General features: G+C 71.3%; 47 protein-coding genes. 20 read left to right on the top strand and 27 right to left on the bottom strand.

Going from position 1 to position 53,069, the window contains the following annotated elements; all coding sequences use genetic code 11:
- Positions 1 to 33: 33 nt before the first annotated feature.
- A complete protein-coding gene (locus AB0K36_RS26825; RefSeq protein ID WP_435877941.1) occupies positions 34 to 816 on the bottom strand; it encodes a class E sortase in 783 nt (260 codons plus the stop codon).
- A gap of 178 nt (positions 817 to 994) precedes the next feature.
- Here AB0K36_RS26825 and AB0K36_RS26820 point away from each other — a divergent pair, with 178 nt between their 5' ends.
- Both AB0K36_RS26820 and AB0K36_RS26815 read left to right on the top strand, forming a co-directional pair.
- Entirely contained in the window at positions 995 to 1,387 is a 393-nt protein-coding gene (locus tag AB0K36_RS26820) for a helix-turn-helix transcriptional regulator (RefSeq protein WP_364599238.1), read from the top strand.
- A gap of 56 nt (positions 1,388 to 1,443) precedes the next feature.
- Positions 1,444 to 1,893 (top strand): VOC family protein, encoded by a 450-nt coding sequence (locus tag AB0K36_RS26815; protein ID WP_364599228.1) that lies wholly within the window; start codon positions 1,444 to 1,446, stop codon positions 1,891 to 1,893.
- Between the two features lie 107 nt (positions 1,894 to 2,000).
- Here AB0K36_RS26815 and AB0K36_RS26810 read toward each other — a convergent pair whose 3' ends face one another.
- From AB0K36_RS26810 to AB0K36_RS26775, 8 genes are all read right to left on the bottom strand, one after another.
- Positions 2,001 to 3,137 carry an FUSC family protein gene (locus tag AB0K36_RS26810; protein WP_364599225.1) on the bottom strand — a complete coding sequence of 379 codons (1,137 nt, stop codon included), beginning with the start codon at positions 3,135 to 3,137 and terminating at the stop codon, positions 2,001 to 2,003.
- Positions 3,138 to 3,295: 158 nt separating this feature from the next.
- Complete coding sequence (locus AB0K36_RS26805; RefSeq protein ID WP_435877940.1) at positions 3,296 to 4,351, bottom strand: serine hydrolase domain-containing protein; 1,056 nt, start codon at positions 4,349 to 4,351, stop codon at positions 3,296 to 3,298.
- Entirely contained in the window at positions 4,348 to 5,268 is a 921-nt protein-coding gene (locus AB0K36_RS26800) for a DUF6895 family protein (RefSeq protein WP_364599222.1), read from the bottom strand. The genes AB0K36_RS26805 and AB0K36_RS26800 overlap by 4 nt, the downstream gene beginning before the upstream one ends.
- Positions 5,265 to 6,251 (bottom strand): DUF6895 family protein, encoded by a 987-nt coding sequence (locus AB0K36_RS26795; protein ID WP_435877939.1) that lies wholly within the window; start codon positions 6,249 to 6,251, stop codon positions 5,265 to 5,267. Before AB0K36_RS26795 ends, AB0K36_RS26800 begins: the two co-directional genes overlap by 4 nt.
- A complete protein-coding gene (locus tag AB0K36_RS26790) occupies positions 6,248 to 6,946 on the bottom strand; it encodes a hypothetical protein (RefSeq protein WP_364599220.1) in 699 nt (232 codons plus the stop codon). The genes AB0K36_RS26795 and AB0K36_RS26790 overlap by 4 nt, the downstream gene beginning before the upstream one ends.
- Positions 6,947 to 6,958: 12 nt before the next feature.
- A complete protein-coding gene (locus AB0K36_RS26785) occupies positions 6,959 to 7,144 on the bottom strand; it encodes a hypothetical protein (protein WP_364599217.1) in 186 nt (61 codons plus the stop codon).
- 235 nt (positions 7,145 to 7,379) lie between these two features.
- Positions 7,380 to 8,261 (bottom strand): diacylglycerol/lipid kinase family protein, encoded by an 882-nt coding sequence (locus tag AB0K36_RS26780; RefSeq protein ID WP_364599214.1) that lies wholly within the window; start codon positions 8,259 to 8,261, stop codon positions 7,380 to 7,382.
- 29 nt (positions 8,262 to 8,290) lie between these two features.
- Complete coding sequence (locus AB0K36_RS26775; RefSeq protein ID WP_364599211.1) at positions 8,291 to 9,889, bottom strand: FAD-binding oxidoreductase; 1,599 nt, start codon at positions 9,887 to 9,889, stop codon at positions 8,291 to 8,293.
- Between the two features lie 85 nt (positions 9,890 to 9,974).
- Between AB0K36_RS26775 and AB0K36_RS26770 the strand changes: the two genes are divergently transcribed.
- Together AB0K36_RS26770 and AB0K36_RS26765 are read left to right on the top strand one after the other, a co-directional pair.
- Positions 9,975 to 10,574, top strand: coding sequence for a TetR/AcrR family transcriptional regulator (locus AB0K36_RS26770; protein ID WP_364599208.1), 600 nt, complete (start codon positions 9,975 to 9,977; stop codon positions 10,572 to 10,574).
- The gene (locus tag AB0K36_RS26765) at positions 10,571 to 12,196 is read left to right on the top strand and encodes a glycerol-3-phosphate dehydrogenase/oxidase (protein WP_364599205.1); all 1,626 of its coding nucleotides are present in this window, start codon (positions 10,571 to 10,573) and stop codon (positions 12,194 to 12,196) included. Before AB0K36_RS26770 ends, AB0K36_RS26765 begins: the two co-directional genes overlap by 4 nt.
- Before the next feature lie 151 nt (positions 12,197 to 12,347).
- Here AB0K36_RS26765 and AB0K36_RS26760 read toward each other — a convergent pair whose 3' ends face one another.
- A complete protein-coding gene (locus tag AB0K36_RS26760) occupies positions 12,348 to 12,761 on the bottom strand; it encodes an SRPBCC family protein (protein WP_189472241.1) in 414 nt (137 codons plus the stop codon).
- Positions 12,762 to 13,160: 399 nt separating this feature from the next.
- Between AB0K36_RS26760 and tgmA the strand changes: the two genes are divergently transcribed.
- Positions 13,161 to 13,352 (top strand): putative ATP-grasp-modified RiPP, encoded by a 192-nt coding sequence (gene tgmA / locus AB0K36_RS26755; RefSeq protein WP_159682530.1) that lies wholly within the window; start codon positions 13,161 to 13,163, stop codon positions 13,350 to 13,352.
- A 12-nt stretch (positions 13,353 to 13,364) separates the two neighbouring features.
- Complete coding sequence (gene tgmB / locus AB0K36_RS26750; RefSeq protein WP_189472245.1) at positions 13,365 to 14,294, top strand: ATP-grasp ribosomal peptide maturase; 930 nt, start codon at positions 13,365 to 13,367, stop codon at positions 14,292 to 14,294.
- Between the two features lie 90 nt (positions 14,295 to 14,384).
- Here tgmB and AB0K36_RS26745 read toward each other — a convergent pair whose 3' ends face one another.
- A complete protein-coding gene (locus AB0K36_RS26745; protein WP_364599200.1) occupies positions 14,385 to 14,783 on the bottom strand; it encodes a DnaJ family domain-containing protein in 399 nt (132 codons plus the stop codon).
- Positions 14,784 to 15,499: 716 nt separating this feature from the next.
- Here AB0K36_RS26745 and AB0K36_RS26740 point away from each other — a divergent pair.
- Positions 15,500 to 16,294: a CAP domain-containing protein gene (locus AB0K36_RS26740; RefSeq protein WP_364599197.1), complete on the top strand. Its 795-nt coding sequence runs from the start codon at positions 15,500 to 15,502 to the stop codon at positions 16,292 to 16,294.
- A gap of 127 nt (positions 16,295 to 16,421) precedes the next feature.
- On the opposite strand, the gene AB0K36_RS26735 is transcribed toward AB0K36_RS26740, so the two are convergent.
- A complete protein-coding gene (locus tag AB0K36_RS26735; RefSeq protein ID WP_364599194.1) occupies positions 16,422 to 17,252 on the bottom strand; it encodes a DUF427 domain-containing protein in 831 nt (276 codons plus the stop codon).
- A gap of 516 nt (positions 17,253 to 17,768) precedes the next feature.
- Between AB0K36_RS26735 and AB0K36_RS26730 the strand changes: the two genes are divergently transcribed.
- Positions 17,769 to 18,758, top strand: a complete 990-nt coding sequence (locus AB0K36_RS26730; RefSeq protein ID WP_364599230.1) for an aldo/keto reductase — start codon at positions 17,769 to 17,771, stop codon at positions 18,756 to 18,758.
- Positions 18,759 to 18,942: 184 nt separating this feature from the next.
- Positions 18,943 to 20,373: an amino acid permease gene (locus AB0K36_RS26725; protein ID WP_364599191.1), complete on the top strand. Its 1,431-nt coding sequence runs from the start codon at positions 18,943 to 18,945 to the stop codon at positions 20,371 to 20,373.
- Between the two features lie 92 nt (positions 20,374 to 20,465).
- Here AB0K36_RS26725 and AB0K36_RS26720 read toward each other — a convergent pair whose 3' ends face one another.
- Complete coding sequence (locus AB0K36_RS26720) at positions 20,466 to 20,945, bottom strand: SRPBCC family protein (protein WP_364599188.1); 480 nt, start codon at positions 20,943 to 20,945, stop codon at positions 20,466 to 20,468.
- 684 nt (positions 20,946 to 21,629) lie between these two features.
- Between AB0K36_RS26720 and AB0K36_RS26715 the strand changes: the two genes are divergently transcribed.
- Complete coding sequence (locus AB0K36_RS26715) at positions 21,630 to 22,595, top strand: NAD(P)H-dependent flavin oxidoreductase (RefSeq protein ID WP_364599185.1); 966 nt, start codon at positions 21,630 to 21,632, stop codon at positions 22,593 to 22,595.
- A gap of 41 nt (positions 22,596 to 22,636) precedes the next feature.
- On the opposite strand, the gene AB0K36_RS26710 is transcribed toward AB0K36_RS26715, so the two are convergent.
- Positions 22,637 to 23,197, bottom strand: coding sequence for a hypothetical protein (locus tag AB0K36_RS26710; protein ID WP_364599182.1), 561 nt, complete (start codon positions 23,195 to 23,197; stop codon positions 22,637 to 22,639).
- 711 nt (positions 23,198 to 23,908) lie between these two features.
- Between AB0K36_RS26710 and AB0K36_RS26705 the strand changes: the two genes are divergently transcribed.
- Positions 23,909 to 25,594 (top strand): ribonuclease J, encoded by a 1,686-nt coding sequence (locus AB0K36_RS26705; RefSeq protein ID WP_189472259.1) that lies wholly within the window; start codon positions 23,909 to 23,911, stop codon positions 25,592 to 25,594.
- 117 nt (positions 25,595 to 25,711) lie between these two features.
- Positions 25,712 to 26,440 (top strand): spermidine synthase family protein, encoded by a 729-nt coding sequence (locus tag AB0K36_RS26700; protein WP_364599179.1) that lies wholly within the window; start codon positions 25,712 to 25,714, stop codon positions 26,438 to 26,440.
- A gap of 79 nt (positions 26,441 to 26,519) precedes the next feature.
- Here the strand turns inward: AB0K36_RS26700 and AB0K36_RS26695 are convergent, their stop codons facing one another.
- The gene (locus AB0K36_RS26695) at positions 26,520 to 28,019 is read right to left on the bottom strand and encodes an FAD-dependent monooxygenase (protein ID WP_435877938.1); all 1,500 of its coding nucleotides are present in this window, start codon (positions 28,017 to 28,019) and stop codon (positions 26,520 to 26,522) included.
- Positions 28,020 to 28,100: 81 nt separating this feature from the next.
- Here AB0K36_RS26695 and AB0K36_RS26690 point away from each other — a divergent pair, with 81 nt between their 5' ends.
- Complete coding sequence (locus AB0K36_RS26690; protein ID WP_364599173.1) at positions 28,101 to 28,733, top strand: TetR/AcrR family transcriptional regulator; 633 nt, start codon at positions 28,101 to 28,103, stop codon at positions 28,731 to 28,733.
- A gap of 101 nt (positions 28,734 to 28,834) precedes the next feature.
- On the opposite strand, the gene AB0K36_RS26685 is transcribed toward AB0K36_RS26690, so the two are convergent.
- From AB0K36_RS26685 to AB0K36_RS26675, 3 genes are all read right to left on the bottom strand, one after another.
- Positions 28,835 to 29,275 carry a hypothetical protein gene (locus AB0K36_RS26685; protein WP_364599170.1) on the bottom strand — a complete coding sequence of 147 codons (441 nt, stop codon included), beginning with the start codon at positions 29,273 to 29,275 and terminating at the stop codon, positions 28,835 to 28,837.
- A gap of 291 nt (positions 29,276 to 29,566) precedes the next feature.
- Positions 29,567 to 30,391, bottom strand: a complete 825-nt coding sequence (locus tag AB0K36_RS26680; RefSeq protein ID WP_364599167.1) for a class I SAM-dependent methyltransferase — start codon at positions 30,389 to 30,391, stop codon at positions 29,567 to 29,569.
- Between the two features lie 53 nt (positions 30,392 to 30,444).
- The gene (locus tag AB0K36_RS26675) at positions 30,445 to 32,571 is read right to left on the bottom strand and encodes an FUSC family protein (protein WP_364599165.1); all 2,127 of its coding nucleotides are present in this window, start codon (positions 32,569 to 32,571) and stop codon (positions 30,445 to 30,447) included.
- 373 nt (positions 32,572 to 32,944) lie between these two features.
- On the opposite strand from AB0K36_RS26675, the gene AB0K36_RS26670 reads away from it, so the two are divergent.
- Positions 32,945 to 34,600 carry an alpha/beta hydrolase gene (locus tag AB0K36_RS26670; protein ID WP_364599163.1) on the top strand — a complete coding sequence of 552 codons (1,656 nt, stop codon included), beginning with the start codon at positions 32,945 to 32,947 and terminating at the stop codon, positions 34,598 to 34,600.
- A gap of 59 nt (positions 34,601 to 34,659) precedes the next feature.
- Here AB0K36_RS26670 and AB0K36_RS26665 read toward each other — a convergent pair whose 3' ends face one another.
- A complete protein-coding gene (locus AB0K36_RS26665; protein WP_364599160.1) occupies positions 34,660 to 35,391 on the bottom strand; it encodes a DUF4386 domain-containing protein in 732 nt (243 codons plus the stop codon).
- Between the two features lie 132 nt (positions 35,392 to 35,523).
- On the opposite strand from AB0K36_RS26665, the gene AB0K36_RS26660 reads away from it, so the two are divergent.
- The 4 genes from AB0K36_RS26660 to AB0K36_RS26645 all read left to right on the top strand — a co-directional run bounded on the left by AB0K36_RS26660 (position 35,524) and on the right by AB0K36_RS26645 (position 39,492).
- On the top strand, positions 35,524 to 36,234 hold the full coding sequence (locus AB0K36_RS26660; protein WP_364599157.1) for a TetR/AcrR family transcriptional regulator: 711 nt from the start codon (positions 35,524 to 35,526) through the stop codon (positions 36,232 to 36,234).
- Between the two features lie 347 nt (positions 36,235 to 36,581).
- On the top strand, positions 36,582 to 37,832 hold the full coding sequence (locus AB0K36_RS26655) for a choice-of-anchor Q domain-containing protein (protein ID WP_364599154.1): 1,251 nt from the start codon (positions 36,582 to 36,584) through the stop codon (positions 37,830 to 37,832).
- Between the two features lie 2 nt (positions 37,833 to 37,834).
- Positions 37,835 to 38,119 carry a hypothetical protein gene (locus tag AB0K36_RS26650; RefSeq protein ID WP_364599151.1) on the top strand — a complete coding sequence of 95 codons (285 nt, stop codon included), beginning with the start codon at positions 37,835 to 37,837 and terminating at the stop codon, positions 38,117 to 38,119.
- A complete protein-coding gene (locus tag AB0K36_RS26645) occupies positions 38,116 to 39,492 on the top strand; it encodes a phenylacetate--CoA ligase family protein (protein ID WP_364599148.1) in 1,377 nt (458 codons plus the stop codon). The genes AB0K36_RS26650 and AB0K36_RS26645 overlap by 4 nt, the downstream gene beginning before the upstream one ends.
- Here the strand turns inward: AB0K36_RS26645 and AB0K36_RS26640 are convergent.
- The 4 genes from AB0K36_RS26640 to AB0K36_RS26625 form a co-directional block, all read right to left on the bottom strand.
- A complete protein-coding gene (locus AB0K36_RS26640) occupies positions 39,476 to 40,132 on the bottom strand; it encodes a TetR/AcrR family transcriptional regulator (RefSeq protein ID WP_364599145.1) in 657 nt (218 codons plus the stop codon). The two genes, AB0K36_RS26645 and AB0K36_RS26640, sit on opposite strands and share 17 nt — an antisense overlap.
- A 96-nt stretch (positions 40,133 to 40,228) precedes the next feature.
- Complete coding sequence (locus AB0K36_RS26635; protein ID WP_364599142.1) at positions 40,229 to 41,371, bottom strand: mechanosensitive ion channel family protein; 1,143 nt, start codon at positions 41,369 to 41,371, stop codon at positions 40,229 to 40,231.
- A 388-nt stretch (positions 41,372 to 41,759) separates the two neighbouring features.
- Entirely contained in the window at positions 41,760 to 43,274 is a 1,515-nt protein-coding gene (gene glpK / locus AB0K36_RS26630; protein ID WP_364599139.1) for a glycerol kinase GlpK, read from the bottom strand.
- Between the two features lie 41 nt (positions 43,275 to 43,315).
- Complete coding sequence (locus tag AB0K36_RS26625) at positions 43,316 to 44,083, bottom strand: IclR family transcriptional regulator (RefSeq protein WP_364599136.1); 768 nt, start codon at positions 44,081 to 44,083, stop codon at positions 43,316 to 43,318.
- Between the two features lie 142 nt (positions 44,084 to 44,225).
- Between AB0K36_RS26625 and AB0K36_RS26620 the strand changes: the two genes are divergently transcribed.
- Entirely contained in the window at positions 44,226 to 44,654 is a 429-nt protein-coding gene (locus AB0K36_RS26620) for an ATP-binding protein (RefSeq protein WP_364599133.1), read from the top strand.
- Between the two features lie 7 nt (positions 44,655 to 44,661).
- On the opposite strand, the gene AB0K36_RS26615 is transcribed toward AB0K36_RS26620, so the two are convergent.
- From AB0K36_RS26615 to AB0K36_RS26600, 4 genes are all read right to left on the bottom strand, one after another.
- Positions 44,662 to 45,894: a type III PLP-dependent enzyme gene (locus tag AB0K36_RS26615; protein ID WP_364599130.1), complete on the bottom strand. Its 1,233-nt coding sequence runs from the start codon at positions 45,892 to 45,894 to the stop codon at positions 44,662 to 44,664.
- Positions 45,891 to 47,639: an IucA/IucC family protein gene (locus AB0K36_RS26610; protein ID WP_364599127.1), complete on the bottom strand. Its 1,749-nt coding sequence runs from the start codon at positions 47,637 to 47,639 to the stop codon at positions 45,891 to 45,893. Before AB0K36_RS26610 ends, AB0K36_RS26615 begins: the two co-directional genes overlap by 4 nt.
- Before the next feature lie 205 nt (positions 47,640 to 47,844).
- The gene (locus AB0K36_RS26605; protein WP_364599124.1) at positions 47,845 to 49,626 is read right to left on the bottom strand and encodes an IucA/IucC family protein; all 1,782 of its coding nucleotides are present in this window, start codon (positions 49,624 to 49,626) and stop codon (positions 47,845 to 47,847) included.
- Positions 49,623 to 50,813 (bottom strand): ATP-grasp domain-containing protein, encoded by a 1,191-nt coding sequence (locus AB0K36_RS26600; RefSeq protein ID WP_364599121.1) that lies wholly within the window; start codon positions 50,811 to 50,813, stop codon positions 49,623 to 49,625. Before AB0K36_RS26600 ends, AB0K36_RS26605 begins: the two co-directional genes overlap by 4 nt.
- A gap of 245 nt (positions 50,814 to 51,058) precedes the next feature.
- Here AB0K36_RS26600 and AB0K36_RS26595 point away from each other — a divergent pair, with 245 nt between their 5' ends.
- Positions 51,059 to 51,910 (top strand): (2Fe-2S)-binding protein, encoded by an 852-nt coding sequence (locus AB0K36_RS26595; RefSeq protein WP_364599118.1) that lies wholly within the window; start codon positions 51,059 to 51,061, stop codon positions 51,908 to 51,910.
- Positions 51,911 to 53,069 lie beyond the last annotated feature (1,159 nt).

Genomic DNA, 53,069 nt, shown 5'->3' with positions numbered 1-53,069 from the left:
GCAGCGGGGACCGGCCGGGCGGCGGCCTGGTGTCTACCGGTCGGACACCTCGCGCAGCACGCCTATCCGGTCGATGCGGTGCTCCGGGTTGCCCCTGTCGTCGCGCCAGAAGTTGCCCGCCGCGTCGTCCTCGGGAGTCGCGCAGGTGGAGAGGGTGATCATCGCCTTGGTCGGCTTCTCGCCCGGGTGGCCCGGTACCGCGGCCCGCTGCTCGGCGAGCGAACGCTCCGAGCGGAACGACGTCTGGCGGCTCTCGGTGATCACGTACTCGTACACCGAACCGCCCGCGGTCACGAACACGGAATCGCCCTTGTCGAGGGCCGGGAGGTCGCGCATGGGTCCGCCGGCGGAGAGGCGATGTGCGGTGACCAGGTAGTTGCCGATCTCGCCCGGTCCGACACCGCCCCGGTCGCCGTACGGACTCGCTGCCACACCCCGGTTCTGGATCCGGGTGCCCGGCCAGTCGTCGGTCGTGCCCTCGTACGGGACGACACGCAGGTCCTCCAGTCCGATGGCCGGGACGGACAGCACCGCGGTATCGGTGCGGGGGTCGAACGCCGGGGCGGGCGGCTCCGTGGAGACGGGCGCGCCGGAGGACGCGGCGGGGGAGGCCGGTGTCTCGGGGCCCGGCGCGACGGCCGCGGCCGACGCCGGTGCCCCGGCGCTGACGGCTGCCTTGCCGGACGTGCCGGAACTTTCGGCCGCTCCGGCGCCGGCACAGCCGGTGAGCAGAGCGGCCACGCCTACGAGCGTGGCGGGAGCTGTTCGGGAGAGCATCATGGGCAGCCGGAATCCGTAGCCGGGAAAGGCAGGCACGGCGGAGTCGCTGTGACCTGTATGCGCTGAAAACACCACGATCCGACCAGATGTTCCCCTCGTCCGTCAATGCCCGCCCCCCCGTGGCTCCGCGGCTCTCGCTGTCAGTGCCCCGTGCCAGCATGGGACCGTGACGAACCCGGCCCATCTACGGCAGCTGCGCCTCGCGAAGGACGCGATGGACCGCGACTGGGCGGAGCCGCTCGACCTCGACGCGATCGCCGCCCACGCCGGATACTCGCGCTACCACTTCGTCCGGGCCTTCAAAGCCGTGTACGGGCAGACACCTGGCCAGTACCTGTCCTGCCGCCGGGTCGAACGGGCGGAGGAGATGCTGCGCACCGCGAATCTCTCCGTCACCGAGATCTGCACGCTCGTCGGCTTCAACAGCCTCGGCACCTTCTCCACCCGGTTCAAGAAGCAGACCGGACTCTCACCGAGCGAGTACCGCGCCGAGCACGTGGGCCGCGGCGCCGCCCTCATACCCGGGTGCTACGCGATGCTCTGGGCGGGTGGCTTCTCGCCGTCCCGCGTTCCTGACGGGCCCAGCAATTCTGAAGAAGCAGGCTGAGGCCCCCGCTGCCTACGGTGGCAGGGCCGCAGAAACCTATCGTCCAGGAGCACGAAATGATCAAGGGCCTCGCCATCTCCACCGTCTGGGTGCTCGACCAGGACCGGGCGAAGGAGTTCTACACGGAAAAGCTCGGTCTCGAGGTCCGTACGGACATGACCATGGGTGAGGGAGGCATGCGCTGGCTGACGGTGGGGGCCAAGGACCAGCCCGATGTGGAGCTGACCCTGATGGTGCCGACCGCGTCCTCCATGGATCCCGAGTCCGCCGCGGCCATGACGACCCTCGTCTCCAAAGGCGTCCTCGGCGCGGGTGTCCTGGCCACCGACGACATCCACGGCGACTACGAGAAGCTCAAGGCACGCGGCGTCGAATTCCTTCAGGAGCCGCAGGAGCGTCCCTACGGCACCGAGGCGATCTTCCGCGACGACTCGGGCAACTGGTTCTCGTTCACCCAGCGCCGCCAGGGCGGCGACCTCGATCCCGACAAGGACTGGGCCTGCTGACACCTCCCGGGCACAGGCCGGGCCGGGCTCGGTGCGGCCGGCTGTCAGGACGGCCGGCTGTCAGGCGTCCGGCTGTCAGGACGGTCGGGCAGGGGGCCCGCCGGGCCTCACGACTGCCTGGCCGGAGCGGGCCCGGACTCCAGGGCGTACAACAACTGCTGTGTCTGCGCCGCCAGCCCGCCCACCGCGGTCGCCGTCTCGTGGTCGTGCTCCAGCAGGTGGCGCTTGAGCAGGCGATGGGCCTCCCAGGCCCGGCTCATCGCCTCCTTGCGCTCATCGCCGTCGGGCGCCGCCGAGGCGTCGAGGGCGTCCCGGTCCGCCTCGCAGACGTCCGCCATGGCGCGGAACAGCTCGGGCAGGCAGCGGAGTGCGGGCGCGGGCGGTGAAGCGAGGCTGCGCCACTCACCGGTCGTGTCCACCAGAGTCGCCGTGACCGACTCGAGCCGGTCGGCGAGCCCGGTCCAGTACGTGTCCCAATGGCCCGGCGGCGGGTCCGGGTGCCGCCGTAGCCGGTGACCCGGATTGAAGCGGTAGCTCTCCCGCGTCCACCCGCGGGCGCTGCGCAGGTCCTGGACCGGGCCGCCGAGCCGCCGGGCGCCCTCGTGCCACTGCTCGGCGCTCGTACGGTCGTAGCCGCTCTCCACGTCATCGGCCATGGCACGCAGCAGCTCTGTGCTGTCGCGGCCCAGTCTGTCCAGGCTGTCGCGCACATCGCGGAGGTGGACAGGTGGCAGGACCAGGGCGTTCACGCCGATGCCGATCACCGCTCCGACGAGTGCCTCGAAGAGGCGGTGGGCGATGGCCGTCCCGGAGAAGGAGCTGTACGCGAGCACGAAGATGGCGGTCGTCGGCGCGTAGACGCCCTGGTCGCCGAAGCGCGAGTAGTTCGCCAGCAGCACCGCCGGTGGAAGGGCGAGAGCCATCGCCGCCATCGTGTTCCCGGTCAGCGCGGCCGCCCCGGTGGCCAGCAGCGTGCCCAGCGCGATCACGACGAGCTGCTGTGTTCCGGCCCGCAGCGAGCGGTAGACGGTGCTCTGTACGAGCACCACCGCGGTCCACGGCGCCATCAGCGCCATCGGCGCCTTCCACCACCAGCCGACGAGCGCCCACGCGAGAACGGCGGCGCCGGCCGCCTTCAGCGACTGGATCGCGAGGTCCCGTTCGGGCCCGGCCTCCGTCAGGGCCCTGCGTACGGAGGTCCATACCGCGGACAGCTCCCACGCCGCCCAGCGCCGCAAGGCCACCGGCCACCTCCACTTCGCGCACCGCCGCCGACCGGCCCGGCCGGACGCGACAACCATCACGGCATCACAGGGACCAGGCACGTGTAACCAGCGGACGCCGGCCGAATCCTCCCCGGCGCCACCGGCCCGCCCGCCGTCGCAGGGCGGGCGGGGCGCGGTCAGCCGGCGTCGTTCAGCAGCCCGTACGCGGTGGCCACGAACCTGTCCCGCCGGTGGAACCGCCGTGTGGACAGCGCGGCCAGCGCACTGCCCGTGTCCGGGCAGAAGCCGATGAACGCCTGCTGGCCGCTGGTCGCCCCCGAGTGGAAGTACATCGGCCCGCGGTCCGTCGGATGCCGGAACCAGGCCGGTGTGTGCTCGTGCCGGTGCCCGAGCCCGCGCCGCAGCACCGGGCGGCGCACCCACCGGAGCGCGTCCGCCAGGGGAACTCCCTCCGGGGCCAGGTGCGCTTCGAGGAAGGTGAGCAGGTCGTGCGGCCGGGCCCGTACCGCGCCCGCGGCCTGGAAGCCGCCGATGAGGAGCGGCGGCGTGGGAGTGGTCCCGTCCGCCAGGTGCCCGGTGGCGTCGACGCCCGGACCGGAGGGGGACAGGCCGGTGCCCGCCAGGCCCAGCGGGTCCAGTACCTCCCGCGTGAGCAGCTCGTCCCACGGTGTGGCGGTTGCCGCCGCGAGCGCGTGACCCAGCACGGCGACACCGAAGTTGGAGTAGCGCCACCGGGTACCGGGCCGGTGCCTGGGGCGGCTGTCCAGAAACGCCCGGACGACCCGCTCGGCCGGGTATCCCGCATACGGATTGGTGGACCAACGCGGCAGCGCCTGGCGGCGGAAACCGGGCGGCAGGGGCGGCAGGCCCGACGTGTGGGTGACGAGATGCATGAGCGTGACGCCCCCGGTTCCGGCCGGTCCGGCACCGGCGATACGCGCGGCGGCCGCGTCGTCACCGGACACCCGGCCGGCGAGGAGGAGCCGGGCGAGCAGCAGCCCGGTGAACGTCTTGGAGGCCGAACCGATCTCGTACCGCAGCAGCTCGCGGGGGACCGGCGGAGGCGGTCCCGTGCCGCCGCAGCGCACGGTGCGGCGGCCGTCGCGGGAGAAGGCGAACACCACGTCCGGGGCGTCCACCGCTCGTACGGCCTCCTCCAGCCGCGCGTCCATGTCCCCGGCGGGCGCGGGTCCGGACGCCGGCGGCGCGCCTGCGGTGTCCTGCGCCGTCATGCCGGAGTACCCGCCAGCCGGGTCAGGGCACGGGAGGCGGCGAGCACGGACGCGAACGCGGCCACCAGCGTCGGGTGGTACACGACGTCGAACACGTCCTCCGCGTCGCCGCCCGGCATGCCGCCCACGGCGGGCATCGCCCCGTCGGGCTGCTGGGCCGCGGCGAAGCCCTCCCAGGCGTCCTCGTCGAGGGTGGGGCGCGGCAGGCAGGCGTCGACGACGAGGAGCTCCCCGAGCAGGTCCCACCGCTCGAGGTCGAGCCAGTCGTCCACCCACACCGGCAGCCAGGTGTCGAGGTAGCCGGCGACGTCCTCGGGCAGGCCGTGCGGATTCTCGCCCCAGTCGGTGAGGTGGAAGACGGTGTGCGTGATGTCGTAGCCGATGTGGGCGTCGACCGTCCACGGTTCCGGTCTGCGGCCGAGCCACGTCCGGCGCAGCGCCTCGTCCTCCGCCGTGGTGGCCGGCAGCCCGAAGCGGCGCTCCAGGGCCGACAGGCCCAGCCGCCGTACGGGCAGCACTTCGCGTGCGGCCCAGCTGTCGAGGCTGTGGTTGATCCGGGCCACCCGCTCCATCTCCGGCTCGGAATAGCCCAGCTCCCTGAACGGCACGTACACCTCGAAGGGGATGGGCGAGCTCGGTTCGATGCGCTGCCCGCGGGCCAGCATCCGGCCGCCGTCCAGGGCGTCGCGCCACGCGTGGTCGACGAGCCGGCGGGCCAGTTCCGACCCGCGGGAGCCGGAGACTCCCTCCCGGAACAACACCTTGCAGATCAGGGCGAGTTCCCCGATCGGTTTGAACCGCTCGAGGAAGCCCACTTCGGGGTCCACGTCGGGTTCGAGCCGGAAGCCGTCCCGGTGCGCGTACAGCCACTCGACGGCCTTCTCGCCGACGGCGTGGATGAGGCGGGTACTCGTCATGCCGACGCTCCTTGCGGGGTGCCGCCCAGGCGGCTCATGGTCAGGGCGGCGGCGAACGCCGCCATCAGCGTGGAGTGGTAGCAGGTGGCGAAGTCCAGCGGTGCGGCGTGGCCGGGGCCGGTCTCAGGCAGGGCGCCCGAGGCGTCCTGGGCGCCGGCCAGCGCGGCCCATGCCGCCTCGGTCGTCCCGCAGGGCGGGGCCTCGGGGAGGCAGGCCGCGACCGCGAGCAGTTCACAGCTCAGGTCCCACTGCTCGTCCTCGATACAGGTGTCGAGCCAGGGCGGCAGCCACGTGGTCAGGTAGTCGGCGATCCGGGGCGGCACGCCGCTGACGTCGTACCCCCAGTCGGTGAGATGGAAGACGACGTGGGTGAGCGTGTAGCCTGCGGCGGTCTCGAACGACCACGGTTCCGGAAGGCCACCGAGCCAGGTGCGTTCCAGCGCGGACGGCATCGGCAGATGGGGCGCAAGACCGCTGCGCAGCTCGGAGTTGAGGATGCCGAGCCGCCGGTTCGGTTCCTGTTCCGTCAGCCGCCAGCCCCGGGTGCGGGTGACGGCGGCGGCGATCTCCTCGAAACCGGCGTGCCTGAGCCCGCCGGAGGCGAACGCCGCGTAGACCTCGAGCGGGTAGGTCGCCCAGGGTTCGAGCCGCTGCAACTCCAGGAAGAGCGCTCCTTCCCTTGTCTGTTGCCAGGCGAAGTGCAGCAGGTCCGCGGCTCTCGCGTGAAGCGCGGCTCCGTCCGGGGTGTGCCGCAGGACGCACACGCACACCTGGGCCAGTTCGCCCAGGGGCTTCCACGAGCGGTTCACGTCGCCGTCCGGAGCGAGCGCGTCGGGCCCCAGCCGGAAGGACTCCCGGTGCTCGGAGACCCAGGTCAGCGCCGCCTCGGCGACCGGGCCGGCGGCGACAGCGGTCGCCTCCGCCCCCTGCGTGCTCCGCGGGCCCGTACGGCGGGTCGTCCCCGCCCGCACGCCCGCCGTCACACCCGTGTCCCGGCTCGCAGCAACTGCGCGGCGCGCACGTGCAGGGTCACCCGGGGGTCCGTGCCGCCCATGAACGAGACGAACTCCAGCCCGGCGTCCAGACCCAGAGTGGTGGGCACCCCGTCGAGTACGGCGAGCCAGCGCCCGGCCCCCGCCGCCTGGAGCCAGTCGCGGCGCCGGACGGCGCGCACGAAACCGCGGGCCACGTCGACCGGCCGGTGCCGGGCGGCACGCGCCACCCCGCAGTCGGTGCCGGGTACGCACAGGGCACCGAGCACGGCGAGTTGATGCGTGAGCAGTTGCCACGGCGCGCGGTCCAGCCAGACGGTGTCCGGCTCCTGGACCTGCGCGGAGCTCGCGACGGCCGAAGTGCCCTGTTCCAGCAGGGCTCTTGTCATCGCCCAGTGACTCCACACCGAGGTGGGAGCGGCGTCCGGGGCGGGCGGAAAGGTGACCACCGCCTTCTCCAGGGCCGCCAGGTCCTCGGCGTTGGGAGTCCGGCCGCTCATGACGCCGGGCAGCAGCACGTCCGCTCCGAGGACGCGGATCGCCGCGAGGCCGAGTCCCTCGTCCCCGGGTGCTCCGGCCGGGCGGCAGACCGCTTCGGAGTGGTCCCCGCCGCTGAGAGCGGAGACCACCTGCGAAGCGAGTTCCTGCACGGCGCCCGTCAGGCGGGACGCGTCAGGGTTCTCCATCGCGCTTACCCGTCAGCGCTTCTTCGGCCGCGGTGTGGGAGGCGCGAGGAGCAGCTCGTGGCTGCCGCCTGACAGTGCGAGCGCAGCGCATTCGCGAGTGTCACGGTAGAAGCCTTCCGCTTCCACCGGGTTGAGAGCTGCTTCGACATCGGTCTGCAGGACCTTGGGGTCCTTGACCTCAGGCTTGGTGAAAGACATGCCACCATCCCCTTAGCGGGAGGAATGAGCAGTTGCCCTTCCAGTGGAACGCAGGCTGTGACGCCTCGCAAATGGCGCAGAGCATGACATTTTTGTCCATGGTTCAAGTGCCGGGCGGCGGTTGAACGGGAAACCGCCCGGCACCAACGGACGGCGCCACAAGGCTGGTTGACGGCGGCGTAAGCGGGTACCCGCCCCCCGGCCCGGCGCCGCCCGCCCCAACGGTGCCCCGGTCTCAGCAGATCACGTTCAGCGCGCCCGGCTGGACCCTGACCGTCACGGGAAGGGCCGCGTCGACCTCGCCGTCCGCGCCGTAGGGCACACTCCGGTCGGCCTCGATACGGATCTCCCGGCCTCTGAGGATCTCCACCTGCGGGCGTTCGAGGTGCGCTCCCGTCTTCAACTCGTTCATCATCGCGAAGAACAGCCGTTTGGGGGCGTGAGCGATGACGACGACGTCCAGCAGGCCGTCGTCGAGCCGTGCGCCCGGGGCGATGTTGCGACCGAAGCCGTAGAACCCCGAGTTGGCCGCGACGACCGTGTACCCACGCCGTTCGTACTCGGTCCCGTCGACCGTTATGCGGTACGCGGCGGGCCGCCAGCCGAGCACGGCCCGCAGACCGCCCGCGTAGTAGGACGCGGCGCCCCGCAGCAGGCGCGACGTGTTGGCGTGCCGGTTGGCCACGGCGTCCACGCCCGCGTACACGCTGCCCAGCACCGACGTTCCGGCGTGGACGGCGGAGGTGACCTCGATGGTGTCGACCGGCCGCGGTGAGCCGTTCAGCAGCAGGTCCGCCAGTTCCTCCGTCCGTGAGGGCAGGCCCAGCGCCCGGGCGAAGTCGTTGCCGCGCCCGGCGGGGACGACACCGAAGACGGCGTCGGAGCCGCTGAGCGCCCCGCCGACGCGGCCGGCCATGCCGTCCCCGCCGACGGCCAGCACGACGTGCCCCTGCCCGGCGGCCTGCCGTGCCACGTCCTGGGCGTGCTCCAGGCTGCGGCTGTACTGCGTGTCGAACGCTGCCCCGCCCTCCCTCAGGAGGCGGGCCAGCGGGAGCAGGGCCGCCGTACCGCTCGACCCGCCCGCGGCGGGATTGACGACGGCGGTGAACTGTCGCATGAATGCGCCTCCGGAAGGCAGGGGGCCGGTCAGCGGACGGGGAGGAGTACGCCGGGGTTGAGTGTCCCGGCCGGGTCGAGCTCGGCCTTGAGGGCCTGAAGGATACGGACCCCGAGCGGGCCGATCTCCCGCGCGTACCAGTCGCGGTGGTCGGTGCCGACGCCGTGGTGGTGGCTGATGGTGCCCCCGGCCGCGATGATCGCGTCGTTGGCGGCCCGCTTCGCGGGCGCCCAGTGGGCCACCGGGTCGTCCCCCTGCGCGCTGACCACGGTGAAGTACAGCGACGCGCCGTTCTCGTACACATGGGATATGTGGCACATCACCAGGGGAGGCGTTCCGGCCTCGGTCAGTGTGCCGGTGAGTGCCTGGCGCACCGCTTCGTAGAGCCCCGGCAGGGCGGACCAGAAGCACGCCGTCTCCAGCGTCTCCGCGAAGGCGCCCGCGTCGAGCAGCGAATCGCGCAGGTAGGGCGCGTTGTAGCGGCCGTGCGCCCAGCGCTCGCCGGGTTCCTCGCCGACGTACTCGCCACCGCAGGCGAGCAGCACCTCCCGGGCCCGGGCGCGCCGGTCGGCGGTGTCCTGCGCGGTGCCCTCGTAGCCGGCGATCGCCATACAGCCGGCGGGCGTCCCGCCCTCCTCCGTGCTGCCGATCCGGTCGGGCTGAGCCAGACCGACGAAGGTCTCCGTCTCGTCCGACAGGCGCAGCACGGTGGGGCGGGGGCCGTCCTGGGCCAGCCTGCGCAGGGCCGTGGCGCCGGCTTCGAACGACGCGAAGCGCCAGCCCTCGTAGACCCGTGTCTCCGGCAGCGGCCGGACGCGTACGGTCACGGAGGTGATCACCCCGAGCGCGCCCTCGGAGCCGAGGACGAGCTGCCGCAGGTCGGGGCCGGCTGCGGAGCGCGGGGCCCGGCCGACCTCCAGGGTCCCTTCCGGGGTGGCGAGGGTGAGGCCGAGCACCATCTCGTCGAAGCGGCCGTAGCCGGCCGAAGCCTGGCCGCTGGAGCGGGCCGCGGCGAAACCGCCCACGGAGGCCCACTCGTAGGACTGCGGGAAATGGCCGAGCGTCCAGCCCAGCTCGCCGAGCAGCTCCTCGCACCGCGGTGCGCGCATGCCCGGCTGGAGGACCGCCGTGCGGGAGATCTCGTCGACGGAGAGCAGCGCGTCGAGCCGGCGCAGGTCCAGCGCGACGAAGCAGGGCTTGCCCTCGGGGGCCAGCCCGCCGACGACGGAGGTGCCGCCGCCGAAGGGGACGACGGCCACCGCATGTTCGGCGCACGCGCGCAGGACGGCCGTCACCTCGTCGTGACTGCCCGGCAGCACGACGGCCGCGGGGATGTCGTCGACGTCGCCGGCCCGGATGCGCAGCAGGTCGGGCGTGGACTTGCCGCGGGTGTGCCGGACACGGCTCTCCGCGTCGGTGCACACATACGCCGCCCCGCCCACGCACTCGGTGAGCGCCGCGTGCGCGGCGGCGGTGAGCCCGGACGGCGGCACGCCGATCTCCTCGAGCGAGGCCGGGCCGCTCTCGCGGGGTGTCACGCCGAGCAGATCGCGCAGCAGGCCGGTCACCGTGTCCGGCAGCGAGGCCGCCTTGGCCGGGTCGCCCCAGCCGCTCCACAACATGTCCACTGGGGCTGTTTCCTCACCATCGGTTCTGCGGGGTGTTCGCGGGGCGCACTGCCGCGCGGCCTGCACTGGCATTACACTGTGACAGATGACGCCCATTCGTCACAACCATTCGGACGGAGACGCCGTCCTCGACGCGGCACGCGACTGCGTCCTGGCCGTCGGCGTACGCCGGACCACCCTCACCGACATCGCCCGGCGCGCCGGGGTCTCCCGCATGACCCTGTACCGCCGCTGGCCCGATGTGCGCACCCTCGTCGGCGACCTCATGACCAGGGAGTGGATCGCCCTCGCCGTCGGCGCCATGCCGGCCCCGGAATCCGGCGCACCCGCACGACGGAGACTGGTCGAGGGGCTGGTCGCCGGCGTCACCGCCTTCCGCGCCCACCCGCTCTTCCACAAGATCATCGACGTGGACCCCGAGCTGCTGCTCCCGTACGTCCTCGACCGCCGCGGCGCCAGTCAGGACGCGCTGCTGGGACTCATCGCGGGCGGCCTGGCCGAGGGGCACGCCGACGGCTCCGTGCGCCGGTCCCACCCCGACCGGCAGGCCCGGTCCCTGCTCCTCGTCGTGCAGTCCTTCACGCTCTCCCTGCGCACCATGACCGAAGAGGACGAGCCCGAACTCGCCGACACGGCCTTCCTCGACGAACTGCGGACCATCCTGGAGAGGACCCTCACACCATGAGCCGCCCGAGCCGTTCGAGCCGCCCCGACCGTGCCGCCGGGGCGGCAGCCGGGTCCCCGCTCCAAGGGCCGCGGGCGGCGTCCCTGGACGCCGGACGCCGCAGCCGCGAACTGTCCCGACTCGCCGAAGGCGCCACCGTCGACGTCCTCGTCGTCGGCCTCGGAGCCACCGGCGCCGGAGCCGCACTCGACGCCGCCTCCCGCGGACTCACCGTCGCCGCGATCGACGCCCACGATCTCGCCTTCGGCACCTCCCGCTGGAGCTCCAAACTCATCCACGGCGGCCTGCGCTACCTCGCCACCGGCCACCTCGACGTGGCCCACGAGAGCGCCGTCGAACGCGGCATCCTCATGGAACGCACCGCCCCCCACCTCGTGCGCCCCCAGCCCTTCGTCCTGCCGCTCACCCCACTCGTCTCCCGCGGCCAGGCCGCCGTGACCTGGGCGGGGCTACGCGCCGGCGACCTCCTGCGGGCCTCCGCCCGCACCTCGCGCACCACCCTCCCCGCGCCCCGCACGCTCTCCGCCGTCGAGACCCGGCACATGGCACCCGTACTCCGCCCGACCGGGCTGCGCGGCGGCCTGCTCTCCTGGGACGGCCAACTCACCGACGACGCCCGCCTGGTGACCGCCGTCGCCAGAACCGCCGCCGCCCACGGCGCCCACATCCTCACCCGGACCCGCGCACTCGCGGTGAGCGGAACCGGCGCCCGCGTCCGCGACGAACTCACCGGCGAGGAACTGGAGATCCGGGCCCGTACCGTCATCAACGCCGCGGGCGTATGGGCGGGCGGCCTGGTCGACGACGTCCGGCTGCGCCCCTCCCGCGGCACCCATCTCGTGCTGCGCTCCGAGGACCTGGGCGGCCTCACCGCCGGCATGCACATCCCGATCCCCGGGGAGTCCAACCGCTTCGTCCTCGTCCTGCCGCAGGGCGACGGCAGGGTGTACGTCGGACTCACCGACGAACCGGTCGACGGGCCGGTGCCCGACGTTCCGGAGGTGCCGGAGACGGACATCGGCTTCCTCCTCGACGTCCTCGGCTCGGCCCTCGACGCACCTCTGCGCCGCGACGACGTGGTCGGCGCCTTCGCCGGCCTTCGGCCGCTCCTGGACACCGGCCCGGCGGCAGGCTCCGCCGGACCCGGCCGGACGGCCGACATCTCCCGCCGGCACGCGATCCTCACCTCGGCCGGCGGCGTCGTCACCGTCGTCGGGGGCAAGCTCACCACCTACCGGCGCATGGCCCAGGACGCCGTGGACGCCGCACTCGTCGCGGGCGGCGTGAGCGCCGGCCCCAGCCGCACGGCCGCCCTGCCGCTCGTGGGGGCCGCCCCGCCCGGCGTGCTCGCCAGGCTCGACGCGCCCCGGCGCCTGGTCCGCCGCTACGGAGTGGAGGCACCGGCCGTCCACGCCCTCGGCCTCGACGACCCGGCCCTGGCCGCGCCCGTCGTCCCCGGCCACCCCGTCACCAGGGCCGAACTGGTCTGGGCGGTACGGCACGAGGGCGCCCTCGACGAATCGGACGTGCTGGACCGGCGTACCCGCATCGGCCTCGTCGACGACGACCGCCGGGCGGCGCGGGACGCGGCCCGCGACGCGCTGGAACGCTGCTCGTCCTGACCTGTGCCGGCCGACGCCGGTTCCCCGCCGGGTCAGGGCCCCGGGGGAGGGCAACGGGACGGTCGTCCTCCTCAGGGGTCGGCCGGCGGCGCGTCCGGTCCGAGCGGCTTCTGGTGCTCGGCCGGCGGCGCCTTCGAGGTGAGCAGGTGGTTCAGCCGGCGGCGCCTTCGACCCTGATCCGCACCTGCTCCTCCAGCCGCCTCAGACTCTGGTCGAGGGCGTCGTTCACGGCCTTCTCCCCGGGGTCGTGCGACTCGTCGAAGAACGACAGGTGGACGGTGACCTCGCTGGCGCCGGAGCCGATTCCGGCGACCTGGAGCCATCCGGCGTAGGCGCCCCCGTTCCGCGTTCCCCACTCGACCCGCATCTGGTCCTTCTCGGCCTTCAGCAGCGCGGGGGTGTCCTCGTCCGTGCGGTCCTCGTGCACGGTGACCGCGGGCAGTTCCTCGGCCCTGACGTGCAGGGCCTCGGGCAGCCAGCTGTCGAGCTGGTCCACTCGGGCCGCCTGGTCGTAGACATGCTCGGGGAGGGCGGGCATCGTGTGGGAACGCTCGTATTCGCTCATCAGTGCACCATTCCTTGCTGATCCATCGAAAACGGAATCCTCGACGAACGCTTGCCCCGACGGCACGACTTGAAGCTCCGACGCCGATCGGCCCACCCGTTCGCCGGGATGTCCTGAATCGAGGAGGTTTGGAGTGTCGTCTGGGTCACGTTGGGGCCATGCTGTGAAACCTGTGGGGCTGATGGTGCGTCTGTCTTGACGGCGCCGGGAGGCAGCGGAAGGCAGCGAAGGGGCGGCGGGGGTGCCGCCGCGGAGCTGTCGGCCGATGGCCTCAGGTGGGGGAGCCGCAGAGGAACAGCATTCACATGGTCACGGTGCGTAATGAAACCATTACTTCTCAAACACGTACTGTCACATGAGGAGCCCGGGCAGGCGCGCACGGGCAGGGGAGGATCAGACATGAAACCGTTCGCGTGGAACTACGCACGCCCCGCCGAGCCGGCCACGGGTATCGAGCCCTATGCGTACGACGCCGCCTTGCAGTTGAACGTGCTGCCCGACGGGAGGCCCGCCATCATGGACCGGGGTCTGCTCGCCGCTGCGGGGACGACGACCTCCAAGGCCGGCTCCGCGACCCACTTCGACGACTGACCGGCGTGCGACGTGACAGTGCTGGTGCTCACGTGCGAGGCGGATGTCACCGCTGACATGGTCGTGGCGGAACTGCACGAACAGGGCGTCCCGCTCGTCCGGTTCGACCCCGCCGACCTCCCTGGCACAGGCGCTCTCTCCGCGGAGTACGTGCGGGGGGAGTTCCGCGGCTACCTGTCGATCGGCGGCCGTGTGGCGAGCATGCAGGGCCTGCGGTCCGTCTGGATCCGCAGGCCCGGTGAACCGGCGGCCCACGCCGCCGAACCCTCCGAATGGCTGAGCGTCGAGACCGCCCACGCCCTGTACGGAATGCTCGACTGTACGGGCGCGCGGTGGATGAACCATCCCAGCGCCGCGGCCAAGGCCCGGCGTAAACCGTGGCAGTTGCGCGTCGCGCACCAGAGCGGCTTCCCGGTGCCGGCCACGCTGCTCACCACCCATCCGTCGATGGCCCGTCAATTCGCGGAGCAGTACCGGAACGTGGTCGTGAAGTCGGTGTCCGGGAAGTCGCCGGGGGATCCGCCGATGGCGCTGCCGACCACGCTCGTGCCGCCGGACGCCGACTTCTCCGGTGTGGCCGCGGCGCCGACGTTGCTGCAGCGCTATGTCGCCAAGCGTGCCGATGTCCGGTTGACCAGTGTGGGGGACCAGCACTTCGCCGCCCGCAAGGCGGCGGAGCCGGGTCAGGTCGACGGCCGTTACGGGGACACGGGCCACGAGTGGGAGCCGGTGGAGGTGCCGGCCCAGATCGCCAGGGCCGTCGAGGCGTACAAGAAGCAGGCCGAACTCGCCTACGGGGCCTTCGACTTCGCGGAGGACTCGACGGGCACGTGGTGGTTCCTCGAGTGCAACCAGGGCGGGCAGTTCGGTTTCGTGGAGCTGGAGACGGGGCTGCCGATCGCGCGTGCGGTTGCGTCGTGGCTGGGCGCCGAGCCCATGTGACCGGGCGGCGGGCGCTGCGGCCGAGGGTGACGAGTCGGGCTCCAGGGCCGGTTCCGCGGTTGCCGGGAGCTGGGGCCGCGGCTGCGCAGTTCAGGTGCGGCCGCGCCGCCACTCGTCGACGACGGCTTCCACGTCGTACGGCTTCAGCCCGAGGGGCGGCCCGGGCGGTGGCCGGCGGATCGCTGCCGCGATCTTCTGGTTGATGTTCTCGACGATGCGCCGGACCGTGGATTCCGACGGTGCCCGCGCGGCCTTCTCCAGTGCCTCTTCCGCCTCCTTGCGCAGTGCGAGCGTCGGCGGAAGGAAGCCGAGCCCCTCGCGGTGCATCTTCCCCTTGATCCACCACATCTCGTCGTAGGCGTCCCCGGCGGCGGGAAGGGGCCGGCCGAAGCCAGGCAGATCACGGAACTCGCCGCGCTCCGCGGCTTCGCGGATCTGTTTGTCGACCCAGGACTCGAAGCTGACGCCCGGCGGTTTGCGCTCGGTCATGCGTTCCAGCGTACGTCGCCTCCTGGCGGTCGGCAGACACCCGGATGCGCCCGTCCCGTACCCGGCCACCAGCCCACCCACCAGCGAATCGCCGCGCTCGACACCCAGCCGGTATGACTACGCCGCGTGGTCCTGGACGGTGCCGATCCGCGCGTCGCTCGGCCATGACCGCCCTCATGGGCGGGACAGGGACCTGGTCGCCAGGGGCCCGAGGCGATGCTCGGAAGCCATGGCGGTGATGGCGGCAGCACGACCGGCGCGGCGGGGGCATGCCCCTGCCGCGCCGGGTCGAGGTGAAGCGGAATCAATGGTTCCGTGACATGTGCCACAGCGGATTCGGGACACAAGGAGGGTCGATAGTAGATGTCACCCTTGGTGACATAGGGTTATTTGTCCCTTTCGGTAGGGACATACCCCGCACATCGTTCGACGGTCTTCCCGCCTCCTCGCGGATGTGCCCGCCGACCCGGCGGCGAACGTCTTTTGGCGGTGCGTCAAAAGGTCCGCAAGGTTCCGCGTGCGGGCCAGCACGGCCTCGCGCTCATGGCAAGGACGGCCCGGATCTACGACCCCAGGTAGTAGCCGGCGCTCGTTGCCCTCCGCGCGCGGCCGTCCTCACAATGGCTGCCCCGCAAACGGCGCCGCCGCAGGTCGCACACAGACGGGCCGGGCCAACAGATCTCGGTGGCGCTCCGCGATGACAATTGAGGTCACACATGAGCAAGCACCGCAGAACGACGCACTACCGGAAGATAACCATCGCCGCCGTCGCCGTGGCGGCCGTGGGCGTGCCCTCTGTCGCCATGGCCTGTATGGACGGGCAGGGGAGCCAGGACAGCCGGTCCCACGACAGGTGGCAGAGTGCGCATTCCGGCCAGCGGTGGGACGGGGACGACTCCGACCGTCGCTGGGACAGGGACAGGGACAGGGCCGACCGGCGGTGGGACGGGCGCAAGGGGGACCGTAAGCCGACCACGCCCGGGTCGCAGACCCCCACCACGACGCCTACCACCCCGAAGCCGGCGGCGCCCAAGCCCACCGCGACGAAGCCGACGGCGCCCAAGCCGACAGCGCCCGAGCCGGTGACCCCCAAGCCGACCGCACCGTCGACCGCTCCGGCCACGGACGCGCCGGCCTCCGGCAACGTGTCCCGCGTCGTGGCGCTCGTCAACAGCGAGCGCAGCAAGGCCGGATGCTCCCCGGTGACGTTGAACGCGAAGCTCACCAAGGCCGCGCAGGCTCACAGCGAGGACATGGCGGCCCACCGGAACATGTCCCACACGGGCTCCGACGGATCCGACGCGGGCGCCCGGATCACGCGCGCCGGATACACCTGGAGCACGTACGGCGAGAACGTCGCCTACGGTTATGCGACTCCCGAGAGCGTCATGGCGGCCTGGATGGCCAGTCCCGGCCACAAGCGCAACATCCTCGACTGCGGGTTCAAGGAGATCGGCGTCGGCCTCGCGCAGCCCGACAACTACTGGACCCAGAACTTCGGCACGGCCTGACAGACGCACTGCCAAAGGTCGGCGCATCGGCGCGAGGCCCCTGCCGTGCTCGAACGGCGGGGGCCTCGCCGTTCGAGCACGGCAGGCGGTCGTCACGCCGTACGGCCCGGTGTCAGCGACCCCTGCGTCAGGACGCACCGCGCGACGGCGTGCTGAAGAACGAGACGGGGCGCTTCAGGCGCTCGCCGTCCACGACGATGTCGACGGACTCGTTGTAGAAGGCCACCCGGTCCTTGATGATCTCCACAGAAGGCAGCGGATCGGGGTAGCTCCAGGCGATGTCGGGCCGTACGTCGCCGCTGCCCGCCCACGACCAGTAGTCCGTCGCCACACCCTTGTACGGGCAGCGGGTCCGCGAACCGGTCGGAGTGAAGAGTTCGAGGCGGACGTCCTCGCGAGGGAAGTAGTAGCGGACCGGCAGGTGCGTCTCGAACAGCAGGACAGGCGTCCGCGTGTCCGCCACGACTGTGCCCTCGATCTCCACCTGGACGTGCCGGCTGCTGGGCAGGGCGTCCACCCGCTTATGAGGATCGCGAGGGTGCACGAAGATCTCCTCGTCCTCTTCGTACCAGTGGTCGAGCACGTCCCGCCCGAACCACTCGAAACAGACGTGACCCGCGAGTTCCTCACCGGGGTAGGTCCAGGCCGCCGCCGGGATTGTCCCGTCGGCGAGCACGAGATCGTAGAAGAGCGTCGCGCCCCCATGACGCCGGGGGTTGGCCGGCCGCACGGTCTCCCGCAGCAGATCCATACGCACGTCACCGGCCGGGAAGGCGTACAGGGGTACGGGACGACCGGGCTCCCACACGAGCACCGGCCGGCGGCTGTCCACGACCGTGACGTCCCCCTTCGTGGCACGCACCCAGCGTTCACTCGGCTCCCAGACCACGCTGTCGATCGTCTCGGACCCGCGGCGTACGACCGGCACGGATTGCGCGCTCCCATCGCGTGTGGTCATCGCTCTCTCCTCCTCGCTCCGGCAGCGGCCCGCCGGAGGTCGTAAGCACCGGCGCCGCGGTGCCGCGCCGTCATCCATGTCCACGCTGCTCCGGATCACGGCCGCACGCAAACGTCCTCTCCGACTCGACCCGACCCGACTCGACCGACCCGAACCCGACCCGACCGGCCGAACCGGCGCGGCTTCGGCGGCAGGCGCAGAGCGGTCCTTGACTTGGAGTGCACACAAAGACCTAGCGTTCATGGCACGGCCCCACCGAGAAGGTGCACGGCCCCACCGAGCGCGGTGCCCCGGCCTTCCCATGCCGTCGCGCCGAGCGCCACGTCACGGCTTCGAGATGCCGACTCGCGGGATCTGCCGCTCCCTTGGTACGTGGGGCGGTCGGGACGGCGAGGCCGCGGGCGCGGAGTGCGCTGTGCCGAGGGACGACGCGCCGCGGAAGCGCGCGGCGAGCTCCAGGGCGCGTCTCGCCCACCGAAGAGAAGATCAAGACAGCGACGAAAGGCTTCGATGACCATGAAGCAGCGCAAGCTTCGGGACCTTGAGGTGTCCGCCATCGGTCTCGGCTGCATGGGGATGTCCGCCTTCTACGGTTCCACGGACGAGGACGAGGGCGTCGAGACCATCCGGCGCGCACTCGAGATCGGTGTCACCTTCCTCGACACCGCGCAGATGTACGGGCCGCTCACGAACGAGACGCTGGTCGGCCGCGCGGTCCGGGGACACCGGGACGAGTACGTGATCGCGACGAAGTTCAACTACCGGATGGACGATGCCGTCCCGGGCGACATGAGCACGGTCGGGCGGCAGGACGGTTCGGCGGAACACGTACGCAGTTCGGTCCACGGCTCACTCGAACGGCTCGGCACGGACTACATCGACCTGTACTACCAGCACCGTGTCGACCCCCGCGTGCCGATCGAGGAGACCGTCGGTGCCCTGGCGGAGCTGGTCGCGGAGGGCAAGGTACGCCACATCGGTCTGAGTGAGGCGGGGGCGGAGACGATCCGGCGCGCGAACGCCGTCCACCCCGTCACGGCGGTCCAGACCGAGTACTCGCTGTGGACCCGCGACCCGGAGGCCCAGGTACTGCCCGCCTGCCGCGAGCTCGGCATCGGGTTCGTCCCCTACTCGCCGCTGGGGCGCGGCTTCCTGGCGGGCCGGTTCTCCTCGCCGGACGAGCTCGACGAAGGAGACTTCAGGCGCAGCGGCCCCCGCTTCACCGGCGACAACCTCAAGACGAATCTCACGCTCGCCGAGAAGGTGAAGGAGATCGCCGCGGAGAAGGGCGTCACAGCGGCGCAGCTCGCGATCGCCTGGGTGCTGGCACAGGGCGACGACCTCGTCCCGATCCCGGGCACCAAGCGCCGCAGCTACCTCGAGCAGAACGCGGCCTCGCTGGACGTCGAACTGACCGAGGAGGATCTCGCACGCATCGCCGCCGAGCTCCCCGAGCCGGCCGGCGAGCGCTACGACGAGGCCGGCATGAGGACCGTGGACATCTAGGACCTCTCGTTCGGATCACGAGGCCCACGCGGCGCGGGCCGGGCGCCGGTCCGTGACGGTGGTGTCCGGCGAACCTCCCCGGAACCGTCACCTCAGCGGCACCGCATGTCGTCTCCCGCCGGCGGCCGGCCTGGGCCATCATGAGCCGCCATCGGACGACAGCAGTCTGCGAAGAGGTGAACTCATGGCAGGGCTCCGGACGGGTCAGGGCGTATTGCGCCGTAAGCCCATCGAACAGATCGAAGAAGGCGCTCCGAGCGAGCAGCTCACCAGAACGCTCGGCCTCGGGCAGCTGACGGCCATCGGTGTCGGCGGCATCATCGGTGCAGGCATCTTCGCCCTCGCTGGCGCCGTCGCGAACGGCACCGCGGGGCCCGCGGTGCTCGTCTCGTTCCTGATCGCGGGCGTGGCGAGCGCGGCCGCGGCCTTCTCGTACGCCGAGTTCGCGGGACTGATCCCGAAGGCGGGTTCGGCCTACACCTACGGCTATGCCGTGCTCGGCGAGCTGGCGGGGTGGTTCATCGGCTGGGACCTGCTGCTGGAGTACACGGCGATCGTGGCGGTCGTCGCCATCGGGATCTCGGGCTACTTCGGCTTTCTCCTGGGAGCGCTCGGGGTGGACCTGCCCGCGTGGATGCTGGGCGCGCCGGGCACCGGGGAGGGGCACCAGGTCGATCTGTTCGCGATGGTCCTGTGCCTGTTCACCGCGTACCTGCTCACCCTCGGGATCAAGAACGCGGCCCGGTTCGAGACGGTCGTCGTGGTGCTGAAGGTCCTGGTCGTCCTGCTGGTGATCGTGGTCGGCTTCTTCCACATCGACACCGCCAACTACAACCCGTTCTTCCCGTACGGCGTCGGCGGGGCGTTCACGGGTGCGGCGACCGTCTTCTTCGCGGTGTTCGGGTACGACGCCATGTCGACGGCGGCCGAGGAGTCCAAGGACGCGCAGCGCCACATGCCGAAGGCGATCATGTACTCGCTGGCGATCTCGATGGTGCTGTACGTGCTGGCCTGTCTGGTGCTGACGGGTATGCAGAACTACTCGGAGATCGACCCGGAGAGCGGCTTCTCCACGGCCTTCGAGTCGGTGGGGCTGCCCGGCCTCGCGAACCTCATCGCGGTGGGCGCGATCATCGGCATCCTCACCGTGATGTTCACGTTCATGCTGGGGGTGACCCGGGTGTGGTTCTCGATGAGCCGTGACGGGCTGCTGCCGCGCTGGTTCGCGAAGACCCATCCGACGCGGCACGTGCCGGTGCGGGTGACGTGGATCGTCGGGGTGGGCTCGGCGCTGATCGCCGGATTCCTGCCGATCGGCGAGGCCGCGGAGCTGACGAACATCGGCATTCTGCTGGCGTTCGTGGTGGTGTGCATCGCGGTGATCGTGCTGCGTTACCGGCAGCCGGACCTGCCGCGGAAATTCCGCTGTCCCGGGATGCCGTTCGTCCCGGCGATCGGTGTCGCGTTCTCGCTCTGGCTGATCACGTTCCTCGCGTGGCAGACCTGGCTCCGGTTCGCGGTGTGGCTCGCGATCGGCCTGGTGATCTACTTCGGTTACTCGTACCGGAACTCGAACCTGGCGAGGGAGAGCGAGGCGGGGCCCGAACAGCCGTGACATGACCGGCCGGCCGCCCCCGCCGGCGGCTCGCCGGTGTCAGAGCTTCCGTACCGGTCTTGGCCGGGGGCACGGCGGTGCGGTCCGTGGCGTCAGTGACGGGCGGGGCCGTGGGGAACCGGCGCCTCACGGGCCTCGCCGTGCTCACGTACCGCGATCCTGGCCAGCTTCGTCAGCATCATGCCGTTGCGGATCGCGACGACGTAGTCCACGGGGAGGCCGTGCATCCGGGTGCCGGGGCCCCGCAGAGGGTGCCAGTCGAGGATGAAGAGGGTGTTCTCGCCCCAGGGGATCAGGTTCATGGCGATGCGGGCCGCGCCGAGGGGATCCGCCTTCGCCTCCAGTTCCAGGCGGTGGTGCGGTTCGCAGATGCGGACGACGCAGGTGTCGTCGAGGGTCAAGGGGCCTACGCCGACGCGGACTTGCAGGCGGGCGCCCACTTCCGGCCAGTGCGGGTCCGCGGCGAGAACCTGCTGCGTTCCTGTCACCCACTCCCCGTAGCGACGGCCGTCGGACAGCAGACTCCATACCTCGGACGGTGAGCTCAGGATGAGACGGCGGTTCCGGGCCACGCTGACACGCCCCTTCTGATGTCGGAGGACTGGGAGTGCCGCAGGTCCTGACTCCCGGGAGGAGACCGTCCATCCGGCACGGCAGGCGCTGGTCAACCGCGAAGCCCGCGACCCCGGCTCTGCTCCGGCTCCTCGAACCCGAGCGAACGCCGCAGCGGCACGGAAGGCCTTCTCAGCTGCTCAGCGTGCTTCTCGACACTAGCCGGGCGGCAGGCCACGGGCATGCGCAGCCGGCGGGCCGATGGGCACCCGGCGTACGCACACGGGGACATCGGGCCGCGATGACGGGAGCGCAGGCGTCGGCCCTCCCGTGGGGAGGGCGGGAGGGACGGCGGGGGATCGCCCCTGATCAGGGGGAACCTGCCGCACAGCATGGCACCAATTCCAGCCACAGGGCAGGGCTGTGCCGGCTTGAATTCGGGCAAGGAGTCGACGCGTGCCTGACCGACGACACTGCCGCCCGGCCAGGGGCTCCCCGGCCTCACCGGTCTCCCTCTCCACAGGCGCGAGCCGGAAGACAGCGCGTGGGGTTGCCACCGAATGGTTGATTGAGCGTGCGGAACCAGCCCCCGGCCGTCGTCGTCCGGGCAGCGTTCCGGCTGCCGCGGGCATGATGGCCATGGTCAGGAGCGGCGTCGAGGAGGAAGCCTCCACGTCCGCTCTGGGATGCTGCCGGAGGCGCACATGCTGTCGACGCCCGTCTGCCAACTGCTCGGTATCGATGTACCTGTCCTCTGCGCCGCCTTCGGACCCTGGGAAGAGGTGGCGCTGGCGGCAGCGGTGTGTGAGGCGGGAGGTATGGGCAGCCTCGGCAGCGCATTGCGTGCCGTCCCTGAACTGAAGGAGCAATGGGCCGGGCTACGGCGGCTGACGGATCGCCCGTTCGCGATCAACCACACCACGCGGCCGTTCGACGAGGACGCCTTTCAGGCGACACTGGAGGAGCGCCCCGCCGCTGTCTCGTTCCACCTCGCGGTACCGCCCGACTTGATCGCCCGGGCCCACGACGCGGGCATCCTGTGGATCCAGCAGGTGTCCGACGCCCGTCAGGCGGCCGCGGCCCTTGAGGCCGGTGCCGATGTCCTGGTCGCGCAGGGCGGTGAGGCGGGAGGTCACGGTGGTGACGTCGGCACGATGGTGCTGGTGCCTCAGATCGTCGACATGGCCGGGGACACCCCCGTCATCGCCGCCGGTGGGATCGCCGACGGGCGTGGCTTGGCGGCGGCACTGGCCCTCGGCGCGCAAGGCGTTCTGATGGGGACTCGCTTCCTCGCCTCGGCGGAGATGAGCGTGTCGGACGAGTGGAAGCAGCGGATCGTCGATTCGGACGCCGTCGATGCGGTGAAAGTGATCAACAACGAGCGGATCATGCCGCCGTTCAATCGACCCGGCAGCTTCGGTGTGCCGCGGTCGCTGCGTACGCCGCTGGTGGACGCCCTTCGTCAGCACCCCGAACAGGTCGACCCGGCCGAGACCGTGCCGCGGGTGATGGAGGCCGTGCGGGCAGGACGCGGAGACGAGTACCTGCCGTTCACAGGTCAGTCGACGGCGCTCGTCCACGACGTCCTTTCGGCCCGCGAGATCGTGCAGAGGACCGTGCGTGAGGCGCGGTCCGCCCTCGAACAGGCAGCTCGCGCCGTCCGAACCTGACCCGGCCGTGCTCGCACCGGCGTAGTGGCGGCCCGGGCGGCTCAGGCGGCGGGTGTCAGGCTCCGCTTGGCGGCCGAGGCGATGTGGTGGCGGGTCACCCGGGCGCACTCGTGCCAGAACGGCACGGCGGTCAGATAGGCGCCGAGTACGGAGAGGACGCCGAGGGAGACGTCCACGCTGAGGCGTCCTTGCTTGGCCCAGTAGACGTCCTGCAGGTCGAGGAGCAGGGCGAATTCATCGGCGATGAGCGCCGTTCCTGCGCCGTAGGCGGCGGCGACGGCCGGGTGGCCGACGGCGCGTTCGTCGCCGCGTACGGCGATGATCCCGATGCAGGCGAGGGTGCCGATGCCGATGTTGTAGTGGTGCAGGTGCCGGCCGCCGGCGGAGATGTTCCCCCAGGGCAGCCAACCGCCGCGGATGCCGTGGGTGATGGTCCGCACGGTTCCCCACGTGACGCCGAACGCGATCCATGTCACGATCAGCGATCTCTTCGTGGGGCTGAGGTGCCGGCTTGCCGACTCGCGCCACCGGGTGACCAGCCTCGGCCCGTGCTCGTTCGGTCGCCCGTGCCGGTTCAGTTGCTCGGAGGTGTCACTGACCATGGGGCTGACCTCCCACAGCCGGATTGCGTGGATCCCCGACGGGAGAAGAGCGAACCGCGTCACCGACGGCGCTCATGCAGCTGCGGCAGTAGTCCTCACGGTCGTTCGCTCCCTCCGGTGCCGGTGCCACGCTGAAGATCCGCGCGCACATGGTGTTGCCGTCGCCGTCGACGGCATGCCACAGGAGGCCGGTGCCGGTCTCCGTCGCTACGTGCTCGGCGCACATGTTGTACATCGGCCACCTCCCGGTCGAACGCTGTTGCGGTCCGCCTCAAGAGAAACCCACCTCGGTCGAGGTGGCCATTCAAACGATCCGAACCGGTGAATCGAGAGATCGACGAGGTCCGGGGCTCCTGCCGCGAAGCGACATCACCCCAGCGGCCGCTCCGGCGTCACCCTCGCGAGGGATACCCCGGTCCCGGCCCGGAGGACCCGTCGCTGGTCGGCCCACCGCCGGGGCGGCCCGGGGCGGTCGGCCGGGGCGGAGCCGTGCGCATACGGCAGGCCGGTCGGTACGGGAAGGGCACGTTCGTTCCCGCCGCAGTCAGCGGCGACATCGTCCTGACCACAGGCACGTCGGCTTCGGCGCCGAGGAGCACCTGGTCGGGGCCGTTGACGGTCGGCCGGAGCACCGCCGTCCATTGCGGTGGACCGTGTCTCCGTGCCATCCCCAGTGGATCACTTCCCACGGACTGTCGGTAGCGTCAGGGTATGAGTCATCCGCATCCCGAATTGAAAGCTGCTCCTCCGCTGCCGGCAGGAGGACTGAGAGTCGTCGCGCTCGGTGGACTGGGCGAGATCGGCCGCAACATGACGGTGTTCGAGCACGCCGGAAAGCTGCTGATCGTCGACTGCGGCGTCCTGTTCCCCGAGGAGACACAGCCCGGAGTGGACGTGATCCTCCCGGACTTCACCTCCATCCGCGACCGCCTGGACGACATCGTGGGCATCGTCCTGACACACGGGCACGAGGACCACATCGGGGGCGTACCCTATCTGCTGCGCGAGCGGTCCGACATTCCGGTCGTCGGATCGAAGCTGACCCTGGCCTTCCTGGAGGCCAAGCTGAAGGAGCACGGCATCAGGCCGCGCACCGTGCGGGTCCGCGAGGGCGACCGGCGCGGGTTCGGCCCCTTCGACTGCGAGTTCGTCGCCGTCAACCACTCCATCCCGGACAGCCTCGCCGTGGCGATCCGTACCGGTGCCGGCATGGTGCTGCACACCGGTGACTTCAAGATGGACCAGTTCCCGTTGGACGACCGGATCACCGACCTGCGGGCCTTCGCCCGGCTCGGCGAGGAGGGCGTGGACCTGTTCCTCACCGACTCCACGAACGCCGAAGTACCCGGATTCACCACGTCCGAACGCGAGTTGAACCCCGCGATCGAGCAGGTCATGCGCACCGCTCCCCGGCGCGTGATCGTGTCCAGCTTCGCCAGCCATGTGCACCGCATCCAGCAGGTGCTCGACGCAGCGCACCAGCACGGGCGCAAGGTCGCCTTCGTGGGCAGGTCGATGGTCCGCAACATGGGCATCGCCCGTGATCTGGGCTATCTGAAGGTCCCCTCCGGGCTGGTCGTGGGGATGAAGGAGCTGGAACAGCTGCCGGACCACAAGATCGCCCTGGTGTGCACGGGATCGCAGGGCGAGCCGATGGCCGCACTCTCCCGTATGGCCAACCGCGACCATGTGATCCGCATCGGGAAGGGGGACACGGTCCTGCTGGCCAGCTCCCTGATCCCGGGCAACGAGAACGCCATCTACCGGGTGATCAACGGCCTGACCCGCTGGGGCGCCAACATCGTCCACAAGGGCAACGCCAAGGTCCATGTCTCCGGCCACGCCAGCGCCGGGGAACTCGTCTACTGCTACAACATCGTCAAGCCCCGCAACGTCATGCCCGTGCACGGCGAATGGCGTCATCTGCGGGCCAACGGCGATCTCGCGGTGCGCACCGGCGTGGACCCGGACCGCGTGGTGATCGCCGAGGACGGAGTCGTCGTCGATCTGGTCGACGGGCGCGCCTCGATCACGGGCAAGGTGCCCGCGGGCAACGTCTACGTGGACGGCATGACGGTCGGCGGCGCCACCGAAGCGTCGCTCAAGGACCGCGTCACCCTCGCGGAGGAGGGCGTGGTGACGGTGGTCGCGATCGTGGACGCCGACACCGGGGCGCTCGCGGAGGCACCGGACTTCCTGGCCCGTGGGTTCGTCCACGACGACACCACCTTCGAGCCCGTTGTCCCGGTGATCGAGAAGACCCTGGCCAAGGCGGCGGAGGAAGGCGTCGGCGACGCCCACCAGCTCGAACAGCTCATCGCCCGAGCGGTGGCCAATTGGGCCTTCCGCACCTACCGCCGCAAGCCCCTCATCATTCCGGTGATCATCGACGCCTGACCGGCGCCGAGCGCGGGTTACGGGCGGCGACTCGCCCGCAACCTGGCCGGTCCCGCGCGGGCCGGGCCGCATGAACCGCCCGGCCCGGCAGCCGGCGACGAAGAAAGGGAGCAAGGGATGAGCGCGCGTTTCGCCGAGCTCGACTGGAAGCCGACGCCGATGGGCGACATCTCTCTGCGGCGCCGGCGGGACCCGCGGTCAGGTGACGACGTGTACGAGGTGAAGCTCGGCGACGAGTACCTCATGTCCAGTCTTTTCACAGCGGGCGAGATCGCGCTCGCCCGCCTCGGCCTCGCGGCTCTGCCGCAGACCGGACTGGACGTGGCCGTCGGCGGTCTCGGCCTCGGATACACGGCACGGGCCGCCCTCGACGACGCCCGGGTACGCTCGCTGATCGTGGTGGACGCGCTCGCCGAAGTGATCGGCTGGCACGAGCGCGGTCTCGTACCGTTGGGGCCCGGCCTGGTGGAGGATCCGCGCTGCCGGCTCGTTCACGGCGACTTCTTCGCCGGCGTCGGCGACGGCGGTGGCCTCGACCCGGAGGACCCGGACCGCCGTTTCCACGCCGTCCTGCTCGACATCGACCATTCGCCCCGTCAGGTCCTGCACCCACGTCACGCGGCGCTCTACCGGCCGGAAGGGATGCGCGCCCTGGCCGGCCGTCTGCGGCCGGGCGGGGTCTTCGCCCTGTGGTCCAACGACCCGCCCGACGAGAGCTTCGGCGCCGTGCTGGCGGACACGTTCACGCAGTCCGAAGCCCACGTCGTCGCTTTCGACAATCCGCTGCAGCACGGCACGGCCACCAACACCGTCTACGTCGCCCGGAAGGGGCCCGACGGACCGTAGACGGCGGCGAGCCGGTGGTGCGGAGAGCCGGTCGAGACGGGAGTCCGGCACCGCGGGAACCACGTACCGTCCCACCGGCTCAGTGCACCTTCGCAAGGCCACCGGCGATCGCGGCGAGCAGGCTCTCGCCGTGGGCGGCGGAGTCCGCAGCCCAGCAGACGTGGCCGTCGGGACGGATGAGCAGGGCAGCAGCGCCAAGATCGTCGGTGCATGTGGCACGGACAAGGTCGACCCGTGGCGGGAGCCGGAGTCCGGACGGGACGGTTCCGGCCAGATCGAGCAGGACCGCGTGCCCTGGGCGGAACAGCGCCGACAGCCGGGCGGGACCGGCTTCGGTCACCAGGTCGGCATCCGGCACGCGCCGGCCGGTGAGCGGATGCTCCCCGGACAGCTCGTAGCGCAGCGAGAGGCCGGACACCAGCCCCGCGAGACGGCGGTTGGCGTCGGGCAGCCGCAGCAGGTCGATGAAGATGTCACGCAGGGCGGCCACGTCCTCGCTCGGGTTCGGGTCTGCCAGGACCCGCTGCGCCGACGTGTGGTGCAGGACCTGGGCTCCGACCGGATGCCGTTCGGCGTGGTAACTGTCCAGCAGGCCGCTCGGCGCCCGGTCCTGGACGACCGCGGCCAGCTTCCACCCGAGGTTGAACGCGTCCTGAATACCGAGATTGAGACCCTGACCGCCCAGCGGCGGGTGGATGTGCGCGGCGTCGCCCCCGAACAGGACGCGGCCCGTGCGGTATTGCTCCAGTTGCCGAGTGGCGTCGGAGAACCGGGAGGAGTTCTCCACCGAGCCGAGGGTGGTCTCATGGCCGTACACGGCCTGAAGCGCGGTGGTGATCTCCTCGGGGGTGACGGCGATGTCGCGGGTGGTGTCGGTCCGGTCCGCGCGCCCGAAGGTGAACCGGTACCGGTCGTCGCCGAGAGGGACGAGCATGGCCCAGTAACCACCCGCATGACGGGTCAGGTCGCTCATATGCCCGATCTGCTGCGGCACCAGCGACGACACGGCGGTCAGGCGGATGTCTGCCAGTACCGCCTGTTGCGTCCCGGGCCTGCCGGGAAACGGCAGCCCGAGCAGTCTCCGCACCGTGCTGTGGCCACCGTCGCACGCCGCCAGGTAGCGGGCCCGCACCCGCAGACCGCCCGCGGTGACGACCACACCGTCGTCGTCGGACTCGACGCCTGAGACGGCGGTGCCACGCAGAACCCGCGCGCCGACGGCGATCGCCCGCCCTTCGAGCACTTCCTCGATCTCCCACTGAGGGATCGCGATCGGGAAGGGATGCCTGGTCCGCCACGGGGTGCAGTCCAACGGCACGGGCAGGGCCGCGAAGTGCCCGCCCGCCGGCTCGCCGGGCACGGCGTGCCGCAGCAAAGGGTCCAGCAGCCCGCGCGACTCCAGCAGTTCGGCGGTGCGGGGCTGGATCCCGCCGCCCTTCACCTGCTCTGCGCGCTGACGCAGCTTCTCCAGCACCAGGGTCCCGACCCCGGCCAGAGCCAGTTCGTACGCCAGCATCAGTCCCGTCGGGCCGGCGCCCGCGACGACGACCTCGGTCTCGATCTCGGTCAACACCTTCACTCCGTTCCCATCTCTACCCTGGGGTAAATGTATACCAGGTGCAGAAATAGGCTGGAGGTAACTCGCTGTTACGATGACGCCGTGGACGGCAAGCCAGGGCTACGGGAACGAAAGAAGCAGCGGACCCACGCGGCGATCTCCGAGGCGGCGATCACGCTCTTCCTCGAACACGGCTTCAACCAGGTCTCGGTGGCCCAGGTGGCGGAGGCGGCCGAGGTGTCCAAACGCACCCTCTTCGCCTACTTCCCCACGAAGGAAGACCTCGTGGTGCATCGCCTCGCCGACCACGAGACCGAAATCGCCCGCGTCGTGCGGGCCCGTCCGCCCCGCACCGCCCCGCTCACCGCGGTGCGCGAGCACTTCCTGCGGGGACTGCGCGAACGGGACCCGATCACCGGGCTCAACGACCACCCCCAGGTGCGGAGGGTCCACCGGATGATCCTCGACGCGCCCTCGCTGGTGGCCCGGATGGAACGGTTCAAGGCCGGCGCCGAACGCGCACTCACCCAGGCGTTGCGTGAAACCGCCGACATTCCGGAACTCACGGCGCGGTTGGCCGCCGTCCAGATCGTCGCGGTCCACTGGGCGCTGGCGCAGGACAACGCCGAACGCCTGGCGCACGGGGAGCCGGCCGACGAACGCTATGCGGGTGCGGTGGATGACGCGGAACACGCGTTCGCGCTGCTGGAGAACGGATTGCGGCGCCTGACCTGACCCGGCGGCCGGGCCCCCTCCGGCCGCCCGTGCGTCGGCATCGCCCTTGCCGCGCGGACAGCGGTACAACCCGGCGCGTCGTCGTCCGGGAGGCCGCGGGATCAGTCGTCAGGGTCGATACCGCTGGCACGGGCGATGCCGTCCAGCTCGCTGTTGATCGCTTGCTGCTCGGTGGTCCACTGGTGTATCTGCTGGCGGATTTCCGCGAGGGCCGCAGGGTCGTTGGCGACTTCCGGGGTGACGACCGCGTAGCCGGGACTGCCGTCCGGACCAGGCATGTCGATGACATGGTGGTCCATCCGCCCGGTCGTCGCGATCGCCATCACGGCCAGGAACTCGCGCTGTACCTCGCCCGCGAAGTTCTCACGGTCGCCGGCCTCCAGAACGCCTTCGTGTCCTTCGGAGATCAGACGGCTCATCTCGCTCACCGCCTGATGCAGCGTCTCGAAGTCCTCCGGAGCCATCCGCGCCTTGACCGACTCCATGTAGAGCTCGACCTTCGCCATCCGCTCCTGCGGTGTCTCGTCTCCATCGTCGTTCATCACCACACCCTGCTGCCCACAGACGCGTACGTCCAGTCAGCCCCGCGTCCCTCGAAGAGCGGACGAGGCGTGTCCGGGGGCGCGCTGCGCGGCGAGACCCCGGCGAAACCCTGCTCACGCAGCTTCGTCCTCGGCCGGTGCTCAGGGTGCCGACGCCCGCGTCCTGCCGCACGACAGCCCGCACAGGCCGACGTGGCCTGCGCGACCACCCCGTCCGTGGTGCGCCGACGCCGCTCGATGCGGGCGAGGACCAAGCACGGGATCGGACGACCGCGGGTGCGGCGGTGACCGCTACGGCCGGCGGCCCCAGGCGGTGAGCATGCCGGGCGAAAGCCCGCAGAAGCCGGGGGAGTCGAGACAGCGGACGGCGTCGTCGATGACGGCGTCGTCGACGAGCCCTGTCGCGGTCATCGCGGGACGGGCCCGCTGCCAGGTCTCGGCCCAGAAACGGCTGATCGGGCTGCCGGACACGAGCGGCGGCACGTGGATCTCCGCCGCCACGGATTCCAGGCCCGCTGTCCGGAGCATGTGCGGGCAGTTCGGCACCCAGGCCACGTCGGTGCCGATCGTGTCGCGCAACCCCTGCCACATGGCCCGCACAGTGGATGTGAAGGAGCTGTCGGGAGCGTCGCGGGTGGTCAGATCCACGGCGTCGCTGAGGACCAGGACACCGCCCGGCGCGAGCATCGCCGCCAGTCGGGCGATCATGCGCCCGGGATCCGGCAGGTGCATGAGGACGAACCGGGCGTGCACGAGGTCGAAGTGCCCCGGTGCGAAGCCGTCCGAGGTGATGTCCGCTTCACGTGCGATCAGGCCGGCGGTCGGTTCCGCGGCCAGGAACCGTACGTCGCGGTCCACAGCCACCACCTCCGCGGCACCCGCCTCGCGCAGCAGCGCCCGGGCCACGGTGCCGGTACCGGCGCCGACGTCGAGACAGCGCCAGCCGGGCCCGACCCCCAGCTCGCGCAGCCGGGCCATGGTCGTGGCGTCGTAGGCGAGCGCCCCCAGATCGACGCGGTCGCCCTCGCCCTCGTCCTGGGGACGGAACACGTGCTCGCCGTAGTGGTGCTCGTGGGCGGAGTGCGCGTTGCTCCCGAAGGAGGCGCTGTGTGCCATGACCCCCATTGTCGTGCCGAGCGGGATCGCACACATCAGGAGGCGGTTCGGCCTCATGTCGACCGGTCGCCCGGCCGCTCGGCGGGCGCGATCCGCCGCAGGTCCTCCGCGAGGCCGTCCAACCACTGCTCGAGGTCGACGAGAACGGGCAGCGCCGGGCCACCGGGCGGCAGCCGCACACCGGCCGTGCCGCTGGGGGCCGTCGCTGTCCGGCCGTCGCACCGGTCGGCGGCTCGCCGGGTGGCATCGGCCAGGCGGTCGGCGTTCGCACGGGCCCAGTCGGCGGCGGGAGGGGGGACGCCGGAGCCCGTGCGCTCGTGCCGGGGGAGCTGGTGCGCGCCGATGAGGACGTGTTGAGCGGTGAGAAGGACCGCGTGCCAGTCCGTCGACGGCCGGGCAGGGTCGTCCGGTTCACTCCGGTACTGCGCGTACGCGGCCTCGGCCAGCCGCAGACGGTGCCGGGTGTGCCAGGTGGCTTCGGCGGGCACGGTGGCCGGCTGTTCGGAGAGTACGGCGCCGACCGTGGCGGGGACGAGCGGCGCGGTGGCCCGCAGCAGGGCGGCCATGCTCCGGCGTACTTCGCGCCGCGCGCCCGCGGGCCAGGCGACCAGACCGCACAGCAGCCCGATGGCGCTGCCGGCGAGCACGTCCACGATCCTCGCCTCCGCGAGCTGCCAGGAGGCGGGCGCGAGTTGGGCGAAGGCCGTGGCCACCACCAGGGTGAACAGCCCCTGGGCCCAGGCCACACCCAGGAGGGGGCCCAGGGAGAACGCGGCGAGCATCGCGGGTGCGAGGACGGCCGCGTAGGCGCCCGGTTCGCGGCCCAGCCCGTACAGCAGCACACCGGCGGCAAGCGCCCCGACGAGGGTGCCGGCCAGCGCCGGTCGGACGGCGCTCCAGGTCTCGCCCGCGGTGGTTCGTCCCAGGGTCAGTACGGCGAGCAGCACCCAGAAGCCGTGCGTCAGGTCCAGCGAACCGGCGACGAGGCGCGCCGTGCCGAGGCCGATCGCCGTGCGGACCGCGTTCTGGAACATGACGGACCCGAGCGTCGTGTTGCCCGCCAGCCGACGGAACCACAGGCGCGCGGCGGGAGCGTCGGCGTACCAGAACAGTTCGCGGGGCTCGATCGGCGGTGTGCGCCGGCCGGCGACGGCGACCGCGACGCCGGTCCGGGCGATGGCCGCCGACCCGGCGATGGCGAGCACGGCGGCCTGGTGGCGCAGCTCCGGCACGTCAGGAGCCGGCCGCGCCACCGTGCGGCGCACCCGTGTGTCCTGGAATTCCCGCACGGCACGGCGCAGGGAATCCGGTTCGTCGGCAGGCCGTCCCGAGCGCAGCGACGTGGCTGCGGCGGCGCAGCCGGATGCGACCAGGCGCAGGAGACCCGCCGACGACGGATCGGCGGCGGCGGTGGCGCGGGGGGAGGCGGGCCGCTCGGCAGGGGCCTCGGTCAGCCGCGCCAGTTGTTCCAGCAGCCGCCGGGTCGCCGCGCCTGCCTGGGCGAGGGCGCGGTCGGTGCGCCACGGCCCGGCGGGGCGTTCCGCGGGCGGCACGTGTGAGGGGCGCAGTCCGAGACCCGATGCGCGCAGGGCGGCGGCCGTGTCCGGCGGCGCGGTCCCGTCGGCCGCCTCGGCCGCGGCGCGCGCCGCGGCTGCTGACGCGTCGGCGAGCCGTGACCGGTAGGAGGGATTTCGAGCGGCGGGCAGCACCAGGCGTTCGCACAGGGCCAACAGGACCGTGCCGAGCGTCAGCCCTGCCAGCCGCTGCCAGAGTGTTTCGGGGGCGTACGGGGGAAAGCACGCCAGGATGTAGAACAGTTGGAGCCCAGGAGCCGCCCCGGCGGCCCGCGGCCCAGCGATCGCGGCGAATCCCAGGACGAAGCCGACGGCCAGCATGCCGGCGGCCGCGGCGGCTGTGCTCCCGGCGAGCGCGGTCCCCAGCGCGACGAGGCACAGACCCGCGGGGAGCGACCCAAGGATGACGGCGGCCCGCTGCCGGCCCGAGCCGGGGATCGGGGACAGCACGCCCAGCGCCACCGGCGCGAACAGGGCGTAGAGCGCCATCTCCGGCCGGTGGAGGCCGTACACGAGGGGGTAGAAGCCCGCGGATGCCGCGAGAGTGACCCGTACGGCGCGGTGCACCGCCTGCGCACGCCGCTGGGCGGACCGCCGTTCGGCCATCGTCGGCAAGCTCCTCTCCGCCGGTATCCGCGCCGACGGGATGCGCGGGCGTCCGTCGGACATGTCCCCTCACCCATTGTCGGCTCGGCACGGAATGCCGGCGCGGCGCGGCGCCCGTGCGTGACTCCCGGACCCGGCGTGACTCCCGGACCCGGCGCGACTCCCGGATCCGGCGCGACTCCCAGGTCCGGCGCGGCTCCCGGGTCCGTGCGGCGCCCCGTGCCGGCGGGGGCTCCGCCATGTTCACCGCACGACACCATTCGGTTGCGGTCGGCTCGCGCGCGTTGCCGGATCACGGTGTTGTGGACGCGGATGCGTGCCGACGTCCATCGCATGGGTGACATCGGGCGCTGAGCCGTGAAAGGGACAACGCATGAACATATCTGGGCCCGTAGCCGGACGCCGGCGTGGCGCCGCGCTCATCGCCGCGGTGGTGACCTGCTCGACGGTACTCACCGGTCCGGACCTGGCCGTGGCCGGCGGTACGCCGACACCTTCGGTACCCGCCCCGAAGCTGGACTGGAGACCGTGCGTCGAGGACGGCCGGTTCGAATGCGCCACCGCCAAGGTGCCGCTCGACTACCGCAACCCAGGCCGGCGCACGGTCGAACTGGCGATCGTGAAGCGCCGGGCGACCGACCCCGGACGGCGCATCGGCACCCTCTTCTTCAACCCCGGCGGTCCCGGCGGGCCGGGAACGGTGCAGATGCCACAGAATTACGAGCGCTTCCCGCGCGAGGTGCGGGAGCGGTTCGACATCATCAGCTGGGACCCGCGCGGAGTCGGCAACAGCACTGCGGTGAACTGCTTCGCGAGTCCTGAGGAAGCAGAAGCGTGGAGTGCGGGCACACCGGTCGGCCTCCCGGTGGGCGAACAGCAGCGGACGGCCTGGATCGCCGCGTACAAGGAACTGGCCCGGCGCTGTCAGCAGCGTGACCCCGAGCTCCTGCGCCATGTATCGACCGCCGACACCGCTCGCGACCTCGACCAGCTCCGTCAAGCGGTGGGCGACCCGCAACTCACCTACCTGGGCATCTCCTACGGCACGATCCTGGGCGCCACTTACGCCGGTCTCTTCCCCGGCAAGGTCCGCGCCATGGCCCTCGACAGCAACATCGACCCGCAGGCCTGGACGAACCGTGCCTCCGACGAGGAGCCCCGGCTCACCACATTCCTGCGCATGGGCGCGGACGTCGGCGCGGCCGGAATCCTGGACCGGTTCCTCACTCTGTGCGGTTCCACCACCACCGCTCGCTGCGCCTTCTCCGGCGGCAGCCCGCAGGCCACCAAGAACAAGTGGGACGAGCTGATGCAGCGCCTCCGGAAGCGTCCGGTGGGTGAATGGACGTACGGCAGGACGGTCGCCGACGTGGTGAGCGGCCTCGACGTCGTCCACCCCGGTTGGACGGAGCTTGCCGGCAGGCTGCAGGACCTGTGGCAGGGCCGCCTGCCGGAACCCCCCTCACCCCTGCCCGCGCCACCGGTACCGAATCCGTACACGGGTGAGGAACAGGGCGCTGCGGTGCTCTGCTCCGACAGCCCCAATCCGCGTGACCCTGGCGTCTACCACGCCCTCGAGGAGGCCGCCGCCGTCCGTGCGGGGGACGCCGGACGCTTCTGGACCTGGGCGGCAGAGCCGTGTGCCACCTGGCCGGCCGTTGCGGCCAACCGCTATCGCGGCCCGTGGAACAAGCCGACGGCGCACCCTCTCCTTGTGGTCGGCACCACCTACGACCCCGCCACTCCCTACCGGGGCGCGCAGGCCATGGCCAAGGAGCTGGCCGACGCCCGCCTGCTCACCCACGACGGGTACGGGCACACGGCACTGCTCAACCCCAGCAGTTGCGTCAACGAGCACGCGAGCCGCTACTTCATCGACGGCACGCTCCCTCCTGCCGGAACCGTGTGCCGACCGGACACGCAGCCGTTCGCCGCACCCAAGCCGAGCGGCGGCGTGGCCACCGGCGGCGGGGCGACGGCGGATCCGGGTCATGGTCCGGCCGGCCGCGGCGACGGGTCCGTCGGTTAGTCCTGGGAGAGAAGGGGCGAGGCGGGTGGGGTGAGGGCCTCCCTGTCTGTGGCGGTGCGTCACCCGGTGGCGGGGTGCGGGGTGACGCGGCTCTCGCCCCCGCCGGCCCTGTCGAGGAGGGCAGCCGGTTCGAACCCCTTGGCGATGAGCCGGACGGCAAGACTCACTTCCCACGCGAACACGGGGATCGCCGCGACCGACCCCGCCACGGAGAGCTGCTCGTACAGCCCGAACATCACTGCCGTCGCCGACATGCAGATCAACGCGCCTCCGACGAGCCCCAATACGGCGATGAACCGTGGGACGAGCCGGGCGCGGTACAGCAACCATGCGAGGACCAGCGAGTTCGCTCCCAGGATGACGTTGGGCCCCATGAGGAACGTCCAGTCGTGGACGGCCACCAGAGTCTTGGCGGCCGTGACGAACGAGGCGGCATCGCTCTGCGCCGCTCCCTCGTAGGTCCTCCGCAGTTGCACGACCGACAGAACGCTGATGATGCCCACGACGATGACGGCGGCTTCGAGGAGGCGGGCGCAGACGTAACCCAGCGCTGCCCCCTCGTTCTGCTTCTTGAGGACCGGGAACAGCACGACTCCCGTGCCCACGACCGCCGTCGCGAGGACGATCTCGAACAGTGCGCCGAGGAGCACGCGCGTGTCCGCGCCATGACCGACGACGTAGTCCGCGTCCTGGAGGACGGGGCCGTACAGCGCGAGCCCGGCGATCGCGGCGACCTCCGTGAGAAGGAAGAACGCACCTGCGGCGACCGCGGTTCTTCTGGCTGGTACCACCAGGACCCACCCCCAAAGTTCAGGTGTACGGCGTACACCGAAGCCTCACGGTAGGTGTACGCCGTACACTCGTCAAGCGGAGTGCGGATACGGTGGGGGACACGGCGGATCATCGAGGGGGCTGATCGCGATATGGCTCAGCAGACGGAGCCGGTGCGCCGCACCCCTCTGACCAGGGACCGGGTGCTGCGGGCGGCTGTCGCGCTCGCCGATGAGACCGGCATCGAAGCGCTGAGCATGCGCAAGCTCGCGCAGGAGCTGGGCGTCGTGCCCATGGCCCTCTACAAGCACGTCGCGAACAAGGAGCAACTCCTGGACGGCATGGTCGATGTCGTCATGAGTGAGATCGATCCGCCGGCTCCGGGGGCCGACTGGCAGGGCGCGGTTCGCCGGAGGGTCCTCTCGGCGCGACGTGCTTTCCTCGGACACCCCTGGGCGGCTCAGGTGCTTCAGTCGCGAACCAGCCCGACACCGGTCGTGCTCGCGTACATGGACTCCGTGATCGGGATGTTCCGGACCGGGGGTTTCTCCGTCGATCTGACACACCATGTGATGCACGCTCTGGGCAGCCGGATGATGGGCATCACGCAGGAGCTGTTCGACGCTTCGCCCAACCCTGATCCGCGACCGGGGTCGGCCGCGCCCCAGGAGGACGCGGGGCAGTTCCCGTACGTGACGGAGCTGGCGGGTGCGGTGGCTCATGACGCGGGGTCCGTGGTGGGTCAGGGATGTGACGACCAGTTCGAGTTCGAGTTCGCGCTGAATCTCCTCCTGGACGGGTTCGAGCGGCTGCGGCAGCAAGGGTGGTCCTCTGCGTCCCGCTCACGGGACAACGGTCGCTGACGTCGGGCTGGTGCCACGTCGCAGGAGCGGCAGCACCGTCGTGCGGCGATCCGGCGCGATGAGGCGGTCCGTCCGTCTCTCGCCAGTCCGGTTTTGTGTCCGGAAGCGCGTGTAGACACGAGACCTCCTGAATGGAACGCTCGCTACAGAGCGGGGCGTTCGCGTCCGGCGTCCTCCGGTCCCGGCCGCCTCGCCGATCCGGCGCGATCCCGCCCGTCCCCTGCGCCGGCCGCATTCCTGGCACGAGCCGCAATTCCCGACACGAGCCGCAATTCCCGGTACCCGCAGTGAAATCCCCGCACAGAGCCCTCGCACGTCCAGATTCCTTGCCGAAAGGAGTTCACCGGATGAGGAACTCGAACGCTTCGGCGGCGGCACTGGCAGCCGTCGTCCTCGCCATGGCGGCGAACATCGTCGCTCCCGCTTCCAGCACCGCCGCGCCCCCCGCCGACGGGCCGACGGCGTTCACCGTGGACACCACGTCCGACGCGGTCGACGCCGACCCGTCGGACGGCCGGTGCCGCGCCGCGTCGGGCGCGTGCAGCCTGCGCGCCGCGGTAATGGCCGCCAACGCCCGGCCGGGCAGCACCATCACGCTGCCTCCCGGCCGCTACCGGCTGACCATCCCGCCCGACCCCCGGCTGATCATCGGCGACCATCCCGACCCGACCACGGGCGACCTGAACGTCGACGCACCCACCACGATCCAGGGCTCCGGCGCGCGCAGCACCGTCATCGACGCCGACCGACTGGACCGCGTTTTCCGCATGCGGGCCGACACCCGACTGTCCGATCTGACGGTCACCGGAGGATCGGCCAAGCAGCGAGAACTGCCCTTCACCGACACAGGTGGCGGCGGCATCGCCAACGAACAGCACATGACACTGCGACGAGTTACCGTGAGCGGGAACTCCGCCGGTTACGGTGGCGGCATCTTCAACGTCCCCGACTCCCACCTGGATCTGATCGACAGCACCGTCAGCCGGAACAGCGCGGGAGAGGCCGGCGGCATCAGGTTCGACGACAGCGGCACCGTGACCAACTCGACGATCGCCGACAACCGGGTCACGGACCCCGGTGACCGTCCCGGCAGTCTCGGCGGTTACGGCGGCGGCATCGACATCCGCGGCCTGGGACCGGTGGAGATCCTCAACTCGACCATCACCGGCAACCGTTCCAGCGACGGCGGTGGTGGGATCAACATCGCCCCCGCCTACCTCGACAGCCTGCCCTGGCCGATCCCTGACATCCTCGATCTGCCCCTGGGACGTCTGACCCTGCGCAACTCCCTCATCGCGGACAACACCGTCGACGGCAGGGCAGCCGACTGCGAGAAGGCCTTCGCGACCATCGCGTCGCGAGGTCACAACATCGACGGCGACGGCAGTTGCCGCCTCACCGCCCAGGGTGATCTGCCGAGCCGTACCCCGCTGCTCGGACCGCTCGCCGACAACGGCGGCCCCACGGACACTGCCGCGCTGCTGCCGGGCAGTCCCGCCCTGAACGCGGCCGCCGACTGCCCGGCCACCGACCAGCGCGGTGTCGCCCGCCCACAGGGCGGCGCCTGCGACATCGGCGCCTACGAGCACACGCCATGACCATGGCCACCAGCACCGGTACCAGGAGCGCTTCGACGGGATCCACCGGCCTGCGCCACTCCCTGAGCCGCGTCCTCGCTGCCGCCCCCTTGCCGCTGTCACTTACGGCACTCCAGGGGCTCGGCACCCCCACCTGGCAGCGCCACCTCCCCGACAGGGACCGCATGTACGCCCCTGCGCCGGACCACGTCGCCGACACCACGGGTTCCGTGACGGACCATCACTGCGCCGGCCATCACTGCGCCTTCCGGCAGCAGTCCGGCACCCGCCGAGGAGCCGCGCGATGAGATCCACGTTCACGTTGGTCCGCGACGGGCGCCGCGCCGTCCGGCAGGGGCCGGCCGCCCTGGCGGACCGACAGCGGGAGCGCCTGGCCGCCATGGTCGACTTCGCCCGCGCCCGCTCCCCGTACTACCGCGAGCTGTACCGGACGCTGCCGGAACGCGTGGAGGACCCGGCCCTGCTGCCGGTGACACGCAAGGAGGACTTGATGGCCCGCTTCGACGACTGGGTCACCGACCCGGAGGCGACCCTCGAGGGCGTACGGGACTTCATCGCCGACCCCGCCCGGGTCGGCGAGCCCTTCCTCGGTAAGTACCTGGTCTCCACCACCTCCGGAACCACCGGGCACCGCGGTGTCTTCCTGCTCGACGACCAGGCGGCGGCGGTGGTCAGGGCCCTGTCGCTGCGGGCCGCCCGGCGCACTCTCACCACTCTCACCCCTTCCCGGACGGCGCGGATGCTCGTGCACCGGATGCGGGCGGCGCACGTCGTCGCCACCAGCGGCCATCTGGCCGCGTACGCCGTCATCGCCCGCTCGCGTGCGGCCGGCCGCCTGCACGCCCGGGGGAGCCGGGTTCTGTCGGTTCACAGTCCGCTGCCCGAACTGGTGGACCAGCTCAACCGGTACCGCCCGGTGCTCCTGAGCGGCTACGCCGGCGTGATCGCGCTGCTCGCCGGCGAGCAACTGGCCGGCCGTCTGCGCATCGCCCCGGCCGTCGTGTCACTGGTCGCCGAGGGCCTCAGCGACCGTGAGCACCGGCGCGTCGGCTCCGCCTTCGGGGCGCATGTCGTCAACACCTACGCCTGCAACGAGAGCCTCGCCCTGGGATACGGCTGCCGGTCCGGGTGGCTGCACACCCACAGCGACTGGCTGATCCTGGAGCCCGTCGACGCCGACTACCGTCCAGTGCCGGCGGGCCAGGAGTCCTTCACCGTCCTGCTGACCGCTCTGGGCCGATGGGCGCAGCCGATCCTGCGCTACGACCTGGGCGACAGCGTCCTGTCGCGTCCGGACCCGTGTCCGTGCGGAGACCCGCTGCCCGCGGTCAGGGTCCGCGGTCGCTCCGCCGACCTGCTGTCCTTCCCGCGCCGGGACGGCGGGACCACCCGCATCGTGCCCATGGCCTTCGAGACCCTCCTCGAGAGCATTCCGGACATCGACCGGTTCCAGATCGTGCAGACGACTGCCACGACCCTCCGGGTGCGTATCCGGCCGGCGGCAGGAGCCGATCAGGACCGACTGTGGAACGCGGTGCGGACGGGGCTGGCCGCCCTGCTCACCGACCACGGGACGGACAGGGTGACGATCGAACGCGCCCATGAACCGCCTGAGCAGTCCCCAGGGGGCAAATACCGGGTGGTCATTCCCTGCCCGTGACGCTCCGCGAAGGGTCCTCAGGCCGTGCGCCGTGCGGTGGAACGCCGTGGTGCGCCGCCAGTGCCAGCAACGCGACGCGCAGCGGACCGGTCTCCAGCGCGGCGGCCGGTTCGAACCAGCGTGCAACGGCGGTTCCGCTCGCCACCCTGAGCGTGAAGCGCGCCAGTTCGTCCGACACCTCCGGACGTTCACGCAGGCCGAAGACGGCGCTCACAGAGTCCGTGGCCCAGGACAGCAGCGCGTCCCTGTAGTGGTGCACCTCGGCCACGGCCGCCGCACTGGCGTCCTGCTGCACCATGCCGAGACCGAGGAGCAGCTTCAGCCCGTGCGGATGGCGCTGGAACGCGTCCTCGACCTCGTCGAGGAAGGTGTCCAGACGCTGCGCGACGTCGGCGCCCGGCACCTCGGCGGGGGGCAGGGCTGCCAGCAGAGCGGTCCTGGCACGCTGCAGCACCGCGACGTAGATCCCCTCCTTGCTGCCGAAGTGCCAGTAGAGGGAACTGACCGGCAGGCCGCACGCGGCGGAGATCATCGAGATGGACGTGGCGGCGTAGCCGTGCCGCGACATCAGGTCGCCGGCCGTGTCGAGAATCGCGTCACGGGACCGCGTGCCGCGGTGCTGGGCCGGTGCCTGCGTCATGCTGCCGACTCTAGAGGAGCACCGGTCCAAGGCGCCCCGGGAAAGGGAAGTCCGGGGCGGGGCCGGTGGTCCACGAGATCAATGATCAGACAGGTCCTAGGGTGCTCGACCCGCCAATGGGACAGCGTCTTCGTCTCCCGGCCCGGTGGCCGGCCGGAGAGGCTGGAGGGCGATCTCGGGGGCCGCGTCCCGCTGATGGGGAATGGTGACCGGGCCGTGTTGGAGCGCGACCGTCCGCGCGGGCGCCGGAATGCGGATGCCTTCCGCCAGGTACCGCTTGTGCAGACGCTTGATGAACTCGTGCTTGATCCGGTACTGGTCGCTGAACTCACCGACCCCCAGGATGACGGTCATGCCGATGCGGGAGTCGCCGAAGGTATGGAAACGCACGGCGGGCTCGTGGTCGGGGACGGCACCGGTGATCTCGGTCATCACCTCCACGACGACCTCATTGGTCACCCGCTCGACGTGGTCCAGGTCGCTGTCGTAGCCGACGCCCACCTGTACGAGCAGGGTCATCTGCTGCTCGGGGCGGTTGTAGTTGGTCATGTTCGAGCCGGCGAGTCGGCCGTTGGGGATGATGACCAGATTGTTGGAGAGCTCACGGATCGTCGTCTGGCGCCAGTTGATGTCGACGACGTATCCCTCTTCGCCGCTGCTCAGCTTGATGTAGTCGCCTTGCTGGACCGTCTTCGAGGCGAGGATGTGGATGCCCGCGAAGAGGTTGGCGAGAGTGTCCTGGAGGGCCAAGGCGACCGCGAGACCGCCCACGCCCAGGGCGGTGAGGAGTGGGGCTATCGAGATGCCGAGGGTCTGCAGCACCACCAGGCAGCCGATGGCGAGGACAACGACGCGCGTGATGTTGACGAAGATGGTGGCCGATCCGGCGACGCCGGGGCGGGATTGCGTGACCGTACGCAACAGGCCGGTGATCACTCGGGCCGCCGTGATCGTCGTGACGAGGATGAGCAGCACGGTCAGGGACTGGTTGACGTGCCGCTGGACCGTCGTGGTCAGCGGCAGCACCTCAGCCGCAGCCGCAGCGCCCCCGGCTATCGCCGCCCACGGCACCAGCGCGCGCATCGCATGGACGATGACGTCGTCCCCGCTCCAGCGCGTTCTCGTCGCGTGCTTGCCCAACCACAGCAGCAGCATGCGGAGAAGGAGCGCGACCAACAGGCCTGCGGCCAGGGCGACCCCGGCCACGATCACGTCGCCGACGGTGAGGTCTCGGTTCATCGCTCGCCTCCCGAAGGACGCGGCAGTCCGCCCACCGGCCGGATTTGATTGTTCGTCACTTGTACCTGCTCGAATCCAGGATGCATTGATCCCGCCGGACGTGTGTACGACATCGGGCGTTGAGAGCTCATCCTGCCGCATACGCCTGGCCGCTCGTCACCGGGTCGGTGCAGACCGGCCGTTCTGCCCGCAGGATGGCCGGCGGCGGTGCTACGGAAGTCCCGCCTCGTCGCCGTCGAACGCAGGCCGCCGTCGCACGGTGCGGAGAGTCCCCGGTGGTGCGGCTACAGCCCGGCCTCGGGCGGCCGTTCAACACGAGGCGGTCTGAGTGCCCTTCAGGTTCATCCCACCAGAACGGTGCGTCGTTCGAGGGCAGGCCCCGGGGGTGTCATGACCGCCTCGGCGGCTGGATCCACCCCAGGGACCGCTCGACGGCTCGTTGCCAGGACTCGTATTCGCGCTCCCGCCGTTCGGAATCCATGACAGGCAGCCACTCGGCGGCCCGGTGCCAGTTACGGCGCAGTACCTCCATGTCCGACCAGTAGCCGACCGCGAGACCGGCGGCGTAGGCAGCGCCGAGCGACACCGTCTCCGCCACCAGGGGGCGTACCACGGGAACGTCGAGCACGTCGGCGAGGAACTGCATGAGCAGGTTGTCGGAGGTCATGCCCCCGTCCACCTTGAGCTGCTTCAGGGCGAGCGCGGAATCGGCGTTCATGGCGTCGACGACCTCCCGCGTCTGCCAGCCGGTGGCTTCCAGGACGGCCCGGGCCAAGTGGCCCTTCGTGATGTACGAGGTGAGGCCGACGATGACGCCGCGGGCGTCGCTTCTCCAATGGGGCGCGAACAGACCGGAGAACGCGGGGACGATGTAGCAGCCGCCGTTGTCCTCGACGGTGAGTGCCAGGGTCTCGATCTCAGGCGCGGTGTTGATCAGACCCAGTCGGTCGCGGAACCACTGGACCAGCGAGCCGGTGACGGCGATCGGCCCCTCCAGGGCGTAGATCGCGGGCTGCTCCGCGATCTTGTACGCCACGGTGGTGAGGAGCCCGTGCCGGGACCGGACGACGTCGGAGCCGGTGTTCATCAGCAGGAAACTGCCGGTCCCGTAGGTGCACTTCGCCTCGCCGGGCGAGAAACAGGTCTGCCCGAACAAGGCCGCCTGCTGATCGCCGAGGGCGGCCGTGATCCGTACCCCCGGGAGCACGGAGCGGGCCTCGCCGTAGAACCCGGAGGAAGGCCGGATCTCCGGCAGCATCCGGCGCGGAACCCCGAAGAACTCCATGAGCTCGCCGTCCCAGGTCAGCGTGCGCATGTCGATGAGCATGGTGCGGCTGGCGTTGGTGGCGTCGGTGATGTGCAGGCCGCCGTCCCTGCCGCCGGTGAGGTTCCAGATCAGCCAGCTCTCCATCGTGCCGAACAGCACGTCGCCGTCCCTGGCACGCTGCTCCAGCCCGTCGATGTGATCGAACAACCAGCGGATCCGGGGCGCGGAGAAGTAGGTCGAGGGCGGCAGGCAGCAGCGTTCGAGGAAGAACTCGTCCCCGGGCCGGTTCCTCAGATCGTCGACAAGCGGAGCGGTGCGGGTGTCCTGCCAGACGATCGCCTTCCCCAGCGGCACACCGGTCCGCCGGTCCCAGAGCACGGTCGTCTCCCGCTGGTTCGCGATCCCGATGGCGGCGATCTGTCCGGCGTCCACGCCAGCGTGGGACAGTGCCTCCGGCACCACGCGCTGCAGGTTGCGCCAGATCTCCACAGCATCGTGTTCGACCCACCCGGGTTGAGGAAAATACTGGCGATGCTCTCGCTGGGCGACCGACACCAGCCCCCCGCGGTGGTCGAACAGGATGCACCGAGTGGAGGTGGTGCCCTGGTCGATGGACATCACATACCGTGCCACCATGATCGGGCCTGCCTTCCGATGTGTCGCGGAGCAGCGGGTGCCTACCAGCGCGCCGCGCCCAGGTCTCTGGAGATCGCCCGTGCGGCCTCCCTGAGCAAGGTGATCAGGGCCGGTCGGGGCCGGCCTCCTGTGTCGCAGATCCGCTCGACCGGGCCGGATACGCCCAGCGCGCCCACCACGAGGCCGCCGTGCCCCCTGATCGGCGTGGCGATCCCGGCGTCACCCATGCTCATCTCCTGCACCTCGGAGCCCCAGCCGAGCTCTCGGATCTCGCCGAGCGCGCGGTTGAGATCCTCGGGGAGCGCCAGGGTGTGCCGGGTGTAGGCCTCCAGTCCACCCTTCAGCAGCGGCTCGACGGGCGCGGCCCCGAAGGCCAGCAGGACCTTGCCGAGCGAGGACGCGTGAAGCGGCAGCAGCGCACCCACGTCCAGGGTCTGGAGGGTGTCGTCCGGCCGGAAGACGTGGTGGACGATGAGCACCTTCCCCTCCAGGGGTGTGCCCAGGCGGACGGCCTCCCCACTGCGGGCGGCCAGGGCGTCGGCCCAGTTGAGGGAGCGCGACCGCAACTCGTTGACGTCGAGGTAGCTGGTACCGAGATGGAGCAGGGCCGCTCCGAGCTGGTACTTCCCGGTGGCGGCGTCCTGCTCCACGAAGTCCACGTGCTGGAGGGTGCGCAGAATGCCATGAGCGGTGCCTTTGGCCAGTCCGAGCGACGACGCCACCTCGCCCAGTCCAAGCCTGCGGGGACCGGTGGCGAGCAGACGCAGGATCGCCGCCGCCCGTTCTATGGACTGGACCGGGCCGACCATAGAACGATCGTAGTCCGGGTCTTCGACCGAGGACTTCCGTTCGGTAATGCCGACCGTCGTTCATTGACCGACCGTTTCTCCCTCCTTAGCGTTTCATCACGCCCGGCCACCGGCCGGCAGCGCACCCGGAGGAGGACGGGCCATGACAGTGGCGCAGCTCGGCGCAGAGCTTCCCGAGGACGTCACGCACGTCTTCCCCCTGCCACACGCCCCAGAGGCAGCCGCGGTCATGCGCCGGCGCGTGCGCGCGGTCCTCGCCGACTGGTCCCTGTCCGCGGACGTCGCCGAGGACGTGGTTCTGCTGGCCTCGGAGCTGCTCACCAATGCGATCGCCCACGCCATGCCTCCGGCGACGCTTCGGGTCTCGCAGGTCCTGGTGGACGCTCTCCGGGCCGTACGCATCGAGGTGACGGATGCGGGACCCGCGGCTCCGGCCGACCGGCCGGATTCCGGGCTCGACCCCGACGAGCACGGCCGAGGCATCGGAATCGTCATGGCACTGTCGGCCAAGCACGGCGTGCGGGAGCGTGCCGACGGAAACACCTGGTGGGCGGACGTGGTCGTCGGGTGAGACGACTTCACCCGGCCGTCGGAGCGTGAGGGCCGGGCCCCCCTCGAGCGAGGAAGTGGAAGCCGGGACGGGGGTGCATGAGGAAGTCGTGGTGCGAGATGTTCCACGCGTAGGCACCCGCCAGGGCGAACGCCACCCGGTCGCCGGCCCGCAGCCGAGGCGCCGGGACGCCACGGGCCAGGAGATCCTTGGGGGTGCACAGCTGGCCGGTCAGCGTGACCCGGTCCTGCTGGGCAGCCGGACGGGGCCAGGGGTGCGGCCACGTGTCCACCGGGAGGATCGAGCAGGGCTGGTCGTGGCCCTTGGTCGCCGGGGTGCGCAGGTGGTGCGTGCCGCCGCGGACCACGGCGAACTCCTCGCCGTGGCTGTGCTTCACGTCCAGCACCTCTGTGGCGTACCAACCGCAGTACGCGGCCATGGCGCGGCCCGGCTCGATGCGCAGGGTGAGATCGGGGTGGGCGGCCGTGAGGCGGCTGAGCCCGGCGCCGTACGCCGCCCAGTCGAAGCGCAGGCCAGGCGCCGCGTAGTCGACGGTCATGCCGCCACCGACGTTCACCTCGGCCAGGCGGACGCGGTGGCGGGCGGCCAGGCCGGTCGCCCACGTCACGATGGATCCGGCGACCGCCAGCTGTTCGGGGGCGCGGAGGCCGCTGGCCAGGTGGGCGTGGACGCCGCGCAGCTCCAGGTGCGGGTACGTGCCGTCGGTGAGCAGGCGCACGACGGCGTCGGCATCGGTCGGATCGAGGCCGAACGGGGTGGGCCGCCCACCCATCGCCAGCGAGCTGTCCACCAGCGAGTCGTCGGACACGGCGAGGTTGACGCGGAGCAGGAGCCCGGCCTTCGCATCCGCCCGCCGGGCCAGCTCCGCCAGCACGTGAAGCTCGTGCACGCTCTCGACGTGGAAGCGTTCCACACCCAGCTCCAGCGCCGAGGCGATCTCCGCCGGCGTCTTGCCCGGGCCGCCGAAAGCCAGCGGGCGGCCCGGTACCGCCTTGCGGACGTGGGCGAGCTCCCCGCCCGAGGAGACCTCGTAGCCGTCGACGTACCGGCCGAGCGCGGCCAGGATCTCCGGCTCCGGATTGGCCTTCGCGGCGTAGTACAGCTCGACGCGCTCCGGCAGGGCTGCCCGTACGGCGGCTGCGTGCTCGCGCAGCGCCGCCAGGTCGTAGACGTACGCCGGGAGCTCGTCGGCGGGCAGGGACAGGACGTGGTCACGCACCGCGGGGGTGAGGACGGTCATCGGGCATCGCTCCATGGGTGACGGACCTCTTCGGCCAGCGGGGAAGGCAGACGGACGTAACCGGCCTCGCGGTCGGCCTTGCGTTCCCAGCGGGCCAGCAAATTGGCTTTGGCGGGCAGCGGCACCCCCGCGAGGAGGGCGGCGAGCCGTGGCGGGCAGCCGTACCGGTCGGCGTACGCCTGGAGGGTGGCCCGGACCTCGGCCCACAGGGCGCGCTCGGTCCGCGGATGCAGGTCGGCGACCGCGGCGAGCATGTCGGCGACGTGGTTGACCACCAGGCAGTAGACGACCCGGTCCCAGCCGCGCTGCGCGTCGTACGTCATCGGGCCGGCGACCTCCGCGGGCAGCGCGCCGAGGGCGTCGGCGTGGCGCTCGCGGACGAGCTTGGTGCCCTCCAGATCTCGGAAGAGGACTTGGGCGGGCATGCCCTCGTCGTCGACGCAGACGAGGACGTTCTGCAGGTGCGGCTCGAGGACCAGGCCGTGGTCGAAGTAGGCGGCCAGCACGGGTGGCACGAGCAGCTTCAGGTACGCCGACCACCAGTCCAAGGCGGTCCGGGGCCCTGCTCCGTCGAGGAGCCGGGAGATGTGGCCGGGACCGGTCGGGTACTCGTCGGCGACGGCCGCCGCGAGCAGCGGGGTCGTGCCGGGCAGCAACCTCGCGGCCAGGCCCTCGCGGACGATCACGCCGAAGCCTTCGAGCAGGGCGCGGTCCGGAGCACCGTCGGGCCCTGGCAGCAGCACGCTTCGGTAGGCGGGCTCGCGGAGCACGGCGCTGCCGGGGAAGCGCGTGGCCATGGAGCTCAGGACCGGCTCCAGCAACCGGGTCATGGCCACCGCGCCGGACAGCTCGTAACTGGCGTTCTTACGCAGGCAGTTGGTGATACGGACGTTCAGGCTGAACTTCAGGAACGTGTCACCGTCGTACAGGGTGCGTACGGATGCGGTGGCGGCGAACGGCTTCCCGGCCCGGCCCAGGTCGAGGATGTCGCCCCGCTCGACGGCCGCAAGCAGCCCGGGGTGTCCGCTCAACATCTCGTACTGCCACGGGTGGGCGGGCAGCAGCCGGTAGCCGGCCGGGACGTCGGAACGCAGCCGGTCGAGCACATCGGCGGAGCCGCACCCGGCGGTCTCCTGCGCCATCAGATGCTCGCGCACCGCGAGGTGGCGGAGCGGGAAGGAGGACCCGGTCTCGGGCGCGTACGACAGCCAGGAGGCGGGGTCGCCGGTGCGGGCCTTCGGCGTGGGGTGGAAGCGGTGGCCGAACAGCAGGGACTGCTCGGAGGCCAGATAGGTGGCGAGCCTGCCCGCGACCGTGCCGTCCGGCCGGGCCCGTGCGGCGCGTACGTCGAGAGCGGCCTTGATCGCCTGGTGGCTGGAGGTGATCTGGTCCAGGAACTCCTCGTTGCGCACGCCCGTGCGCGACGACAGCTCGTCCCGCGCGTACTCGGCGAGGCGCCGCCAGTCGATCTCCACCCAGTCCCCGTCGTGCTGCTCCCGCACCGACCCGGTGAAGCGGTGCGCGCCCAGCAGCGACGTACGCCGCAGGGCGACGCGCAGCAGCACGCCGCGGCGGGGGAGGCGCAGCAGCAGGTGGCCGTCGGTGACGGCGGTCTGCTGTCCGGAGCCGGGCAGCTCTCTCAGCAGGCAGTTGAGGAGGGTGTGGGCCACGGCGGCGTCCGCGGTGGGAAGTCCGCTGGGGGCGGCGGAAACCGGGGTGGTACCGATCGCATCGGTCAGGGACATCGACGACTCCAGCGGATCCGGAGAGAGCAGAGGTGCAGGGACGGAACGGTGACGCCGACACGGCGGCCACGGCGACGCCGGTCGACACCGGCGCGGTGCGGCCGAAGAGGCGGTTGCCCGCCCCCGCCCCCGCGCCTGCGGCGACCGCTCGGTGAACCCGAGGGCGGCGGTGTTCGCCGTCGTCGGCCGGACCCCTGGAGTGTGCTCACCGCGCCTTCGCCGCCGGCAGAAGGTAGTTGGGTCCGGTGGTGTAGTGCTTGTTGATGTCGGCGGCGCCCGAACGCTCCTTGGTGAGCAGCGTGCCCGCCGTGACCATCGCCTTGACCGGGAGCTCATGACCGTCGAGCACGGCGGCGCGCAGGATCGCGCCGGGCTCGCCCGCCCGGGTGCCGAGCCGGTCGACGGCCTCGGTGAGCCGGTCGCGTACGAGGTCCAGCAGCGACTCCAGCGGGGCGCGGCCGTGCCGCGCGAGACCGAAGGCGTAGGCCCCCGCGCACAGGTGGAGGGTGATGGTGGTGAACAGGTCGGTGACCGGCCTGTCGTCCTCGCCGAAGATCCGGGCGTCGTCGAAGTCGGACGGGTTCGGCGCGTCGGCGCCGAGGGTCTCGCGCATGCGGGCGGTGTTGATACGCGGTCCGTCGTTGTCCTTCAGCAGCAGCCGCAAACGGGTGCGGCTTTCCCCGTCCCGGTCCAGTACCAGGGAGATGTTCTGCTGGTGCGACTCCAGCGCGATGCCGTAGCCGAGGAGCGCGGTCTGCCAGTCGAAGAGCAGGGTGAGGCAGGCGTCGAGCAGCGCGAGCGGGTCGCCGCCGTAGAAGCGGTCGGCGAGGTGGTCGATCACCATTCCGCCACCGGGCGCCTCGCTCAGCAGAGCGGCCATGGGCGTGACGACGGCGTCGTCGAGTCCGGCGGGGTAGCGGCGCACGAGCACGGCGAGGACTTCGTGTCCGGCATGGGCGTACACCGTCTCGTCGGCGTGCAGGACCGTGTCACGGAAGCGGGGCTCGCGGGTGATCACCGTTTCCAGCAGGCGCTGGCCGGCGGCCCCGTCGACGAGCGTGCCCGGCTTGATGGTGCGGCGGTTGCGCAGGCCCAGTGTGGCGGTGGCGAGCGGCAGCTTGACGTGGAGGGTGGGGTCGGCGGCGAGCGCCACCGTACGCATCGACAGAGTCGGTACCACCTCCAGATACGCGTGGTCGGCGAGCACGGCACGGTCCTCGAGGCCCGTCGCCCTCAGCGCCTCGCGCAGGGGCGCGCCAGCGGTGAGCGGGTGGACGGGGAGAGCGACATGGCTGTGGAAGAGCTCCGGCAGGCCGAGGATCGCGGGCGTGGGCCACCGGTCGGGAAGCCGGGCGGGACCCCCGGGCACGGTGAGGACCTCACGCGGCACGGCGATCCAGCGCAGCGCGAAGCGGGGGTGGAACTCGGGGCCGTAGGCGCGCAACTGCTCCTCGCCCAGTCCTGAGCGTCCTCGCGCGGTGGGGTAGACCGGGTGATCGTGGCGGGCGGCGAGCGTGTCGTGGGCGAGGCCGCCGGCAAGGCCCGTCCAGTGGGCGGGGTCGGCTCCGTAGCGGTCGGTGAGCCGACCGGCGACCTCCTCGCGGGTGCGGGCGTGCAGCCGCATCGTGGTGAGGGTCTGGCGGCACTCCGCGGCGAACGCGTCGAAGCCCGCCCGGTCGGCGGGGCGCGCGAGAGCGCTCAGAGCGTCCAGCACATCGTCGTGGGAGGTCAGCTCGCGACCGTCCGACTCCCGTACGAGCAGCGGCAGTCGTGCGGTGTACGTGCTCTGGAAGCCGTCCTCGACGACAGGGAGCAGCAGCGCGTCGCCGTCCGCGTCGTGGGCCAGCCGCAGCCAGAGGCCGTCCTCCCGCTCCACCGGCGTGGAACGGGTCCGCAGGCCCACGACGTCCTCGCGCAGCAGCGCACCGAGCACGCGCAGCAGCAGGTCCCAGCGGGCCGGGTCGACGGCCGTGGTGATCGCCGTCATGGGGTGATCTCCCAGCGCTGAGCGGCCAGGAAGTCGTCCGCGACACGGTCGATGGTTTCCTGATCGGTGCCGGTGGCCCGGAGCACGCCGAGATAGTCGCGGTTCGTGTGGTACAGATCGTGCCGCTCGCCGACCTGGCGAATCGGCCGGTACGTCAGGCTGACACCGTCCACGACGAGTTCGGCGGCCGCCGGGGCCGATGTCAGCGTGCCTGCCCTGTCGGCGCACGGGCAATCGAGCCGGGCTGCCACGTCGGTACGGGCGCCCAGGTCGGCGGGCAGCGGCTCGCCCAGGTGCGTACGGAGTATGTGCTCGAAGAGCGGGATGTCCAGCAGTTGGGCCAGCAGCAGATCGCACTGGTCTCCGACGGCACGGTAGTTGACCTCGATGATGCGGGCACGGCCCTCGTGCACCACGAACTCGGTGTGGCACGCGCCGAAGCCGACGCCGAGCGCGTCGAGCTGGGCGAGGACCTGCCCCACGACCGGCTCGGGGTGAGCGGTCACGAAGGTCATCCGCTCCTCGATGAAGTACGGAGGGGCGGACAGCTCGGTGTGGAAGCCGCCCAGGACGTGGCGTACGCGGCCGTCGCCGAGGGTTTCGAGGGTGTACAGCTCACCGGGCAGGTACTCCTCGACGACCAGCGCCGCCTCCGGGCGCCGCTCCTGGATCTCCTTGCAGCGCAGCAGGAGATCCTCGGGGCCCTCGGCGAGCACCACGTCCTCGCTGGCCACGCCCTCGCGGGGCTTGACGACGCACGGGAACGGCACATCGAGGCCGGTGAGTTGGGCCGGGTCCTGGCCGGCGGCCAACTCGGTCGACCACACCGTGTCGGCCCCTGCCGCGGCGAGGTGGCGGCGCATGTGCGCCTTGTCCTTGGTGCGCAACGCGGCCTGCCAGGGCTTGGCGGGGAGCCCGAAGTAGTCGGCGGCGAGGGCGGCCTGGGTCTGCAGGTGGTCGCTGTTGGTGAAGACCGCGTCGGGTGTGTGGTGGGTCGCGAGCCGGGTGATGACCGCGCGGAAGTCGCGTACGTCGCACTCCAGGACCTCGATGTCCGGATACGTGCGGCGGTGGCTCCGGGGCTGATCGGTGAGCACGGTGACGTCGATGCCGAGCCGGGCGGCGGCGGGGAGGAAGCCTTCGGTGACCGAGTCGGTGGGGTTCAGTGCGAGCAGGTACAACCGCATGGGCGGTGGCCCCTTCCGAGTCGAGGACGTGGGGACGGCGGCGTGGGGAGAGGCCGGCGGCGGCGCAGGCACCGACCGGCCTTCGTCCTCGGCGCGGCAGCCGAAGTTAGGTGACCCTAAGTTATCAACTTCCGTACGCCTCACGGAAATCGACCCCCCTTGATCACCGGGGAGGGAATCCGACTAAGGTAAGGCTTGCCTTTCATTTGTGACACCCGAGCTTGCCGCTCCATGAAGGACTGCCGATGACCATGGCCACAGGTGCCGCGACAGCCGGCCCTGCCGTGACCGCGGCGTCCACGCTCGCCCGCACGTACCTCGACCTCGTGGCCTCATGCGAAGCGCTGAACGTGCGGATCGCTTCCGAGGCATCCCAAGCGCTCCTCGACGGGGCCGAACTGACGCGGAGCGAGAAGGCGCTGGACGCTTTCATCGACGCCGAGGCCGGCCGTATCGAGGAGCGTCACAGGCATGTGCCCCGTAGGGACGTTGCCGCCTCCCGTGCTTTGCATGACTACCTCTGGTCCGTCAGTCTGCTGATGAGCGGCGCCTGGTACCTGGAACGGCGCGTGCCGCGTATCGCCCCGCAGGACGTCCGCGTCGATGTCGCGGCGGCCGCGTTCGAGATCGTCCCTGGGTCCGACTTCGCCTGCCTTCCCGACGACCCGGCGGCCGGGTTGCCCGGCGTCCGGGTGGTGGCTCACGAAGAGGCGCTGCGCGCGGAACTGCGTGCCAGCGTCGCCGAGCATGTAGGGCCCTTGCTGACGGCGGTCGGGCCGCATGCGCGGCGCAGGTCAAGGGCGTTGTGGGGCATGGCTGCCGACGATCTGGTCTCCGGGGTCTGGTATCTCGGCCGCGTGCTGGGGCAGGAAGACCGAGCGGTCCAGGCGGCGACCGAGCTGCTCCCGACGGCGATCCCGCCCTTCCCTGGCGGCGCGGACTTCCGCCGGCTGGCAGGTCGCGACGGGCGGCGGCACCTGACCCGCACGCGTCTCGGCTGCTGCATGTACTACACCCTCGACGCCGCGCAGGCGTGTTCGACGTGTCCGCGGACGTGTGACGTGGAGCGCTTGCGGAGGCTGGAGGCCGCGGACTGACCGCGGTGGAGGCGGGGCTTGTGCGCATGCCTGCGCTGTAACGCGTCATCGCGCGCACCGGCCCTGGACGCCGTGGCCCGGGGCCGGGGGCCCGGGGCCTGCGCTCCGCAGTCCCGGCAGTCCGTCCGGCGCGGCCCCGGCGGGCCCGCCGCCTACGCCGGGGGGATCGGCGGCGGGTCCGCCGGCTTCGATGCGGTCCGCTGGGTCCGCTGGGACGAACGCGCTATATCCGCAGGGACGACCGCTATATCCGCAGGGACGACGTCGAGCGGCTGGTCCACAGGGTGAGGCTCGACCGGTCAGCTGCCATGTGCGTCGGCAGGAGGGCGTGCCTCTTTTGCGGGACCGTGGCCGTTCTTACGGCACCGGGACCGTCGCAGGCCTTCGCCTCTGGTTTTTCGCGTGCCCGTGGGTGCGTACCGCGAGCCGGGGAACTTGATCGCCCGGCATGTGGTCATCCACGAAGCGTTCCTCACTCTGGGATGCGCGCTCATTTGCGGGCCACGGACCTGCGTCCCCTTTTCGCGTGAGGTCACCGTGGGCGGCGGGGTGAAGTCGGCTGGGAGCACGTCCTGTTGCGTGTGCCCGCGGTTGCCGGGCCTGCCGCCCTGCCCGGCCTGGCCTGCCCGGCCTGGCCTGGCCCTGCCCGCTCTGCCGGCCGGTCCGGCCTGGCTCTGCCTGCCTGTGCCGGCGCTGCCCGGGTCTGCCCGGCCTTGCCTGTGCGGCGCCGTCTTCGTCTCTCCGCTCCAGCTCCCTTCGGGGCCTCACCGTCGGTGTGGATGCGCTTGAGGCGCTTGCCACTTCTTCGGTTTGTTGGTTGGTCTGCGGCCTGGCTCTGCCTGGCCCGGCTCGGCTCTGCCTGGCCCTGCCCGCCCGGCTCTGCCTGGCTCTGCCCGGGTCTGCCCGGCCTTGCCTGTGCGGCGCCGTCTTCGTCTCTCCGCTCTAGCTCCCTTCGGGGCCTCACCGTCGGTGTGGATGCGCTTGAGGCGCTTGCCACTTCTTCGGTTTGTTGGTTGGTCTGCGGCCTGGCTCTGCCTGGCCCGGCTCGGCTCTGCCTGGCCCTGCCTGCCCGGCTCTGCCTGCCTGTGCCGGCGCTGCCCGGGTCTGCCCGGCCTTGCCTGTGCGGCGCCGTCTTCGTCTCTCCGCTCCAGCTCCCTTC

It is taken from the genome of Streptomyces kurssanovii, from assembly GCF_040677245.1.
GTDB lineage: Bacteria > Actinomycetota > Actinomycetes > Streptomycetales > Streptomycetaceae > Streptomyces > Streptomyces kurssanovii.
Note: the sequence above shows the minus strand (reverse complement) of the source record. Positions and strands in the feature narration are given on the sequence as shown.

Excerpts from the sequence above, each read along its gene's own strand:
- AB0K36_RS26715 (WP_364599185.1), top strand. The coding sequence starts at position 21,630 with ATGCTGTCGACGCCCGTCTGCCAACTGCTCGGTATCGATGTACCTGTC.
- AB0K36_RS26620 (WP_364599133.1), top strand. The coding sequence starts at position 44,226 with ATGACAGTGGCGCAGCTCGGCGCAGAGCTTCCCGAGGACGTCACGCAC.
- AB0K36_RS26660 (WP_364599157.1), top strand. The coding sequence starts at position 35,524 with ATGGCTCAGCAGACGGAGCCGGTGCGCCGCACCCCTCTGACCAGGGAC.
- AB0K36_RS26765 (WP_364599205.1), top strand. The coding sequence starts at position 10,571 with ATGAGCCGCCCGAGCCGTTCGAGCCGCCCCGACCGTGCCGCCGGGGCG.
- AB0K36_RS26785 (WP_364599217.1), bottom strand. The coding sequence starts at position 7,144 with ATGTCTTTCACCAAGCCTGAGGTCAAGGACCCCAAGGTCCTGCAGACC.
- glpK (WP_364599139.1), bottom strand. The coding sequence starts at position 43,274 with ATGGTGGCACGGTATGTGATGTCCATCGACCAGGGCACCACCTCCACT.
- AB0K36_RS26670 (WP_364599163.1), top strand. The coding sequence starts at position 32,945 with ATGAACATATCTGGGCCCGTAGCCGGACGCCGGCGTGGCGCCGCGCTC.
- AB0K36_RS26705 (WP_189472259.1), top strand. The coding sequence starts at position 23,909 with ATGAGTCATCCGCATCCCGAATTGAAAGCTGCTCCTCCGCTGCCGGCA.
- AB0K36_RS26790 (WP_364599220.1), bottom strand. The coding sequence starts at position 6,946 with ATGGAGAACCCTGACGCGTCCCGCCTGACGGGCGCCGTGCAGGAACTC.
- AB0K36_RS26605 (WP_364599124.1), bottom strand. The coding sequence starts at position 49,626 with ATGACGGCGATCACCACGGCCGTCGACCCGGCCCGCTGGGACCTGCTG.
- AB0K36_RS26650 (WP_364599151.1), top strand. The coding sequence starts at position 37,835 with ATGGCCACCAGCACCGGTACCAGGAGCGCTTCGACGGGATCCACCGGC.
- AB0K36_RS26725 (WP_364599191.1), top strand. The coding sequence starts at position 18,943 with ATGGCAGGGCTCCGGACGGGTCAGGGCGTATTGCGCCGTAAGCCCATC.
- AB0K36_RS26640 (WP_364599145.1), bottom strand. The coding sequence starts at position 40,132 with ATGACGCAGGCACCGGCCCAGCACCGCGGCACGCGGTCCCGTGACGCG.
- AB0K36_RS26685 (WP_364599170.1), bottom strand. The coding sequence starts at position 29,275 with ATGAACGACGATGGAGACGAGACACCGCAGGAGCGGATGGCGAAGGTC.
- AB0K36_RS26655 (WP_364599154.1), top strand. The coding sequence starts at position 36,582 with ATGAGGAACTCGAACGCTTCGGCGGCGGCACTGGCAGCCGTCGTCCTC.
- AB0K36_RS26745 (WP_364599200.1), bottom strand. The coding sequence starts at position 14,783 with ATGACCGAGCGCAAACCGCCGGGCGTCAGCTTCGAGTCCTGGGTCGAC.
- AB0K36_RS26805 (WP_435877940.1), bottom strand. The coding sequence starts at position 4,351 with ATGACGGCGCAGGACACCGCAGGCGCGCCGCCGGCGTCCGGACCCGCG.
- AB0K36_RS26780 (WP_364599214.1), bottom strand. The coding sequence starts at position 8,261 with ATGCGACAGTTCACCGCCGTCGTCAATCCCGCCGCGGGCGGGTCGAGC.
- AB0K36_RS26680 (WP_364599167.1), bottom strand. The coding sequence starts at position 30,391 with ATGGCACACAGCGCCTCCTTCGGGAGCAACGCGCACTCCGCCCACGAG.
- AB0K36_RS26820 (WP_364599238.1), top strand. The coding sequence starts at position 995 with ATGGACCGCGACTGGGCGGAGCCGCTCGACCTCGACGCGATCGCCGCC.
- AB0K36_RS26740 (WP_364599197.1), top strand. The coding sequence starts at position 15,500 with ATGAGCAAGCACCGCAGAACGACGCACTACCGGAAGATAACCATCGCC.
- AB0K36_RS26815 (WP_364599228.1), top strand. The coding sequence starts at position 1,444 with ATGATCAAGGGCCTCGCCATCTCCACCGTCTGGGTGCTCGACCAGGAC.
- AB0K36_RS26770 (WP_364599208.1), top strand. The coding sequence starts at position 9,975 with ATGACGCCCATTCGTCACAACCATTCGGACGGAGACGCCGTCCTCGAC.
- AB0K36_RS26800 (WP_364599222.1), bottom strand. The coding sequence starts at position 5,268 with ATGACGAGTACCCGCCTCATCCACGCCGTCGGCGAGAAGGCCGTCGAG.
- AB0K36_RS26735 (WP_364599194.1), bottom strand. The coding sequence starts at position 17,252 with ATGACCACACGCGATGGGAGCGCGCAATCCGTGCCGGTCGTACGCCGC.
- AB0K36_RS26645 (WP_364599148.1), top strand. The coding sequence starts at position 38,116 with ATGAGATCCACGTTCACGTTGGTCCGCGACGGGCGCCGCGCCGTCCGG.
- AB0K36_RS26635 (WP_364599142.1), bottom strand. The coding sequence starts at position 41,371 with ATGAACCGAGACCTCACCGTCGGCGACGTGATCGTGGCCGGGGTCGCC.
- AB0K36_RS26610 (WP_364599127.1), bottom strand. The coding sequence starts at position 47,639 with ATGTCCCTGACCGATGCGATCGGTACCACCCCGGTTTCCGCCGCCCCC.
- AB0K36_RS26710 (WP_364599182.1), bottom strand. The coding sequence starts at position 23,197 with ATGGTCAGTGACACCTCCGAGCAACTGAACCGGCACGGGCGACCGAAC.
- AB0K36_RS26595 (WP_364599118.1), top strand. The coding sequence starts at position 51,059 with ATGACCATGGCCACAGGTGCCGCGACAGCCGGCCCTGCCGTGACCGCG.
- AB0K36_RS26700 (WP_364599179.1), top strand. The coding sequence starts at position 25,712 with ATGAGCGCGCGTTTCGCCGAGCTCGACTGGAAGCCGACGCCGATGGGC.
- AB0K36_RS26625 (WP_364599136.1), bottom strand. The coding sequence starts at position 44,083 with ATGGTCGGCCCGGTCCAGTCCATAGAACGGGCGGCGGCGATCCTGCGT.
- AB0K36_RS26730 (WP_364599230.1), top strand. The coding sequence starts at position 17,769 with ATGAAGCAGCGCAAGCTTCGGGACCTTGAGGTGTCCGCCATCGGTCTC.
- tgmA (WP_159682530.1), top strand. The coding sequence starts at position 13,161 with ATGAAACCGTTCGCGTGGAACTACGCACGCCCCGCCGAGCCGGCCACG.
- AB0K36_RS26760 (WP_189472241.1), bottom strand. The coding sequence starts at position 12,761 with ATGAGCGAATACGAGCGTTCCCACACGATGCCCGCCCTCCCCGAGCAT.
- AB0K36_RS26600 (WP_364599121.1), bottom strand. The coding sequence starts at position 50,813 with ATGCGGTTGTACCTGCTCGCACTGAACCCCACCGACTCGGTCACCGAA.
- AB0K36_RS26675 (WP_364599165.1), bottom strand. The coding sequence starts at position 32,571 with ATGGCCGAACGGCGGTCCGCCCAGCGGCGTGCGCAGGCGGTGCACCGC.
- AB0K36_RS26615 (WP_364599130.1), bottom strand. The coding sequence starts at position 45,894 with ATGACCGTCCTCACCCCCGCGGTGCGTGACCACGTCCTGTCCCTGCCC.